Genomic DNA, 57,671 nt, shown 5'->3' on the forward strand with positions numbered 1-57,671 from the left:
GGCAAAACAGGCGAACCTTGATTTGTCTCCAATCCTTAGCCAAGCCGGAATACCTCAGGATTACCCACACACCTGTCAGCAAGCTCGAAATGAGCCCTATGATGCAGGTGGACTAAACTCACAGATGCAAGCCTTGGCTGAGTCTAGTATTGTTGAAAAACTCGGCGGTGAGTGGGCGCTTAAGATAACCAACTGTGATCGCTCCGTCGGTGCCAGAACCTCTGGCTTGATCGCGAAGCATCATGGCAACCTGGGTATGTCGGATGAGCCTGTGATCTTCAACTTCAAAGGCCATGCAGGGCAATCCTTTGGTGTGTGGAATGCTGGCGGCCAGTATCTCTATCTTGAAGGGGATGCAAACGATTACGTAGGCAAAGGCATGGCCGGAGGCAAAATTGTTCTGAGAGCCTTCGAACAAGTCACATACAAAACCCGAGATGCCTCCATTATGGGCAACACCTGCCTTTACGGTGCAACAGGCGGTAAGCTGTTTGCGGCGGGTCAGGCGGGTGAGCGTTTTGCCGTTCGTAACTCAGGTTGTCATGCCGTGATTGAAGGCGCGGGTGACCACTGCTGTGAGTACATGACGGGCGGTGTTGTTACGGTACTCGGAAGCACGGGTTACAACTTTGGTGCTGGGATGACGGGTGGTTTTGCTTACGTGTTGGATTTAGACAATAGCTTCGTGGATAAGTACAACCACGAACTTGTCGATATCCACCGTATCGCCACTGAGCAGATGGAAGCGCATAAAAACCATTTACGTTCAACCATCATTGAGTTCACCCGTGAAACGCGAAGTGCTTGGGGACAAGAGATCCTTGAAAACTTTGATGAGCTCATTGGTAAGTTCTGGTTAGTAAAACCCTACGCAACGGGTATCAATGATTTGCTAAACAGTATCCGTAAGCGTCCTGAATAATCAGCAGGGTAATGAATCTTGGTCGGTGCTGCGCTGCAGCACCACCGAATGAGGTGTAAAGATGGCTGACCGTCTAAGTAATGATTTCCAATTTATGGAAGTGGGTCGAAAAGGCCCTGTAAAAGTTAAAGCCGCTGTTCGTAAAAAACAGTTTGCTGAGATTTATGAACCGTTTAAACCGAAAGAGGCATCAAATCAATCGCACCGTTGCCTTGAGTGTGGCAACCCTTACTGCGAATGGAAGTGCCCTGTGCATAACTTCATTCCGAACTGGTTGAAGTTGGTATCTGAAGGCAACATTCTTGAAGCCGTTGAGCTGAGCCATCAAACCAACACCCTACCAGAAGTCTGTGGTCGTGTTTGTCCGCAAGACCGTTTGTGTGAAGGCGCATGTACGCTGAATGATGGTTTTGGTGCAGTCACCATTGGCTCGGTCGAGAAGTACATCACCGACACTGCCTTTGCGATGGGCTGGAAGCCGGATATGTCGAATGTTGTTTGGACTGATAAGCGCGTTGCAATTATTGGTGCAGGTCCAGCGGGTTTGGGCTGTGCCGATATACTGGTTCGTAACGGTGTGCGTCCAATCGTATTTGATCGTTATCCAGAAATCGGTGGTTTGCTCACCTTTGGTATCCCTGAGTTTAAACTCGAAAAGTCAGTGATGTCACGTCGTCGTAAAATCTTTGAGGGTATGGGCATTGAGTTCCGCCTGAACACGGAAGTGGGTAAAGATGTTACGATGCAATCCTTGCTTGAAGAATTCGATGCTGTGTTCCTAGGCATGGGCACCTACACATCGATGAAAGGTGGTTTTCCGGGCGAAGATTTGGACGGAGTGCACGAAGCGCTGCCGTTCTTGATTTCGAATGTGAACCATTGCCTAGGCTATGAAAAAGATCCGTCAGATTACGTCAGCATGAAAGGCAAGCGCGTGGTGGTTCTGGGTGGTGGCGACACGGCGATGGACTGTAACCGTACCTCGATTCGCCAAGGGGCTAAATCTGTGACCTGTGCGTATCGTCGAGACGAAGCCAACATGCCTGGCTCTAAAAACGAAGTTGTGAATGCGAGAGAAGAAGGCGTCAAGTTTGTCTTCAATCGTCAACCCGTTGAAATCGTCGGGGAGAATGGCAAGGTCGTTGGCGTAAAAGTCGTGACAACGCAGATGGGGGAACCAGATCAAAATGGCCGCCAACGTGCTGAAGTGGTCGAAGGCTCTGAAGAGATCCTGAAAGCGGACGCGGTACTCATTGCGTTTGGTTTTAGGCCGAGCCCTGCGCCTTGGTTTGCAGACTTCAATATATCTTTGCATGACGATGGCCGTGTTGATGCCAGTGCTGAACCTAAGGCAATTGATCGTTTTGCGTTTCAAACCACTAATCCAAAAATCTTTGCGGGAGGCGATATGGTCAGAGGTTCTGATTTAGTCGTGACGGCAATTGATGAAGGCCGTAAGGCGGCTGAGGGGATTTTGGATTATTTGGAGGTTTAACTTAGTCTCAGATAAACCTGCTTTACTCTATGAGTACAGCAGGTTTTTTTATGGGTACAACTTACCAGCATTCAGCAACAGTTGCTCCATTACCATTGATAACGCCCTTCAAGCCTTGATGGTTAAGGGTTAAGCTCCCACACCTATCATTTGCTTGAGTAGAGTTAGCAACGGGCGTTGCTCTAAGACTGTATGTGTTTGCTGTTAAGTTAGCCGCTACTAATCCTAATGCGTAATTCCGGTTAATCTCATTTATGCAGTTTAAATTCAGTGCAACAGCAACGGGAGGATTTGTTCCTCGTTGCTGGTCATATCTTGCATTAAGTGTATAAAAACGCTCCATAAATTGAGCGGCTTCCAGTATGCAAGCCTGAGCTTGCGTACGGTTGCTCTTAATCACACTATTTTGGTAACTCGGGTACGCAATTGCAGCGATAATACCGATAATAGCCACGGTGATCATTAACTCGATCAGAGTGAATCCTTTCACTCGTCTTGGTGTAAAGTTATGCATGCTGTCCTCGCATTAATCCTTAAAAATCCAATACTATCGCAACTCTTGCCAAGATACACGACCCGAACTGACTTCATCTTCTAGATCGAGTGTTTCGCCAGTGCCATCAATCAGTGTTTGAACACCATCATCTAAAATGCTGGTACTTTGCTCACCTGACCCAAAGCGAACACCTGATAAATAGGGGTCAGATAATCCCTGAGCGACATGATCAGATAAAGTATCACCCGAATCAAAGTTTCCATCCTTATTCAAATCATAAATAGTTCTTTGAAGACGGGCGCCCGTTAACGGATTAACTGTCATGACAAAGCCACTTCGTGTCGGTGGATCACAAACGGGGTCGTTACCTTCTAACGGAATCAATGTATTGAACGTAACGCGTGAAGATTCACCTCGTAAGGGCAGTATCGGTGTGCTAATTACACGCTCCCCGAGATTTCTATCTAAATCTAAGTACCAGCCATAAAGGGTTGTATTGGCAAGAGGCGTATTATTTGAAACTTGACGCAGTTCATACGTGTATGCTCCGAACGTCCTTGTTCCTTGCCATGCAATCGTTTGTGCTAACAGATCCTCCCTTTCGATGGATTCATTGACCTTCATGCCTGTTGCAGTGTCCACAATGCCATACAAACTTTGCGTTTGAGAACCTGTTAGGATGTTATCTCCGACTCTAAAATAGCTGCCTGTACCGAAGAGAAGAATGATTTTACCTGCGTCGGTCGGGTGAGCAGCTATCTGTGGGCGACTGGTAATGGGTTGAGCTGCATCGCTGGCGTCTGTTGCTGTAAAGACAAGACGAGCAGTCCAATTAGCCGGATTGGCATTGCGTAGATCAAAATTCCATAAGTTGCCTTTAAGGTCACCTGCATACGCAAAGTTAGTGATTAAATTAAGTTCTGACCAGTCGGTGGTTAAGGCAGGAGCTAAGCCATTGGGGCTGTTGACCGTACCACTACCGGCATCAATCTTGCGAATGAGAGATCCATCGGATAAGTTAACAACAAATAGGCTCGAGCCATGGTTTGTTGAGTTATAGCCGTTCCCAAACACGGCTGCCCACTGACCAGACTTTAGCCGTACGATTGCCACATCGTTCACACCATAGCCCAGATCTGCATGGGTAAACTCCCAAAGAACATTACTGCTGCTGAATGTGCTTGGATTGGTCACATCGAGAGCAAAGACTGTCTTGCCACCGGCTCCCATTGTACCGACTAGCACTGATTTCCATGCACCATCAATGTACGCATCACGAATAGTTGTGTTCCCGTTAACAAAGTAACGATGTGTATAAGATGGATTCATTAACGTGTTAATTTGAGCGGCGTCGGAGCCTGATTTAGGTAAGAGTAATTCAGACGGTATATAGGCAAACAAGGGTGCTCCGGTTGTCGCATTCAATGCATGCAGCTTTCCGTCATTGGCTCCGACATAGATAGCCTCAAAGCGGTTAGTGTTGGCAAAGCTTGAATAACTACTGCCTTCGGTTCCTGGCAGAATATTGTTACCAAAGTACTGACGACCACCAAAATAGTTAGGGGTAGAACCGACAATGTCGCCCATTGGTAATAAGTTACCTTCGGTATTATTGCGGCTTCGCATGCCTGTTGGTGTTTGACCATATAACCAACGAATGCGATCTGCTGCACGTCCATCCGTAGTATTAGAAACAGGCGATATATTCAGTGCGGCTTGTTGAGCAGCAGAGAGATTGGTTAAGTTATTCGGGTTAAGTTGAATTGCGGCGTTAGTCGAACTGTTACGTGAATATATGGGGGTGCTAGTGATAGCTGTTCGATAGGTAATGTTTGAGTCCCAAGCTAAGTCTTGTGTGGCAAAGTTTTGTGCACGAATACGTCCGCTCCAGTTTTGGCTTGTATATTCACTTAAAAAAACATTGGTGCTGGATGATGCTCTGCTGCTGCTCACAGCCGCGCTGGTTGAGGTCAACTGAGTATCGGCTAGGATGGCTTCAAAAATACTGCGTAATGCAATGTTTAAGCCCGATGCATCGGTTGCCAGGAAAGGCTCAGGTGTGTTGCCAGCATTCGCAAGTTGTGTCAGGGAATCAGCTGCCACAGTCGGCGGCATTGCAAAACCAACTACGTATAGATCAGCTCCTGATTGAGAGTGGAAGCTTGCAGCCGCTGCAACGGCATCTGCGAGCGCTTGAGTGGTATTTGCACCGAGAGGCGTGCCATTTTGGCTTACGGAAGGCATACCATCCGTGAGCCATATTGCTGCATCGTTATCACAGGAGTTAGGTAGGGCGGTCGCATTACCACTTCCCTGAGCCGTACCGAAATTAGAAGTACCTGTTAATCCTTGTAGATAGTCCCTAGCTGTATAGAGTGTACCCTCTAAAGGGGTTAGTCCTGCATTAATCAACGCAGTGTTAGGGTCTGTCGGTAAGCTGGTACTAAGACTTGCTGTTGTATTTGGATTGGGTGATGTGGCAATTTTGGTCAGAATCTTGTCTTTGTGCGTTGCATCAAGTGGAGCGATAGGAATATGTAAATAACCCTTCCCGGGTGAGCCAATGGTTACCCATTCTGTACGGTTATAAGGCAAGGCAACCATACGTTGCCCCCAGTTAGTAACGCCACGCGCTCTCGCGCTGTCATTTAAGTTACCACTGGTGCCGCCATTCAATGAGGAGTAACCACCTGTGGTGACATTTAGAGAGTTTGAGGTGCCTGTCTTGATAGAATAGCAGTTAAAACCAAAGGGCTCATTCTGCCAATTGGTGCCTGACTCCGTTGTAATGCAGAAGTCTTGCTTTGAGTCAGCAACGCTTGCCGATGAGTAGCCGGGTACGCGAACGTTGAAATGAATAAAGTTACCTGCGCTTACAGGATTTGGAATTCTAAAACGCTTTTTTGTGTCATTCCAAGGGTTGCCTGAAAAGCTGGCATCATAGTCTAAAGGACTGTAACTGACGTCATAAATACGATCAAATAAACTCCAGCGTTGTATCGATGTTGATATGCTACCACCATCATTAGAACTGCTGGCTCGAAGTGGATGCTGTTGGTAGGCCATCAGGCCTAAATTTACTCTGTTTTCATAATCTTGAACAAGCCCCCTTGCCACACCTCTGATGATTTCAGATTTACTCTCAGGATGAATGCTGCCCGCGATACAATTTGCAGTCAGTCCAGGGTCGCAAGAGGCTGCCACCGAACCATTGACGTTTTCAACCATGGTGTTGGAGTTGTCAACAATCAATAGAATATTAGGTTCGACTTGTACGGATGCTTCAAACGGCGTCTGCGATAGGTTCAATCCCGTTGTGGGAGTGGGGGTGGGAGTTGGAGTTGGAGTTGGAGGCGTTGTTGGTGTGCAATTAGCCAGTGTTCCCGTAACTCTGAAGTCACCTACACATCGAGAAGTTGTATTGACCGTGTTGCCCGATACACTGTAGCGAGAGGAGGTACAGCGCTGTACATTGTTGATCAGTTCAAGTTGCAAGTTCGGTGAGGAGACAAACTGAGAAAAAGTATGGGAATCATTGGGAAATAGGAGAGATGTGCTACCAATACGTCGTGTTTCGGATGCAATACAACTATTAGTTTGTGCCTGTGCGTGCGTTGATCCGAGACTTAAGCCCAGAGCAAACAGTACGACATAAAGCCCTGTTGTTGGCGATAACGTTGAGTGTTTTGCGAAAATATTCATTTTCAATTCCTGCGACTTAACTGAGGCTAATGGCTTCAGAGTAAAAAATTGGATCGTAAAATAACGGTTGTCGATGGCTGATTCGCAACACGAGCCGTTTCGCCACTCCCGCGAGCGGTAACGGGGAATATTTCAACAAATATTGGATTCGAGTTATCCAGATTGACCCGCTGACGTACCGGTGTGGAAATAACGTAAGCAGGGTTGGCTGACAAGTTAGGATTGTTTAGTGCAACTGTGACAGCATCAGCTGTCCAGCCCGCCCAGTTGTTGGTGGCAATAGTTGTTAAGGGTGTATTTCGTTCAATAAAGTTGTTTGCTCTGATCGCTCGTTCACCCGCACGAAGAGCCGCTTCAGTGGCTTGAAAAGCCATGTTGCGATCATGTTGATTGCCTGCCATACGCTCTTGTACGAGCGTTAACTGGATAGCGGATACGCCTATAATCGAGACAATGACTAGAATAACCAACGAAACGATGAGAGCTGCGCCTCGTTGGCTAGGAAAAAGACTTTTAGTGCTCATTCTGGATTATTCCTGATAGAAACAGTGCTAGTGAAAAGCTGTCCAAGTCGACCTTCGGGAATGACAACGTTTGTATTACCTATACGAATTGTTTGATTAACAGGAGAAAGTCCTGTGTCTTGGCTGACGGAGACCAAGCTGATTCGAACCGCTTGAATAGTTCGCCAAGTTGAGTTGCTCCAGTCATCCTGCTCCCAGTCGTAACGATTAATCGCATTTGCTGCAACGTAGTTGGTGTTGGTGTTATTACCTGCTGGGATACCGTAGAGAACTTGCATTGACTCGACCCCAGTAATGAGTTCTTCCTGAATGACCTGATCAGTGGCAAAATTATAACGCACAGCCCAGAGCGCTGATGTGTTGGGGTCAATGCTGCTGGTGGCAATTAAATACGTGATATGGTGAGCCTGTCCTACTATGCCATCGGTAAAGTCTCTGCCTAATGCAATATTATTTCCTAATAGAAGGTTGTTACCGTTAACAGTGGTTAAGGCAATTGCACCATAATGACAATCTGATGTTATTAAAAAAGCGGGTTCTGAAGCGGCGATGATCTGCGAGCCGAGCGGAGATGTAATCGTGCCTCCTGAGTGGTTTTGTACAGGTGCACTGAACGTGCTTCCACGACGTATTGTCACAATGTCGGAGGTAGTATCTACAGCTAGATTTCCGAATAAGGCAGTCACTTTGCTATCGCCAGACCAAGCATTATTGACAAAACGGTGGCCTTCGATACCCTGTTCAAACTTCTTAACGTATTTTTGTGCATTTGTTTCTCCGCTTGCATTTCTCGCCAACGTATTGCGCATGAAGCCCGCAGATAATGTGCCTGACGTTGCTTGTTCATGTGTTAACAGCGCACCAGAACAGCCCCATCCACCCGCCATGCGTAGGTCTTGGCCAATAATGTCCAGTGAAAAGCGCCCATTTTCTTGAACTTGAGATTGGCCTTGGGTCAGGCTGTAGGTTTGTAAGTTACTTAACAAGACCGAGGTGACGCCAAGAATAATGATTAGCCCCAAAACAAGTGCAATCATGAGTTCTACGAGACTGAAACCTTTCTGTGAAGTGGGCATTGTCTGCTTCATATTAGATCTCTGTTGTGTAACTAAGGGTTTCGGTTGCATTGCCGCTGCGCGGATCGCTCCAGCGTATATCAATGTTAATAACATTATTGTTGAGAGCTGATCTTGTCACTCGAGCATTACCCTCAGGTAAAAGACAAAAAACAGAGCGTCGCCACTGAAGTAAGTCTTTAGCAGCGGTGTCTAAATCAAGGTTGTCGACTGTTCCACAGTCAAGTGCGTTAAACTCTGCAAGGTTTGGAAAACTGTTAATTAAGTAGGTATCCGCCGTCTGCTGAGGAGCTGCACGCATTCTTTCTGCTAAATCGGACGCCAACAAGGATGCCTGAGAGCGAACATAAGCATTGTAATTATTTTGCACAGATTTAACTTGTAATCCCGCCAATCCTAAAAGACCAATAGAAATCACTACTGTTGCAATTAACACCTCCAGTAGGGTTGCCCCTTTCTGTCGGCGTTGCGAAGGGTTGGTTTGATGTCTCATGAGCAATCGAGCTCCCCAAAGTTAATTCGTCCTGTGGTGCCGGTTTCAATCTCTCGAGTGCATCGACCGACCACCAGATTAAAAGTTTCACTGCTCGACATACCGTTGCTTCTAAACCTCACCCCATTGTTAGGACCTGTAAGGGTGTTTGCTCCCGAAGGGGCTTGCCATACACGTATTAAAGTATTATTGGTGGTATCAAGTAGAATCCATCCACTACTCCAGTCAACGGTTACACTACAGGTCTGCTGGTCTACACTGGGGCATACACGCATTTCTGATCGGGTTTTGATGGCTTCTGAACGAGCAAGCTGCAGCGCCGAAGTCAGGTCGTTGGTAAGTGCTCTAGCTCGACTTGTTTCTGTAAAACCTTGGAAGCTAGGCACCCCGATCATCAATACAATTGCCAATAAGGCAAGCGTGATCATGATTTCTATTAGCGTTAAACCAGTTTGATGTCGAAACATTTTGAAAGTAGACCTATAATCGGTTTTCTGTAATATTAATTTAGCAAGCGATGATCTGTCCGCCAAGCGTCAGTCGATGGAAGGTCAAAATTCTAGGATGAACGGTATCTAACGCGTTTGAATAGAGTCGCGGACTTTAGTGTAGAGTCGGCGACTTACATCTAGCACCTGATCATAACCTATAAGGTGGATAAAGTGCTGATGCTCTTGAGAGCTTAGAGACAGAATGCGTTTTTTTACGACGAGTGTTTTCCGGTGAATACGCAGTAAGTGCTCGCCGTACTGATCTTCTAGCTGTTTCAGTGACAAGTCGATTAATGCTGCTCCACCTTCAAAAACCATACGTACATATTTCTCGTCGGCCATAAAAAATAAGACTTGGCTGAGCTGGATGCGACGCGATGCTCCTCCCAGTGTGAAGCTTAACCAAGGGTTTAAGCTTTCCTGCTTTTCTATATGTGCTTTGGTGTAAGTGCCTAAACGCGTGAGGGCTTCACTGAGTCGTTCTGCATCGACGGGTTTAACTAAATAGTCTGATGGCCCTACCCGATAGGCATCGAGTGCATGCTCTGTATAGGCAGTGACAAAAATAATCGCAGGAGGCAGAGCAAGTTCATTGAGCCTTTCGGCAACTTGCAGGCCATTCAGTAATGGCATTTCTATATCGAGTAAGATTAAATCAGGTTCTAGTGACAGCACCATCTGTATAGCGTCCTCACCATTACTGGCTTCACCTACGCACTCAAATCCCGAGTGATTGTTCAGAAGTCGTTTGAGCCGAGCTCTAGCAAGGGGTTCATCATCTACTATTAGCGTTCTCATGGCTGTTTTCCACGGATAGAGGCAGTGTCAGAATAGCTTGATAAGTATCATCATGTCGAACTGTGGTGAGGGTGGATTGCTCCGAGTAGAACAAAGCCAACCGCTTCTGTATGTTCTCAAGCGCAATGCCGTTGCCACTGGCACTGCGTGCATGTTGAAAAATAGGGTTTTCGACGGTCAGTTGCAGTGTTTGTTCTAGGGCGCACACCTTTATTAGAACACAGCCTCCCTCCGCTGATGTTTCAATTCCGTGCCTAACTGCATTTTCAACCAGCGGTTGTAGGGTGAGTAGAGGCATTGACACGTTGGGTATATTATCTGGTAGTTGCCATTCGACTCGTAGCCTATCGCCGAGTCGCCATTGTTCTAAATTTAGATAGGCTTTTACTAAGCGTATTTCTTCATCTAGGTGTGTTGCTTCCGCAGCGTGCATTGCCGCACGGAAAAGGCTGGATAGGTTTAATAATGCTGTCTCGGCTGATTCTGGATCTTGACGTGTAAGCTCAGCGACCGTGTTAAGGCTGTTAAAGAGAAAATGAGGGCGTATCCGTGCTTGTAAGGCATTCAGTTCGGCTTGTGATTGGGCTTGTATGTACTGGTTGCGCTCGGTGTGCATGACAAAAAACTCAATTCCGATCATGCCAACAACAATACCAATCAGTAGGTTTTGTAGAGTGAACGCGAACCATGATGTTTCAGATTGCCATTGAATCAGTATGAGCACCCAGTATGCAAAACCGCTTACGACTGTGGTGTTAATCAGTAAAACCGATAAAGCGATGCTGCACTGAGTGTGGAGTGTTTGTTTATGCAAAGTCTTTGAAAGAAAATGTAAAATTGCGAGTGAAAGCAGGGCAACCCATTGTATAAATAGAGTACTTAAGCCAAGGCGATACCATCTGTCCTCACTAAGTCCGGGTGCAAGAGCAAGAAGTATGGCAACAGCCTGCGCAAACACAATGACTCTAATAACAACTTTTACGCTGTTAAGTTTGACTGATGAAGAATACTCTGGATGCTGGTGTGTCAATTAATTTGACCTCGTATTAAAGAGCACAAACCCGATTCCGCCCTTGCTCTTTCGCATGATACAAAGCCGTATCTGCCCTAAGCGTAAGGCTCTTTTGCTTGTCCCCCAATTGCCATTGGGTCACACCAATACTAACCGTACAGCTTCCGACGTCTGGGAATTGATGATCAGCAATTAACTGTCGAAGCATATCCGCATGTGTTGTCGCTTCATCCAAGGTCATATCTGGGCAAATAACCATAAATTCTTCTCCTCCCCAGCGCGCAAGTGTTGCGTTGGCTGAGCAATGGCCTTTCAATATCGAGGCAATGTCGGTTAGTACGGCATCTCCACATAAGTGGCCGTAGGTGTCATTGACTCGCTTAAAAAAGTCGATATCCATCAGCAGAACGGAAAAAATACGTCCTGTTTTTTCTGACTCGTCAATCATCTCCTCAAAGGCCTTTTCAAGGCGCATTCGGTTATACAAGCGGGTGAGACGATCGGTGATGGCCAATTGCTCTAACTGGCGGTTTTTGATTTCAAGTTCTCGTTGCACTTCTAACAGCTGGGTGTTGGCGCGTTGCACTCTAATGTTCAACTTGGCCAGTTTAATGTTCCAGATAATGAACGCGATAATAATCAACAATGCAACGACGCCTATCTGCCATATGAGTCGATAGTCGGCAGGCTTGCTGATCGCAATTTGCATCCATCGCTGTTCAATTTGGGCTTTGGTTTCATCGGTAATGGATAGAAGTGCCTTGTTGAGCAGGTCGAGTAGGAGTTGGTGTTGAGATTGCACGGCAAAGTGAAACTGATAGGCAATATCCAGTTGTCCACCAATTTTTAAATTGTCTCGACCTGAGCGATTCAGGGTATTGCCCAGTGAAGGTAGGCTATCGATGTATCCAAAGACCTCGTATTTACGCACGGCATCCAATCCCGCCTCAGTGCTTGGGTAAGAAACCAGTTTCGTGTCGGGAAAGCGTGAGCGGATTAATGCCTCAATTTCACTAAACGCGAGGACTGCAAAGGTTTGATCTTTAGTTTGATCAAGGTTGTTGATAAAAAATGCATCTTGGCGAGTGGCAATGACAATGGGGGTCTCGTAATAGCTGGAAGTAGTGGAAACGCTCGGTTGATGACCGTCGATAGAGGGGGCATTTGCAATGAAGTCACATAGATTGTTTTCTAAGGCATCTAAGGCGGCCTGCCAGTGGGGTTGTCGACTCAGTCGTGTCGTGAGGCCTGCGTTATTCTTTAACACTTCGATAATATCCGCGATCGCGCCATAGTATTGTCCATTCTGATCGATGCGCTCATAGGGCATGCGTTCACTAATAGCGCAGATTCTTAAGGCAGGTATCTGATCAAGCCATTCAAGTTCTTCACGAGTTAAATGAACATGGTGGGCTGAGGCATGGGTACGTGAAATCCAACGCTCTTGCAGCTCTCTTTTCTCTTGTTCTGTTAAAGCATCCATTGACTTTTGAAGAAGGGTTTTCAGCATAGGCTCATCTTTGCGTACCCCAATGTGTAGAGGGATCGGGCGCCCAAAGCGGGTATCTTGTAAGCTATTTGAACGTAAATCAGGAATGCCATATTTTGTTGACAGATGGTTGGCAACACTGAGTAGCTCTAAGGTCGCGTCGGCTTCTTGTGTACTGACGAGAATGAGCGCTGCGATGCTGTCCTCGGTTGGGATGACCTGAATGTCAGGTTGGTTTTTGAAAAACTCATAGTTGTAAAACGCATCTGGAAGCGCCAGTGTTTTGCCGATGAAGTCCTCGGGACGTTGAATGGGGAGGTGATCTTTATGCTGATAAACCGCCTGAGCGAGGCGAATGTAAGGACCTGTAAATTCCATGATTTCTTGGCGGGATTCGTTGGGCGCAATGTTCATCATGACGTCAAGTTCACCCTGAGCCATCATTTGCATGAAATCGCTCCAGGTATGGCCAGATACAGGTTCAACGTCCAAACCCACGCGTGCAGCCAGTAAGCGAATTAAGTCGATGGAGTGTCCTGTAGGAAAGCCGTTTTCATTGTAGTTGTATGGCTCGAAGCTGGCTTCGTTTTGGACACGAATAACGGGGTTTTGTCGGACGTACTCACGTTCCTCAGGCGTCAGCGCCAAGGTTTGTTGTTTGATGCGCTCTAAGGTCACAACATCGGTCCAACGTTGTGTGAGCTGTCGCCATTCATCGGGTGTGATGGCATCCATTGCCTTTTGGAGGATGTCGTGAATTATCACCAGTTCGGGTTGTACGCCAAAACGTAAATCTTCTCGACCTACGCCGCCAATGCGGAACTCACCTGCTACTCGAATATTGGTTAATGCATGACGAGTGGCATAGTGTTGGGCTGAAGTTAAATTTTGAATGGATGCGTCAATGGAGCCAAAGGCCACGGCTTTGATCAGGTGTTCATAGTCTGGAAATTCTACGACTTCAATACCAGGCAAGGCCTGTAATAAATCCAAGTAAAAAATATTGTTGAGCACACCTACTCGTTTGCCCGAAAAATCCTCAAGACCGCGGTAGCCCCCAAAATCGGCCCGCGTGAAAATAACGGTTGGTATCTCAAAATACGGGGTGGTGAATAATGAAAAGTGAGCACGATTCGGGCGATAGGAAATATCGGCAATGGCATCTACTTGCTTTTCTTCAAGCTTACGAAGGTTGTTGGCCCATTCGTCAATTTCGATCTTGAATTGAATATCGGCTTTGTTTTCGAGGAGTTGTACAAGGTCGGCAACTAGGCCTGTGTGTTGTCCATTTTCAACAAACGAAAAGGGGATGAAGTCATACATTACGGCTAATGAGATAGGACCATGCTTATCAATAAACGCTCGCTCTTCTGTGTTTAGCAAACTTGCATGTACATGGAAGGCTAGCGTAGTGAATACGAGCAACAGAGCTAATAAAGGCTTGAGTAAAAAAGAGCATTTGTCCATTTTGTTTAGGGTCTGGGCGTCCAGTCATACGATGACCTAACCTTGCCTTAATGAGCTGAAGTTCGCAAGTAAAAAAGCCATCCGAGGATGGCTAAAACTTGAGGACTAAATCAAGTAGGGTCTCTAATCAGACAGCGCTGCTGCCCAGTTCGAGTAGGGTGGCATTACCACCGACGGCGGTGGTGTTGATGGTACGTGTGCGTTCGGTGACAAAACGTGACAAATGATCGGGTTGAAGAAGCGCTGTGCATTGCACAGGATCGGTTTCTGCGACCACCTGTACGAGCAGACCAGAGCGCTTAGCGATTAAGGCATTGAGTTCGATCACTCGACTCATCGGTAAGACGCACGCAAATACAGCTAAATGATCAAGCTCCAGTGCCTGATTCAGCGTCAAATCCGAGACCGCTTGCAAAATAGGCTCAGGAACACCGGCTTGGTGAAGGAGTCTGGCCAGTTGTTCACACCAGGCTTGTTCTTCAGGCCAGTGCAGCAATACGGCATTGCCCGCAACGAGAGCTGCAAAGACTTGACCCAAAAAGGCCGTATAGGTCGATGCTCCATCGGCGCAGACTAGACAAATACCACGTCCATTCAAATATAGCTCGTTGCTTTCACCTGTTGGCCCTGGCAAGGTCGTAATTTGTTCAAGCGTTGCGGCTTGCTCCAGCAAGTGCTTGAGAAGGCCAACGCTTCTGACATCGTTTGCTTGCGGGATTTGTGTGTGTATTTTCTGTAAACGTTCACTGCGCTTAATAAACCCTTGATGATTCCATGCATCCCAAGCAGACAGCGCATTTGCAATTCGGTTATCGGATAGGCTAGCCATTAGTGCAGCTCCTCAACAAGTCTTAATTCGGTAAAGCGTTGAACATAGTGTGGGCCACCGGCCTTTGGACCTGTACCGGACAAGCCTTGCCCTCCAAAGGGTTGGACGCCGACACTTGCGCCGATTTGATTGCGGTTAATATAGCAGTTGCCCACACGCACACGGGATTCGATCTGAGCCGCAGTGCGCTCGTTTCGGGTGTGGATGCCGAGAGTAAGACCATACCCGGATGCATTGATTTGGTCTATCAAGCTGTCCATTTCACTTGCTTTAAAGCGAAGAAGGTGAATGATCGGGCCAAATTGTTCACGTCCGAGCTCGCTGAGGGCTCGAATTTCAAATGCCGTAGGTGCGACAAATGTGCCTTCCTGGCAGGTAGGGCTTAGGGGCGTTTGCCCTAAAAGCTTAGCGCTCTTTTTCATGGCTTCAATATGGTTCAATAATCCCGTTTGTGCCTCGGCATCAATCACAGGACCAACGTCTGTCTGATGCAGTCTAGGATCACCAACGGTCAGCTCTGCCATTGCCCCTTGTAAAAGCTCGACGATCCGATCGGCAATATCGGCTTGCACACATAATACCCGTAGCGCTGAACAGCGTTGACCTGCCGATGCAAAGCCGGATAAAACAGCATCATTGACGACCTGTTCGGGTAAGGCGGTTGAATCGACGATCATGGCATTCTGGCCGCCTGTTTCGGCGATAAACGGAACGGGTGCGCATCCTCTTGCAGCCAGAGAGCGGTTAATGAGTTGCGCGGTTTCGGTAGAGCCTGTGAAAGCAACGCCATTGATGTTTACGTTACTTGTCAGAGGCGCTCCCACCCCTGCGCCATCGCCCGGCAGCAATGTGATGACATTGGCGGGGATGCCTGCTTCAAGCATCAGCTCGGTGGCTCGGTAGGCAATTAAGCTGGTTTGCTCGGCGGGCTTAGCAATCACACTGTTGCCCGCCACCAGAGCGGCGGTGACTTGACCCAAGAAAATTGCTAGCGGGAAGTTCCAAGGGCTGATGCAAACAATTATGCCGCGACCTTGACGCTGCCAAGGGCGTGCATGGCCATCGATGTCTTTTAGCATCATGGGGGCGTCACTGATGCGCTCGGCTTCATTGGCATAGTAGCGACAAAAATCGACCGCTTCACGAACCTCATCTATCGCATCTTGAATTGTTTTGCCTGCTTCAAGATGGCAAAGCGCGACAAGCTCTGCAAGGTTTTCTTCAAGCAGGTCGCCCAAGCGGCGTAGAGCATCCGCTCGAGTGTGGGCCGAGGTGGTTTTCCAAGTCTCGTAGCCCTCTTGTGCCGCTGTGATCGCGAGTGCGACGAGTTCAGCATTAGCAAAGCTGACTTCTCCTACCTGAATGCTGTGATTGTGTGGGGCGACCACAGCATGGCTTGGGAGACTTGAGTGAGGTTGTCCGTTAATCAGTGCCTGAGCGGACCAGCGCTTGGTAAAAAACGACTGCACGCTGTCACGGAAGGGCAGCCATTCACTTTCAATTTCAATGTTCGGGCTAAACGAGTTCTTACGATCGTGAAAAATGGCTGAAGGTAAGGGAATATTCGGGTTGTGCAGCGTTTGACGGCTGTTGAGGGTCGTCCAAGGATGTTGCACCAATTCCGAAATTGGACAGCGCGCATCGACAAGACGATGGACAAATGAGCTGTTTGCGCCATTTTCCAGCAAGCGGCGAACCAAATAGGGTAGCAAATCTTTATGGCTGCCCACGGGTGCGTAGATCCGAACCGTGACGCCGGATTGGGTCAACACTCGATCATACAGGGCATCGCCCATGCCGTGCAGACGTTGGAATTCGAAGTCCCTGTGTGATGCGAGCGTCAGGATGCTGGCAACAGTATGAGCGTTGTGGCTGGCAAATTGTGGCCAAATGTTGCCACGTACTGACTCGCTTAACAAAAAGCGTGCGCAGGCTAAGTAGGACACATCGGTAGCTTCTTTGCGGGTGTAGACGGGGTATCCACTCAAACCCCGCTGCTGGCACAGCTTGATTTCGCTGTCCCAGTAAGCGCCTTTCACCAGTCGTACAGGGATGATATTGCCCACTTCACGCGCCAGCGCATTCAGCCATGCCAAAACGGGTAAAGCCCGCTTTGAATAGGCCTGAACAACTAAACCAAAACCGCCCCAGCCTTGACAAGCTTCACTGCGAATCAGTTTTTCGAAGAGATGAAGAGACATCTCCAAACGATCCATCTCTTCAGCATCAACGGTGATCGCGACGTTCAATGAACGCGCTTTTTGAATTAACGTCAGAACACGATCGTAGAGTTCGGTCATGACACGGTGTTCTTGGCCGACTTCATAACGGGGGTGTAAAGCAGATAGCTTGATGGAGATGCTCGGTCTAGGTCCTTTCGCTTTCGGGTCTTGGAAGTTGCCTGTGAACTCGATGGCGCTCATATAGTCATTAAAGTACTTCTGAGCATCTTTTGCGGTCAGGGCTGCTTCACCTAGCATGTCAAAGGAGTAAGTATAGCCTTTCTTGCGATAATCAGAACCGCGCTTCATGGCTTCACTGATCGTGCGCCCGAGAACAAATTGGTGGCCCATGACTTTCATGGCTTGTTGCATAGCCGCACGAATAACAGGCTCGCTCATGCGATTGACTAAGCGATTAATAATGCCGGCTGGTGAGCCATCTTCACGCTCATCCATGGTCACAACTTTACCTGTCAGTAACAGTCCCCAAGTAGAGGCATTGACCAACAGGGATTCAGAGTTACGTAAGTGTTTTTTCCAGTCGGCAACACTGAGTTTGTCTCGAATTAGGGCGTCTGCCGTGTCTGCATCCGGAATACGCATGAGGGCTTCGGCTAGACACATTAAAAGAATGCCTTCTTTTGTATCTAAGCTGTACTCCAGTAGGAGTGCATCAATCATGTGAATGGCATCGCCGTCGGCTCTCACCTGTTCAATTAAGGACGTTGCCAATTGCTCCGCTTTTTGCAGCTCTTGATCCTTGGGCTTGGCTAAAGGCATTAACTCTCTTAGCCAAGTGTCTTCATCAATGGAGTAAAGAGGAGAGATAGATGACCAGATCTCTGACGTCGACTGGTTAACCCAGGTCGAATCAAGAACATTGCTTGCTTTAAACATAGTGCAACCCTCAGAATTTAGTGTCAGCAAGCTAAATGTTGCTGATAACCGACAATGGCGACACTCTAATAATAAAAGCTAGTTCAGGTCTTGCCAGTTTCTACGGAGTTTTTGGCGTATTCTCCGATGCCAGAGAAAACTGTTTTCGATAACGGGCAGGGGAAATGTTGAGGTGTTGGCTAAAGGCACGTGTTAACGCGCTTTGATTGGCAAATCCAAAACGACTGGCAATTTGTGCAAGCGGCTCTCGTGTTTCTGTCAGTGCTTTCAGTGCCGCATCAAAACGTCGATTGAGAACGTATTGCTGGGGTGTTTTTCCTGTTTGCTCACGAAATCGGTCAAAAAACTGACTGCAACTTAAAAACACCAATCCCGCTAACTCGCTGACCAGAATTTTACGATCAATGTGAAGGTCGATGTAACTATCGATCAGTGACATATTAATCCGACCATAAAAGCGAGCCGGATAAGGTGTTTGCTGTTCGAGGTGTCGTTGCAGTGCGCAGACAATTGTGTGACTGCAGGCGCTTTGCAGAAACGGGTCGTTCGGGCTTTGTTGCATTTCGCGGCTAAGCGCACTGATTAGAATCTGCAGCTCGCTACTGCAGTTGATAAATTTTGATTGCTTGAAGAGTAGGTCAATGCGTTTTTGTAAAGACGGATCTTCCGCTTGGATGGGTAGGTTAATGACGATAATTTGATTATCACCCATGCCCCAGAAGGCGTGATCAGTTGAACAGGGTAAAACACACCCTTGCCCTAAGCTGACGGGCTGTGCGGCCCCGGCGACATCAAACTCAGTTGCCCCTTGCAAACCAAATACAAGCTGGTGGTAACTGTGATCATGATGGTCAGCCTTTTCGGGCAAACTGACGACTTCGGCTTTCTTTACCATAATAAGGACATCGGCATCGGGTGTTTGAATAGAACAATATCAAACTAATGATCCCATAATAAGTGGTTAGGGATAACAAGTCTAATTTGCATCCTACCATCGTCGTGTTTGTGACTGTCCAGCGTTTTCCTTCCCCTTTTTGTTCACGAAAAGGGTACAATGTGCGCAAATTCATTATTGCTTAGAAATAGGATTTTTTCCCTATGTCCGAATTGAAAAATGATCGTTTTTTAAGAGCCTTGTTGCGTGAGCCTGTTGACGTTACCCCTGTGTGGATGATGCGCCAAGCTGGGCGTTACTTACCCGAGTACAAAGCAACACGTGCGCAGGCCGGAGACTTTATGAGCCTGTGTAAAAACCCTGAGCTGGCGTGTGAAGTGACGCTGCAGCCTTTGGAACGATACGATCTAGATGCGGCAATTCTTTTCTCCGATATCTTGACCATTCCGGATGCAATGGGGTTGGGTCTTTACTTTGAAGCTGGGGAAGGTCCTCGCTTCAAAAAAGTGCTGCGCACCGAAGCGGATGTTGCTGCTTTGCCTGTACCCAAGGCGGCCCGTGATCTGGATTACGTGATGAATGCAGTTAAAACCATTCGTTCGGCGTTGAACGGTCGCGTGCCCTTGATCGGTTTCTCGGGTAGCCCCTGGACCTTGGCAACCTATATGGTTGAAGGTGGGTCGAGCAAAGATTTCCGTCATATAAAAGAAATGATGTATGCCACGCCCGACGTCATGCATGTGTTGCTACACAAGCTGGCGTTGTCTGTGACCGACTATTTGAATGAGCAAATTCGCAGCGGTGCTCAGGCCGTCCAGATTTTTGATACCTGGGGGGGAGTGCTTAGTCCAGAAATGTACAAGACCTTTTCGCTGGCGTATATGGAACAGATCGTAAAAGGCCTGATTCGTGAGCATGAAGGACGTCGAATTCCGGTCATATTGTTCACAAAAAATGGTGGACAATGGTTAGAGGTCATGGCAAAAACGGGGGCCGATGCGTTAGGTTTGGATTGGACAACGCATATTGATGATGCACGTCGTCGTGTGGGGCAACAGGTTGCTTTGCAGGGCAATATGGATCCGTCGGTTTTATATGCGTCGCCTGCGCGGATACGTGCTGAGGTTGCGGATATTCTTCAGCGTTACGGTTCTGGTACAGGTCATGTCTTTAATTTGGGCCATGGTATTCATCAATTTGTTAATCCCGAGCATGCAGGTGTTTTTGTCGATGCTGTGCATGAGCTTAGCGCCCAATATCATACGTCTTAATACTATGGGGCATTATTTTCAATGAAAAAACTCAGTCAGCTATTCAAAAGTAATCAGGAGTGGTCTGCACGTATTCGGGAAGAGAGCCCTGAATTTTTTCCGACGTTAGCCGCACAACAGGCTCCCGAGTATTTATGGATTGGCTGTTCTGACAGTCGCGTTCCAGCAAATGAAATTGTAGATCTGTTACCGGGTGAACTGTTTGTTCATCGCAATGTATCGAACCTAGTGATTCATACGGATATGAATTGCTTATCTGTTTTGCAGTATGCCGTTCAGGTCTTAAAAGTAAAACACGTTATGGTTGTGGGTCATTACGGTTGCGGGGGGGTAAAAGCCTCATTGGATGGTCATGCGCATGGCTTGATTGATAATTGGCTGGGGCATATCCGTGATGTCTATGCGAAGCATCGAGAGGTCATTGGTGATTGGCAGGCGAGTGATCAGCAATTTGATCGTATGTGTGAATTGAACGTAATCGAGCAAGCTGAAAACGTTTGCAATACCACGGTTGTACGTGAAGCCTGGGCGCGTGGTCAGGAGTTGACAGTGCATGGTTGGATTTACAGTTTAAACGATGGTTTGATCACGGATCTTAACTTTTGTGTGGGTTCGATTGACGAGACCGACGTGGCATATGAACGCGCTGTGCAGCGCGTTCACCAACTGCAAGCAAACTAAATCAGGAAGGGTTACGTGGCCAAAGCGAAGACGGCATATGTGTGCAATGACTGTGGTGCTGAATATTCAAAATGGCAGGGGCAGTGTACGGCGTGTCAGTCATGGAATACGTTAACTGAAGTGCGTTTAAGTAGCGTTGCTGCGTCGTCGACTTCGAGAGGGGCTCGCTTTGATGGTTATGCTGGAGGGGCGGGCGTTTCTGGCAGTCAAACCACTCAGCGCGTGATTAACTTAGGTGATGTGAATTTGGCCGAGATGCCGCGCATATCATCGGGAACGGGAGAACTGGATCGTGTATTAGGTGGCGGTTTAGTGCCGGGTTCGGCGGTGCTCATTGGTGGCCATCCAGGTGCAGGCAAGAGTACGCTGCTGCTACAAACGCTGTGTCATTTGGCGATGCAGTATCCGGCACTCTATGTCACGGGTGAGGAGTCCTTGCAGCAGGTCGCGATGAGAGCGGCACGGCTGGGTTTAAAAGCAGATCACCTTAAGATGTTGTCTGAAACCTCGGTTGAAACGATTTGCGATGTCGCCATGCAATTGCAGCCCAAAGTAATGGTCATTGATTCAATACAAGTGATGCATATGGCGGATGTTCAATCGGCACCTGGCTCTGTGTCTCAGGTGAGGGAATCAGCTGCCTATTTGACACGTTTTGCTAAGCAAACAGGCACCGTATTGTTCTTGGTCGGACATGTCACAAAGGATGGCTCTCTGGCAGGACCTAAGGTGCTTGAGCATATGATCGATTGTTCGTTGCAGCTTGAGGGGTCTTCAGACAGTCGTTTTCGTACCTTGAGAAGCCATAAAAATCGCTTTGGTGCCGTCAATGAATTGGGTGTCTTTGCCATGCTCGAAACGGGCCTCAAAGAGGTTCGCAATCCCAGTTCGATCTTCTTGAGTCGCGGGGAGGAGGTGAGCGCAGGAAGTGTCGTGATGGTGGTTTGGGAGGGAACGCGTCCCTTGCTTGTTGAGCTGCAGGCTCTGGTGGATACGTCTCATGTGTCGAATCCGCGCCGCGTAGCGGTGGGCCTTGAACAGAACCGCTTAGCGATGCTGTTAGCTGTGTTGAATCGTCATGGTGGTTTGATGACGGGTGATCAGGACGTCTTTGTCAATGTTGTTGGTGGCGTTAAGGTGCTCGAAACGAGCGCGGATCTCGCACTATTGCTGGCCATCGTTTCCAGCTTTCGCGATCAGGCGTTGTCGCAAGATTTGATTGTGTTTGGTGAGGTGGGGCTGTCGGGTGAAATTCGTCCGGTGCCTAATGGCCAAGAGCGCATACGAGAAGCAGCTAAACATGGGTTCAAACGTGCAATTGTTCCCAAAGCAAATGTGCCTAAAGAACCAATCGCGGGCTTGCAGGTTATTGGTGTTTCGCGATTATCTGATGCACTGGATCATATTTGAGATTCATCGAGAATCATTTGCTCGAGCTCTCGTTCTAACAATGTCTCGTCCCCTAAGTTAAGCTCAACTAAACGACGCAGATGCGACATGCTATCTATGTCTATTTCCTCAATGACGAAACCATAGTGAGGATGCTCGCGAGTGGAAAGCGAAACTTGCATTTTAATTAAGATGTCGTTCGCTAAGTAAATGCAAAGCTCGGCGGGTTCGGCCAGCGATAGATTGAGTGTCTCTTTGCAGGTCAGTAATGCACCGCGAAACGAAATGTCGACGAGCTGCATAACGATTGCTCTGCCCGTAAAATGAACCTCACACTCTGCGTCAAAGTGAATGCGTGTGAAGCGACGACGGTCATTGAGAATATTGCTCACGTTCAGCTACCTTTTTGCCAAGTTCTAAATCACATTCTAGACGATGAATTGTGTTTCGTATATCTAGACTGTTCGGTTAGATGCATTGTTTTAATTACGAAGGGTCTGATGTAAAGACGTTTCGTCTTATCATCAGACCCTTGTAGTGCTAGGCGAACTGTTCTATACCCATCGGGTACGGCGTAATCATGTCATTCGCTTATATTTAATGCGCTCAGGTTGATGGTCTTTACCATAACGCTTGCGATAGTCTTCAGCGTATTCGGTGTAGTTGCCTTCAAAGAAGGCAACCTTCGACTCACCCTCATAGGCAATCATATGTGTGCAGACACGGTCCAGGAACCAGCGGTCATGCGAAATAACCACGGCTGATCCTGGGAAGGCCAGAATGGCCTCTTCAAGTGCGCGCAGTGTTTCGACGTCGAGATCATTGGTTGGCTCATCGAGTAAGAGAACGTTGCCGCCTTCTTTCAGCAGTTTCGCCATGTGCAAGCGGTTGCGCTCACCCCCTGATAGGTCTTTGACAAACTTCTGCTGATCCGAGCCTTTGAAGTTGAAGCGACCACAGTACGCACGTGCTGGGGTCTGATAGGTGCCAACGGTGATGATGTCTTGACCATCCGAGATCTCTTCAAAAACCGTTTTGTCGCCCTCAAGTTCGCGTGACTGGTTAACATAGGCCAGTTTGACGGTGCTTCCGAGTTCGATTTCGCCTGAATCCGGTTTTTCTTCGCCGCTAATCATGCGAAATAGCGTTGATTTACCCGCACCGTTTGGACCAATAATACCGACAATGGCACCGGGCGGAATGGACAGGCTCAGGTTTTCAAACAACAGCTTGTCACCATAGGACTTGGTGACATTATGGAGCTCAATCACCTTGTCGCCTAAGCGAGGTCCGGGTGGAATGTAGATTTCTTGCGTTTCGTTGCGTTGTTGGAACTCACGTGAGTTCATTTCCTCAAACTGCTTCAAACGAGACTTTGACTTGGCTTGACGTCCCTTGGCACCTTGGCGTACCCACTCTAACTCCGCTTGAATCGCTTTGCGGTGAGAGGCTTCTTGCTTGGCTTCGATGGCTAGACGTTGATCTTTTTGCTCAAGCCAAGACGAATAGTTGCCTTCATACGGAATGCCGCGTCCACGGTCTAGCTCCAGAATCCAGCCAGCCGCGTTGTCGAGGAAGTAACGGTCATGGGTAATGGCCACTACGGTGCCTGGGTATTCCTGTAAAAAGCGCTCAATCCATGCAATCGACTCAGCATCCAAATGGTTGGTGGGCTCGTCGAGGAGTAGCATATCAGGATTGTCGAGCAGTAAGCGGCAGAGTGCCACACGGCGACGTTCACCCCCAGATAAAACACCGACTTTTGCATCCCAAGGTGGAAGGCGAAGGGCGTCCGCGGCACGTTCAAGCGCATTATCTAGGTTATGGCCGTCTTTGGCTTGAATGAGGTTTTCAAGCTCGCCTTGCTTTTTAGCCAACGCATCAAAATCGGCATCGGGATCGGCATAGGCGGCGTACACCGCATCAAGTTCGGAGAGGGCTGATTTCACATCAGCCACGGCCTCTTCAATGATCTCGCGAACGGTTTTGCTGTCATCCAGTTCCGGCTCCTGGGGGAGGTAGCCTACTTTGATGCCTGGCATGGGGCGTGCTTCACCAATGTATTCTTGATCTACACCGGCCATGATTTTGAGTAAGGAGGACTTACCAGAGCCGTTAAGACCCAGTACGCCAATTTTGGCACCAGGAAAAAACGATAATGAAATGTCTTTGAGAATTTCGCGCTTGGGTGGGACAACTTTACCCACGCGATTCATGCTGTAAACGTACTGAGCCATCAGACAATGCCTGCTGTTGTTTATGGGTTACGGGAAATATAGTCTTGAATTCTACCTCTTGGCTAGGCTGAATGCTAATTACTCATGCAAACCTGACCCGCTTTCATGTGCAGAACGTAAAGATTTTGTACTATAATGATGCACTTTAAAGAGGTGTCCCGTTTACGGATGCTAGCGCTTATATTCAGAGGAAAGCCATGTTCAGCAAAGAGATGACAATTGCCGGTTATGATCCGGATCTATGGGCCGCGATGCAGTCAGAAGCGACGCGTCAAGAAGAGCACATTGAGCTGATCGCATCAGAAAACTACACCAGCCCGCGCGTTATGCAGGCGCAAGGCTCTGAACTCACCAATAAATACGCAGAAGGCTACCCTGGTAAGCGTTATTACGGTGGTTGCGAGTATGTTGATGTTGTCGAAGACTTAGCAATTGATCGTGCAAAAGCCTTGTTTGGTGCAACCTATGCCAACGTACAGCCACACTCAGGCTCTCAAGCCAACGGCGCTGTCTTCATGGCCCTGTGTAAGCCCGGTGATACCATTTTAGGCATGAGCTTGGCACATGGTGGACATTTAACCCATGGTGCGGCGGTGTCTTTCTCGGGCCGTATTTACAATGCCGTTCAGTACGGATTGAATGAAGTGGGTGAGCTGGATTATGCGCAGGTTGAAGCGCTGGCGCTAGAGCATAAACCCCGTATGATCATCGCCGGGTTTTCGGCGTACTCTCGTGTGATTGATTGGCAGCGTTTTCGCGATATCGCAGACAAAGTCGGTGCGTATTTGTTTGTCGATATGGCGCACATCGCAGGTTTGGTTGCTGCAGGTGTCTACCCATCGCCGTTACCTTTCGCCGATGTGGTCACCACAACAACGCATAAAACCCTCGGTGGTCCACGCGGTGGTTTGATTTTGTCTGCGCGTGCTGATGAAGAGCTGCAGAAAAAACTTAACTTTGCTGTTTTTCCTGAGTCTCAGGGCGGCCCTTTAATGCATGTTATTGCAGCGAAGGCTGTTTGCTTTAAAGAAGCGATGGAGCCTGAGTGGAAGGCCTATCAAGCACAGGTTGTTAAAAATGCTCAAGCCATGGTCAAGGTTTTCCTAGAGCGCGGTATTGATATCGTATCGGGTGGAACGGATGACCACTTGTTCTTGGTTGATCTAATCAAAAAAGATGTGACCGGAAAAGATGCCGATGCGGCCCTTGGTCGTGCTAACATTACAGTCAATAAAAACTCTGTACCGAATGATCCACGTTCACCCTTTGTGACATCAGGTCTGCGTATTGGCACACCAGCTGTGACGCGTCGTGGCTTCAAAGAGGCTGAAGTAACAGAGTTGGCTGGATGGATTTGTGATATTCTTGACGATATCAACAATGAAAGTACGATTGAAAGGGTAAAAGAGCAGGTTAAAGCCATCTGTGCTCGTTTCCCTGTTTATAATTAAGTCTGTGCCGGCGAACGGCCGGCATTAGCAACGCTCTTTAGCTTTGAGGCATGCATGCACTGTCCATTTTGTGGCGCCAATGAAACCAAAGTTGTTGACTCTCGGCTTGTTGCCGAGGGTCAGCAAATCCGTCGTCGCCGAGAGTGCATCAGCTGCCATGAGCGCTTCACGACCTTTGAGGTAGCTGAACTGTTGATGCCGAAGGTGGTAAAAAACGATGGCACGCGTCAGCCCTTTGATGAAGATAAGCTGCGTGCAGGTATTCAGCGTGCGCTTGAAAAGCGTCCTGTCAGTGTTGAAGATGTCGAAGCCTGTTTAACTCGAATTAAGCACCGCTTACGCGCGGCAGGGGAGCGGGAGTTGCCCTCTCGCCAAGTGGGCGAAGCCGTAATGGCTGAGCTGCGCAAGCTGGATCAGGTGGCTTATGTTCGTTTTGCTTCGGTCTATCGTTGTTTCCAAGATATAGACGAGTTTCGCCGCGAAATTGATCGTCTCTCCTTACAAAAAGACGGACAGCTTGATCTTGAAGAAGATCAGCAGGGCAGTGACAATGTCCGACTTTAATTTCATTCCTTCAAACACGTGATTCGTATGTTTAGCGCAGATGACTATCGCTACATGGCTCAAGCAATTCGGTTGGCAAAAAATGGTTTGTTTACAACCCATCCTAACCCGCGCGTTGGTTGTGTCTTAGTGCGAGATAATGCCGTTGTGGCCGAGGCCTTCCATGCAAAAGCCGGTTCACCCCACGCCGAAGCCTTAGCGCTTGCCATGGCAGGAGAACGTGCGAAAGGCGCAACGGCCTACGTCACGTTGGAGCCTTGCAGTCATTTTGGTCGGACGCCCCCTTGTGCCGATGCGTTAATTAATGCGGGCGTGAGTCGCGTGGTGGCTGCAATGACGGACCCGAATCCACTGGTTGCTGGGCGGGGGTTAGAAAAGCTCAAGCAGGCCGGCATTGAGGTTAGCTCAGGGTTGCTAGAGTCTGAAGCGCGTGCCCTTAATCCAGGCTTTATTAAGCGAATGGAAAAAGGCTTGCCCTATGTTCGTGTCAAAATGGCGATGAGTTTGGATGGCCGAACAGCCATGCAAAGTGGCGAATCCAAATGGATTACGGGAGCCGATGCGCGTCAGGATGTTCAGCAATGGCGTGCGCGAAGTGCTGCGATCATCACGGGGATCGGCACTGTGTTGGCTGATGATCCTGAGCTGACGGTTCGGATTGGCACGGATTTGCCGCAGCCTTTGCGTGTCGTGTTGGACCGTCAAGGGCGAATGCCCGTGACCGCGAAAATGCTACAGTCAACCGGCTCTGTTTTGCATGTCACGTCATCATCGGTTACAAAAACAGAGGGTTGGCCGACCCACTGCACGACCCTTCAGCTCAACACCGTCGAGAGTCGGATGGATCTGGTGTCCTTGCTGACGCATTTGGCTGAGGTGTATCAGATCAATGAAGTCTTGGTTGAAGCGGGGGCGCATTTAGTGGGTGCCTTTGTTGAGGCCAACTGTGTGGATGAGCTGCTGGTCTATATGGCACCGACGCTATTGGGGAGTGACGCTCGCCCGCTAATGACGCTGCCTTTGACGCAAATGAAGGATCAAAAGCGTTTAGCGTTGGATGATTGTCGTCTGATCGGTCAAGATATGCGTATGACATGGCGTTTTCTTTCGGAGTAGTAAGAATGTTTACAGGTATAATAGAGGCGGTGGGTCAGGTTGCCGATATCCAAATGCGAGAAGGTGATATGCAATTGTACCTTCGCACGGGGCAGTTAGATCTAGCCGATGTTAAATTAGGCGACAGTATTGCGGTGAATGGCGTTTGCTTAACGGCCGTGCAGCTACCCGGTGATGGTTTTGTGGCTGATGTCTCACGTGAAACGCTGGCGCATACCCGTTTTGACCTGCTGAAAGTCGGCGAAAAAGTGAATCTCGAAAAAGCATTAATGCCCACGAGCCGCCTTGGAGGGCATCTTGTCAGCGGCCATGTGGACGGTGTTGGCGAAGTGGTGGAGCGCCATGATGATGCGCGTTCAATACGCTTTACGCTGCGCGCCCCGGCCTCCCTGCAACGGTACATTGCTGCTAAAGGATCCATTACCGTAGACGGTGTGAGTTTAACTGTGAATACGGTTGATAATGACTGCTTTGGGCTCAATATAGTCCCTCATACCGCTAAAGAAACCATTATTGATGGTTACACGGCGGGTCGTAAAGTACATCTTGAAGTGGATTTGATTGCTCGATATCTGGAGCGTCTTCTCTCTGCAAGTCATCAGGATCATGAGCCATCAGACACAGGTCTGACCATGGAAAAACTGGCTGAACAGGGTTATTTATCACGCCGTTGAGCGTTGTGGAGTCAATCATGGAGCTGAACAGCCCCGAAGAGATTATTGAAGATATACGTCAGGGTAAAATGGTTATTCTGATGGACGATGAAGATCGTGAAAATGAAGGCGATCTTGTCATCGCGGCGGAAAAAGTGCGGCCGGAAGACATTAATTTCATGGCAACGCATGCAAGAGGTTTGATTTGTCTAACGCTCACGCGTGAGCGCTGCGAACAGTTGCAGTTGCCATTGATGGTGCAGAGCAACGGTGCCCAGTTCTCGACGAACTTTACCATGTCAATTGAAGCGGCGTCTGGCGTTACAACGGGAATATCTGCAGCGGATCGTGCGCATACGGTGCATGCAGCGGTTAAAAAAGATGCCAAACCCGATGATATCGTACAGCCGGGACATATCTTTCCATTAATGGCGCAGCCTGGTGGTGTTTTAAGTCGTGCAGGTCATACGGAGGCTGGTTGTGATCTGGCGCGCTTGGCGGGTCTGACGCCTGCATCGGTGATCGTTGAAGTCATGAATGATGACGGCAGTATGGCGCGCCGTCCAGACTTAGAAAAGTTTGCAACTAAGCATGGGTTAAAAATCGGAACCATCGCAGACCTGATCCATTACCGAACCCTAAACGAGCACACAATCGCGCGTGAGAGTGAAGGTGTGTTGCCAACAGAATATGGTGATTTTAATTTTGTTACCTATAAAGACGAAATTAAAAACTGCACACATCTAGCCCTGTATCAAGGTGAAATCTCTGCTCAAGAGCCAACGTTGGTTCGTGTGCACATTCGCTCGGAAGTGCTTCGTGATGTCGTCGGTGTACAGCCAGGCGATGAGACTAAATGGACGATGCGCCGAGCCTTGAGACGCGTCTCTGAAGAAGGGAAGGGTGTGGTTCTGCTGTTGGATACCGGACACCGAATCGATCTGGGTGTTGCTGTCGATCAACTGGTCAATAAACAGCATCAACGTGTTTCCTCTAAGGTGAACGTCAGTGCATCGGGCGCTTATCTCACGGTGGGCACAGGGTCGCAGATTTTAAGAGACTTGGGTGTAAGTAAAATACGTTTACTGAGTTCGCCCATGAAGTTTAATGCAATTTCGGGTTTTGACCTTGAGATTGAAGAATACATCCCATACCAGAATTAATGACGGAAAGAGAAGCTATGTCTGTGAAAGTATACGAAGGTGATTTTGTCAGTGCGGATGGTCAATATGCCATCGTAGTTGGACGTTTTAATGCATTTGTTGTTGAGAGTTTGTTACAAGGTGCTCTCGATACACTTAAGCGTCATGGGGTTAAGGATGAGAACATCCGTATCGTTCGTGTACCCGGTGCATTTGAAATTCCGTTGGCCGTTAAAAAAATCGCATCACAAAAGAAAGACGATGCCATCATCGCGCTGGGTGCTGTGATTCGGGGAGGAACGCCGCATTTTGAATACGTATCGGCAGAAAGCTCCAAAGGTGTCGCACAAGTAATGATGGATTTCGATATTCCGGTTGCCAACGGAATTTTAACGGTCAATTCCATTGAGCAAGCGATTGAACGTTCTGGCACCAAGGCCGGCAATAAAGGGGCTGAAGCAGCAATGTCAGCACTCGAAATGGTCAGTTTGATGCGTCAATTAGAGGCGTGAGTAGCATGAGTGATTCAGCCGATCAGGATAAGCCCGTAAAGAAAGCCAAGACATCCATGACGGACATGCGTCGTAATGCCCGTAGTTATGCCTTGCAAGCACTCTATCAGTGGCAAATGGCGGGGATGCCGATCAATGAAATTGAAGCTCAGTTTCGGGTGAACAATGACATGTCCGATACGGATGTGAAATTGTTCAGTCAGTTGTTGCAAGGCGTTTCGAACGAGGCCAGAGCCTTGGATGAAGCCTTCTCATTGTTTATCGATCGCTCAGTCGAGGATTTGGATCCCGTTGAATTAGCGGTTTTGAGAATCGGTGCCTATGAGTTAATCCATCGTTTAGATGTCCCTTACCGAGTGGCCATTAACGAAAGTGTAGAGCTGGCAAAAATATTCGGCGCCACGGATAGTCATCGCTATGTGAACGGTGTTCTGGATAAATTGGCACAAAAGGCGCGTTCGGCTGAAATCGTGGCTAGACGTCATTCCTGATGGGTGAGTTTGACCTGATTCGTCGTTATTTTGCGCGGGAATCATTAAGTGACCCGAGTGTCTATTTAGGCATAGGTGATGACTGTGCGCTTTTATGCCCTCCAGCAGGGCAGTTACTGGCGGTGTCAATTGACACGCTGGTTGAGGGCGTGCATTTCTTGCCAGGGACGCCGGGGGATAAAGTAGCCTCAAGGTTGCTGTGCGCGGCCGTGAGTGACTTGGCGGCCATGGCTGCAACGCCGGCTTGGTTTACCCTGGCCCTTTCAATGCCGAGCTTTGATCAAGACTGGTTAGAGCCCTTTGCTGCATGTCTGGCTGAAACGGCGAGAGGTTTAGGGATACAACTGGTCGGTGGTGACACAACTCGAGGACCTTTAACATTGAGTGTTCAGGTTCATGGGTTTGTCGAGCCTGATTTGGCATTAAAGCGTTCGGGTGCGCAGGTTGGTGACATTATTGCGGTCACGGGATATTTGGGTGAAAGCAAAGGGGGCTTAGAGTCTTTATTAAAAAATGAGCCCGATACGTCAAGTATTGCTCATCTACGCCAACGGTTTTATGCCCCGACACCGAGGGTGGAGCTGGCGCGCGCGTTGGCTCCCTTTGCTCACAGTGCGATTGATATTTCCGATGGCTTTTTGGCCGACCTGAAACATATTCTTGACGCCAGTCAGGTTGGAGCTCGGATTGACACAGATGCCATTCTGTTATCTCAAGAGCTGCTGGCGTTTGCTGGCAGCCCCGCGCTTGCACGGCAATGGGCATTAACGGGTGGAGAGGATTTTGAACTTTGTTTGACCCTGCCATCCGAGCACTGGGCGCAATGTCAGCGTACAGCGCAGGCATTGTCGATTCCCTTAACCTGTGTGGGTGTGATTACGGAGACCCCTGCCTTGACTGTTTATGAGAATGGGCATCAGGTTCACTATACACACGATGGTTACGATCATTTTAGGAGTTCAAATGGCTAAGACCCCTGCATCTGTTTGGTCCAATCCTGTGCACTTTTTGGCATTTGGTTTTGGCAGTGGTGCTGCACCTGTCGCTCCAGGTACTTTTGGCACCTTGGCTGCCGTCCCTTTATGGTGGGGGTTAAGCCATTTATCCACAGATGCCTATTTACTGGTGTTGTTCGTGGCCTTCATTGTAGGGGTTTGGCTCTGCCATGTGACCTCTGATGACATAGGGGTTCACGATCATGGTGGCATTGTTTGGGATGAGTTTGTCGGGCTTTGGATCGCGCTCTTTGCGGTACCCGCGGAGTGGATCTGGGTGCTGATTGGCTTTTTATTGTTCCGGTTGTTTGATATTTGGAAACCCTGGCCGATTGCTTGGGTTGATAAACGCGTTGCGGGTGGTATGGGCATCATGCTTGATGATGTGATCGCAGGTGTCTATGCCTTAATTGTTATTCAGCTGTTGCTGGTTGTTTTTTCTTAACAGGATATCCCCTTGTCAATAGAATTTGTTGCTCAGTCTAAATTGCCTACCCCTTGGGGTGTGTTCACCATGGTCGGTTTTGATGATACTGCAACCGGTAAAGAGCATGTGGCCTTGGTGTGCGGTGACGTTACTGGAGCCGAGCCTGTTCTTGCGCGAATGCATTCTGAATGTTTGACTGGTGATGCACTGTTCAGTTTACGTTGTGATTGTGGTTTTCAGTTGCAAGAGGCTTTGCGTCGTATTTCAGAAGAAGGTCGAGGTGTCTTATTTTATTTAAGGCAGGAAGGGCGAGGGATTGGCCTGTTAAATAAAATCAAAGCCTATCACCTGCAAGATGGTGGTGCCGACACGGTTGAAGCCAACGAACAGTTAGGGTTTGCGGCGGATATGCGCGACTATTCAATCTGTTTGCCGATGATGCGCCATTTGGGCGTTGAGTCTGTGCGGTTAATGACCAATAACCCGCGTAAAGTCAAAGCGTTGGAGTTGGCAGGCGTGCCCGTGGCTGAAAGGGTTCCACTGCAAGTCGGCAAAAATCGTCACAATGAACACTATTTGCAAACCAAAATGGGTAAGCTGGGTCACATGATGCAGGAAGAGCATTTTAAGACCGATGATGCTTCTTAAGCTCGCAGAGATTGACGCCACTCTTCATCAATTTCTGAAGAGTGGCGTTACGATAAGAGGGCTAAGCTCTATTTAATCAATACCCATCCCCATCTAGGATCCGTTTTGGCTAAGCTTCAAATAAGGGTTATTCGTTTATCAGATTAAGTATGCGGGCGCGCATTTGCTCAATCGATAAACCACACGCCTCCAGTTGTTCTTCTCGCGTGGCATGTTCTATCCACTCATCCGGTATACCCAGGCAGACAAGTCGATTGCACATACGATGCGTGTGTAAGAACTCGCTGATGGCCGATCCGGCCCCTCCCGCTAGGCTGTGATCCTCTAAGGTGATGAGCGTTGGATATTGACGGCAAATGTCAGTGAGCATGTCTGTATGTAAAGGTTTAACACAGCGCATATCGAAGATGGTGATGTTTAAGGCTTCGGCAACGGCTTGTGCTCTCGCCAACAGGGGACCAAAATTCAATAGGGCAATCGCTTCCGAGCCTTGGTAAGCAACATAGGGTGTTGGGTAGGCTGGTGTCTCGACAGCCTGCCCCCATGTTTCGGGAGTGCCACGCGGGTAACGCACAGCCACTGGCCCTGATTGCTGATGGCTGAACTCTAAGGCTTGCACTAACTCTGCTTCATTTGCGGGAGTCAGTAACGTCATATTGGGAAGCGTGCGCATAAAGGCTAAGTCAAAATTGCCAGCATGTGTTGCACCGTCTTCACCCACCAACCCTGCACGGTCAACTGCAAACACAACGTTGAGCTTTTGGATGGCCACATCATGTATGACTTGGTCATAGGCGCGTTGTAAAAACGTCGAGTAGATAGCGACGACAGGCTTCATACCTTTAATCGCTAATCCAGCCGCCAAGGTAACCGCATGTTGTTCAGCAATCGCAACATCAAAATAACGGTCAGGATACAACTCAGAAAAATGCACTAGGTCAGAGCCTTCGCGCATGGCGGGTGTGATAGCGACGATACGCGTATCCGTTGCTGCTTTTTCGCATAGCCAGTGCCCAAAAATATTGCAAAACTTGGGCGAGGGTGTTGGTTTTTTCGGCGGTGTTAAGGGGTCTATTTTACTAATCGCGTGAAAACCGACAGGGTCGGCTTCCGCTGGCGCATAGCCTTTGCCTTTGCGGGTAATCACGTGAAGGAATTGTGGTCCTTTAGCCGCCAATACGCGATCCAGGTTGGCGATGAGATCCGGCAGATTGTGCCCATCAATAGGGCCTGTATATTCAAACGCTAAGGCTTCAAACAGCGCGGCAGTTGTTTGACCATCAGTCTTATTTTTTAAATTATTGGCCAGATAGGTTGCGAGTCCACCTTCATTGCGTGAAATCGACATGTCATTGTCGTTAAGAATGACGAGAAGGTCCGCTTGGGTATGAGCCGCATGGTTTAAAGCTTCAAACGCCATTCCTGCAGTCATGGCGCCGTCCCCAATCACCGCAACGGCTTTATGAGACAATCCTTTCAATCGGAATGCCAATGCAGCGCCAAGTGCAGCACTAATTGAGGTGCTGGAATGACCTGTCCCAAACGCATCGTAGGGGCTTTCATCTGGCTTGGGAAAAGGCGCCAAGCCCTGTGCTTGCCGCATGCTGAGCATAGCGTCTTTGCGACCTGTCAAAATTTTATGGGGGTAGCACTGATGCCCCACATCCCAGACAAGAAAATCATCCGGCGTGTTTAAACAATGGTGAAGCGCTAGGGTTAACTCAACCACACCCAAGCCTGCCCCAAAGTGTCCCCCGGTTTGTGCAGTTGAGTAGAGCAGCCATAGACGCACTTCATCGGCAAGTTGTGTGAGCTGTTCGAGCGATAGGGTACGCAGTTTATCAGGCGTATCGATTAGATCGAGCAGCGGAGTATTGGGGCGAGTGAGTGGAAAGGTGTCTAACATTAATGATCACGCTCAACAATATAGTCAGCGAGTGCCAATAAGGCAGACGAACTGGAACCATAGGAGTGCAGGCATGTGTGGGCTTGTGCTTGCAAGCTGAGAAGTTTGTCCTTGGCACCTTGAAGGCCTAGTAAGGCTGGGTAGGTGGGCTTATTGCGTGCGAGATCTGAGCCTGAGGGTTTGCCAAGCGTTAGTGTGTCGCCCTCGATATCGAGCAGGTCATCTTTCACTTGAAAGGCGAGTCCAATAATACGACCAAACCTAGACAAGTCCTGCAGCACCTGTTGATCTTGGCAGTCGGCTGCTTGCGCACCCAATGTCAGGCTTGCAGAAATCAGCGCCCCTGTTTTATGACAATGCATGGCTTCGAGTTGATCCAGTGTCAGAGGGTGATCCTCGTGGGCTAAATCAAATGCTTGCCCGGCCACCATCCCTCTGTGGCCTGCCGCAACGGCAAGTGTCTGAATCATTTTGAGCTGAGACTCAGGTGTGTAGAGCGGTGAGGGCCGACTGAGTACTTCAAAGGCCAGCGTCAGTAACGCATCACCTGCTAAAATGGCATTGGCTTCACCAAACTCTATATGACAGGTGGGTTTGCCACGGCGAAGTTCATCATTGTCCATGGCGGGTAAATCGTCATGAATCAGCGAGTAGGTGTGAATCATTTCAATGGCCGCAGCCGGTGCCAGAGCCTTCTCGTCATCAGCGCCACAAAATGCATTGGCAAGGAATACCAACGCTGGGCGTATGCGTTTTCCGCCCTGTAACAGAGAGTAACGCATAGCATTTTGTAAGTAGGGGTAGAGTTCTACTTGCGCCGGAATTTGAGCATTAAGGTGTTCTTCTGTTAAAGCAGTGTAGTGCTTTAGCTGCGCCGATAAATCCACGATTATTGTGCCTCGTCTTTGAAGGGGTACGCCACGGCTTCGCCATTTTCTTCAATTAACACATTCACACGTTGCTCAGCCTTTTCGAGTTGCATTTGGCACTCACGTGTTAATGAAATGCCTTCCTCGAAGGTTTTTAATGCTTCTTCAATGGGAAGATCGCCTTGTTCCATTTTTTCGACGAGGGCCTCAAGGCGGGCGATCGACTGTTCAAAACTGATGGGGTTGCTTTCGGTCGTCATCTATCAGGATCCTCTTTGACTTCAGTCTAGCAAATTACGAAACCTTAAACGCGCGGTCAATGAAATCATCTATTTTGGTGTTTCATTAATCGATGAACAAGGGTATAAATCTGCTATTATAGACCGAATTCGAATAGGGTTTTGGGAAGTTTCGCTTGTTGAGGGGTATTCAGTGGATATAGCTACGCTCGTAGGGTTGATAGGCAGCTTCGCAATTATTATCTCAGCGATGGTAATGGGCGGCGATATTGGGATTTTCGTTAACCCGCCTTCCTTGTTAATCGTAATGGGCGGAACTATTTTTGTCGTGCTCATGAAGTTTACACTTGGGCAATTCTTAGCGGCAGGGAAAGTGGCTGCGAAAGCCTTCATGTTCAAATCCGTCAGTCCAGAAAGCATTATTGCCGAAACCGTTGAAATGGCGGACGCCGCTCGGAAAGGCGGGTTGCTATCGCTGGAGGATAAGAAAGTCTCCAGTGACTTTATGCAGCGCGGTATACAGTTATTGGTAGACGGCCATGATCCTGATGTTGTGAAATCCTTGCTGAACAAAGAGGCTCGCTTGACGTATGATCGTCATGATTTTGGAGCCAAGATCTTCTCTGCAATGGGAGATGTAGGGCCAGCGATGGGCATGATCGGGACGCTAGTGGGCTTGGTGCAAATGTTGTCCAACATGAGCGATCCAAAAGCAATCGGCCCGGCGATGGCGGTGGCGTTGTTAACCACCCTGTATGGAGCGATGCTCGCGAATATGTTTGCGATTCCTGTTGCGGATAAATTGAATTTACGTCGTAACGAAGAAGCACTAAACAATGCGCTCATTATCGATGGGTTGTTGGCAATTCAAGCCGGTCAAAACCCGCGTGTTATTGAGCAAATGTTACGAAATTACTTACCTGAGAAAAAACGGGCGAGTAAAGCAGCAGGGAACGAGGGTTAGTTAGGATGAGTGCAGAAGAAGAATGCAACTGTCCTCCTTGTAAACCGGGGTTGCCAGCATGGTTGGCAACTTTCGGTGACTTAATGTCGTTGCTCATGTGTTTTTTCGTGTTGCTGCTGTCGTTTTCGGAAATGGACGTTCTGAGATTTAAACAACTGGCGGGCTCGATGCGAGAGGCATTTGGTGTTCAAGCACAGATTAAGGTGGAAGATATTCCGAAAGGGACGTCAATCATTGCCAGAGAGTTTAGCCCAGGCCGTCCTGAGCCAACGCCTTTAAATGAAGTCAGACAAATGACCACCAATGTTGAGTTGCATACGCTGGATGTGCGCTCACAAGTCGGTGAGTCTGTATTGGAAGAACGGCAAGCTGAGTCGGAAGAGGAGCAGCGCCAACAGCAAGAAGAGCAAGCTCAACAAGACGCAATGAAGTTCGCTATGGCACTGTCAGCTGAAATTGGCGAAGGGTCAATTGAGGTTGAAACGGATGGTACGCGTATTATTATTCGTGTACGGGAGCGAGGTTCATTTTTGCAAGGGTCTGCTCGGATACAGGATGATTATATTCCAGTGCTAGAGAGAATTCGTGATGTACTGATAACGGTGCCAGGGCGGGTTACAGTACAAGGACATACGGACAGTACGCCATATGTTGGTCGACAGTTTGAATCAAATTGGGATTTGTCAGCGGCGAGAGCTTTAGCCGTTGCCCATGAGTTGTTTTCTGATCCTCGTACCAATGAAGCGAGGTTTACCGTCTCTGGGTATGCGTTCAGTCGTCCCCTAGTTCCGAATGATACCGAGGCGAATCGGGCACGTAACCGTCGCGTAGAGATCATTATTGAAAAGAGCGAATTGTTAGAGCAAATGCCGATTCGCACCAACCCACCCAGTATCAGTGAGCCAGAGCGGCTGATGCCAAACGAGATTTTTTAGCCGTCAGGTTGCTGTGTAAGCAGTGAGCCATGCTTCGTGCTTTCTCGTACTGAATAAAAAGGAGAAAGCACTATGCAACCCAAAACCAAAGCCGTGCCCTCAGGGCGTTTATCCAGAATCATGCACTTAGGCAGTCTCGTGACGCGAGTCGCGGGAGGGGTTGTTGCAGAAAGTGTTCGACAATACAGCAGTGGTCATCGACCAAGTCCGAAAGATGTGTTGCTGACGCCCGCAAATCTGAAACGCGTGGCCGAAAAGCTAGCACATTTGCGTGGTGCAGCGATGAAGGTTGGACAGCTCTTGTCAATGGATGCAGGTGATCTTTTGCCAGCGGAACTGTCGGAGCTTTTATCCCAATTGCGCGCTTCAGCGACGCCGATGCCGATGTTGCAGTTAGCTGAGGTCCTTGAGCAAAGTTTTGGCAATGACTGGCAGGCTTCGTTTCAGCAGTTTGGTTTTACCCCGATTGCCGCGGCTTCAATTGGCCAAGTGCATCGCGCTGTTCTGTTAAATGGTCAAGTTGTCGCTTTAAAAATCCAGTATCCCGGTGTTGCAAAGAGTATTGACTCCGACGTTGATAATGTCGTGTCCTTACTTAAACTGTCTCGATTACTGCCTGCGGGGTTGGATTTGACGGAGTTGATTGAAGAGGCCAAAGTGCAACTTCATGCCGAGGCTGATTACCAGCAAGAAGCCTCGCACTTACGCTATTACCGAGATTCTCTGGTGGGGAATCCACAGATACGCGTACCAGAGTATATTCCTGAACTCAGTACTCAGCATGTTTTAGCGATGAGTTATGAACAGGGGGAGCCGTTAGAGAGCGTCGAAACTCTATCGCACGGCATCCGCCAACAGGTTGCCGAAGCCCTACTGTCCTTATTCTTTCAAGAGCTATTTGAGTTTCGAAGAGTTCAAACAGATCCTAATTTTGCTAATTACCTCTACGATGCATCCACATCACAATTAGTGTTATTGGACTTTGGCGCAACACGCGTCTACTCTAAAACCATCTGTGATGCATACCGAGCGCTGTTTACAGCAGGTGTGCAGGGCGATTCGCAGTTGATGGAGCAGGCGGCTCGCCAGATTGGGTATTTCAGTGAGTCCGTCAATGAAGGGCAAGTGGCGTCAGTGATGCGTTTGTTTAGCTTAGCGTTGGAGCCCTTGAAAGCTGATCATGCCTATGATTTTTCCAGCACAGATTTAGCGCGACGATTGCGTGATCAGGGGATGGAACTCAGTTTTGGGCAAGGCTACTGGCACTCACCACCGGTAGATGCTTTATTTCTTCATCGTAAATTAGCAGGGTTGTATCTATTGTTTGCTCGGCTTAAAGTGAAGATCAATTGCCAAGGTGTACTAAGACCTTGGTTGACTCACGACGAACAATAGGATGCAAATATGTTTAGTTTCACGATTACGCCTGCGTTTTACGACACTGATGCCTTAGGCCATATCAACAACACACGTGTTCCGCAATGGTTTGAGGTGGCCCGTAATGATGTGTTTAAGTTGTTTACGCCAGACTTAAACCCAAAGACTTGGGAGTTGATCTTAGCACGCATTGAAGTCGACTTTGTGGGTGAGCTGTTTTTGAACAGTCCGGTAGAGATTAAAACCTATATCAGTCGCATTGGTAATTCGTCTTTTAGTGTGTATCAGGAAGCATGGCAAGATGGAAAACTTGGGTCTAAGGGCGAAGCTGCGTTGGTTCGCTATAATTTTAATGAGGGCAAGTCGATGCCGCTGACGTCGGAGCAGCGCGCGGCGCTAGAAGCACACCTTAAGGGATAGAGAAAGGAGATCAATGAATATCCCCATAATAAATGAGATCCCAGGGCGCATCTTGGCGCCCGTCCTCTTAGCTGTGGTGGCCATATTAGGCGTTTTTTATAATCATGAGCAAAAAATGGACGGTTTGGAGCGCTTAGTACTGGCCTCCGAACAGGATACGCTTAGGGATTATCTGACCTTGCAAAAACGACCGCTGAATGATTTGCATAATCAAGCACGATTTGATGAGCAACAGCTGCAATTCTCTATTTCATCCACGCGAGCACTGACTCGGTACAGTTTTATATTGGATCAAGATTTCAATCTTGTCATGAGTCTATCTGAGTTTGAACCCGGTAGATCGTTTGACTCAACGCTTCTCGACAACGATGCTTTGCTGATGAGTACGGTCAGCCACCTTTTGTTAAACGCATCTTCAGAGATTGAGGTGGAACGAGCCTCAAACACTCTTACACTCATCGGATACCTCGCTCTAGAGTACGGACATTTAATTGTGGTACGCGATCTCTCGCCGCAGATGGCCTACTATCGCACACAAGTATTGAGAATGACCTTTAAAGACGGTGTCACATTTTTATTGGCGGCCATGTTGCTGGCCATTGCCATGTATGTTGTCTGGTTTCGGCGCAGCAAAGCGGTATTGCAGACCTTGACCCAGATCGGGCGAGGTAACCTATCAGCGCGCTGTCACATCTCAGGTCGAAATGAAATGTCAGAAATTGCCCAAGCGATTAACCGGATGGCCGATCATCTGTCGTTAGCGCTTGACCGTGAAAAACACTTAGTGGGCCTCATCAATCGCTCACCGATTGTTGTGTTTGAATGGAAGAATTTGCCCGGCTGGCCTGTCAATTTCGTCAGTGAAAGTGTGAATAGCTGGGGGTATTCGGTTGAAGATTTTATCCAAGGTAAAATACATTTCTTTGATCTGATTCATCCCGATGATCAAGCACGAATATTAGCCGAGGTTACCCATTATTTAGCCAATGGCCCCGATGATTATCGTCAGGAGTATCGCATTCTATGCGCTAATCAAGAGGAGCTATGGGTTGATGATCGGACCTGGTTGGTTCGGGATGAATTGGGGCACGTCGCCATCATCTATGGAGTGGTTGTCGATGTGACGGAGCTTAAACGGTCTGAGCTGCAAATACGTGAATTAAATGATGTGTTGGAACAGCGAGTTGAAGAGCGAACAAACGCGCTTGAGGCTGCCAATCAGGAGCTGGAAGCCTTTACCTACAGTGTTTCGCATGATCTTAAGGCGCCCTTGAGGGGTATTGATGGATACAGCCAGTTATTAATGGAGGCTTACCGAAACCAATTGGATGAAGAAGGTGAAACCTTTCTACGCAACATCAGGGATGGTGTAGGGCAGATGCATCAACTCATAGAAGATTTATTATCCTACTCGCGTATTGAGCGTAAGACACTCCAAGCACAAGCGTTTGATGTCAGTCTATTTGTTAAAGAGTTGGTTGAGCATTCCTTAAAGACCGACCCTCACCCTCAGGCCAAAATTACAATCGACCTACCTTCCTGTCAGCTTGAGTTGGATCCAGATGGCTTTGCGCTAGTGATACGGAATATCTTGACGAATGCGCTTAAGTTTTCGATCAATAGGCAGCCGCCCATTGTTGAAATTCGTGGACGAGTAACAGATACTCGATTTGTGCTTGAAGTTAAGGACAATGGGGTCGGGTTTGATATGAAATATCATGATCGTATTTTTCAGATATTTCAACGCCTTCACCGACGTGAGGATTTTCCAGGGACAGGTGTTGGATTGGCTCTGGTTAAAAAAGCTATGCAGCGGATGGGCGGTGAGGTCAGAGCCGAAAGTGAGCTAGGCAAGGGTGCACTATTTATTTTGGAGTTTGATCTATGACGCAGGCGTATCTTCAGCAACCGATCTTATTGGTAGAGGACAATCCCGTTGATTTGGATTTGACCTTACGTGCCTTTAAGCGCAAACATTTTTTGAATCCAATCGAAGTGGCGCGTGACGGTGAAGAAGCATTAGCGTACATAGAACGCTGGGATGCGGGTGAGCGTACCCCTTTAGTTATCCTGCTGGATTTAAAACTGCCGAAGGTGAATGGGTTAGAGGTGCTTAAAGAACTCAAGCAACACCCCGTCTACAAAACCATACCGGTTGTTATTTTGACCTCTTCATCTGAAGGTGTGGATATGAAGACTGCTTACTCGTTGGGTGTCAATTCCTATATCGTGAAGCCAGTTGACTTTGCGAAGTTTATTGATGTTGCTGAACAGATAGAACTTTATTGGTGTGCGCTTAACCACCCAGAGACTCGATAAGTATGCGCGTACTGTACATCGAAGATAATGCGGTTGATGCAGATCTGACACGACGCTATTTCCAACAACATCATGCCATGATTGAGCTTGATATAGTCTCGAGCCTTGCCGATGGCATGGTAAAGCTGAGTCAATCCCATGACTATCATTTACTCCTAACCGATTTAAGGTTGCCTGATGGTTCTGGGCTCGAAGCGCTGTCTTGGGTTAGACAGCGGGGTGTTCCGATCTCAGTGGTGATACTGACAGGCCAAGGTGATGAGGCGTCTAGTTTGGCCGCACTCAAACAAGGTGCGGATGAATATGTTGTTAAACGCAATGACTATTTGCCAGGGTTGGCGGCAAGTTTGTTTTCGGCACTTGCGCGCTTTCGTTCAGTTCCTAAATACTTAAGTCGCCATATCCGTGTTCTCTACGTTGAGCACAACCCGTATGATGCCGATTTGGCATTGCGTTTTATGGCGACACATGCCCCTTATATCGAACTGACCTTGGTGTCATCCGCATCAGATGTGTTGGATCGTCTACCAGAGCAATCAAGCGAGCCCACCGAGTTCGATCTTGTCTTGATTGATTATCGTTTGCCCGGAAAAGATGGTTTAGAACTGGTAAGAGAGCTTCGCCATACTCGGCAATTGACCTTACCCTTGGTCTTGATTACAGGGCAGGGGAGTGAAGAGGTGATTGCACAAGCGCTGCACTTGGGCATCGACGATTTCATCTCAAAACATGACGGTTATTTATATGAGCTGGCTGCGTTTCTTGAAAAAGTATGTCGAACCTCTGAGCTGCGTAAAGAGCATCGAGAGTTATTAAAGCTGAATGCAGCCCTGCGGCAAGCTCAAGCTGTGTTTGATTCAACCAGTGAGGGAGTGCTGATCGCCGACCTGAAGCCGACGATTCTTGCGGTCAATAAAGCCTATACCGAAATTACTGGTTATGCTGAAGCTGAAGTCTTAGGCAAAAATCCAGGGTTTATAAAATCAGGCCGACACCATCGCACCTTTTACCAAACTCTTTGGAAAAGTTTGGCGGAGACGGGCAGTTGGCGAGGTGAGATATGGAATCGTCGTAAAACAGGTGAGGTGTTTCCACAGTTTTTGTCCTTGAATACGGTGGTTAATGAGCAGGGGCAAGCGACCCATTACGTGGGTATATTCAACGACTTGAGTTATCAGAAGGAGTCTGAACAGCGTCTTCAGACACTGACACACTATGATCCTTTAACTCAATTGCCAAACCGCTTGTTGCTCTTGTCTCGCATTGACCATGCGATTGATCAGGCCGAGGGGCAAGATCGACAAGTGGCGGTGCTGTACCTTGATTTGGACCGATTTAAAAATATAAATGACAGCTATGGTCATCAAGAAGGTGATGGGTGTTTAAAGGCTCTGGCTCAACGTTTGAGTCATCATTTGGGTAAAGAGGATACGCTGGCAAGGACGGGAGGGGACGAATTTATTGTTGTATTGGAAGGTCTCTCTCATCCAGAGCGCGCAGCACAGAAGGCCGAATCTTTACTTGAACTCATGCAAAAGCCGATTGTCTTGTCTTCTGGATTAGAAGTTGTCTGCGCAGCCAGTATCGGCATTAGCTTGTATCCCCAAGATGGGACAACGGCCACCGAGCTTATTCAATATGCGGATACGGCCATGAATCAGGCAAAAAGTCTTGGTCGTAATACGTATCGATTTTTTACAGAAGAGCTCACAATTCAAGCACGATGCCGTTTAGATTTAGAAAATAGCATTCGCAAAGCGCTCAAAGATAATGAATTTGTGTTGCATTACCAGCCTGTGATTGATGCGCATACTCAGCGTGTAGTTGGCGCAGAAGCGTTGGTGCGTTGGCACCAAAATAAACAGAACCTATTAGGGCCTGATCGGTTTATACCCGTGGCGGAAGAGTGCGGCTTGATTATCCCTTTAGGTCGCTGGGTGTTGCGTCAGGCGTGCCAGCAAATGCGACACTGGCTTGACATGGGTATCCACTTGGAGTTTATGGCGGTAAATCTGTCAGGTGTTCAGTTTAATTTGGGCAGCGTTGAGCAAGAAGTGTTCGAGGCGCTTCAGCGCTCAGGACTGCCGCCCTCGTTTCTGGATTTGGAGTTGACCGAAAGCATCATTATGAACTACGGGAGTCAATCACTCTCGGTAATGAATAAATTGAAGGAGCAAGGCGTGTCCTTGTCTATCGATGATTTTGGTACTGGGTATTCCTCTTTAGCGCATTTAAAAAACTTCCCGGTTGATCGATTAAAAATTGATAAACGCTTTGTCCAGAGCTTAGAAGAACAAACGAAAGACATGGCAATCGTCACCACCATTATTAATATGGCGCACAATTTAGGAATGAAAGTGGTGGCGGAGGGGGTCGAAACGCAAGCACAGCAGGCATTATTGAAACAGCTTGAGTGTGAGTTCTTTCAAGGGTTTTACTTTAGTCGTGCATTGGATGAGGACGCATTTGCCGATTGGTATGCTGCGCACTCATCAAAATACCATCATTCGTAAGGCTATTGGTTGGACTACGCTGCATTTTCGTTTGAAAACAGCTAAAATACAGCCCATTTGTCCCCTGAGGCTGTTTTTAAGAACATGAGTGAACATAGTCAAGTGGTTGATCCTTTTCAGTCAATACGTCCCTATCGAGACAACGAAGTCGCAGAGGTCCTTGGACGTATGTTGCGTGATAACGAGTTTGTAGATGTTATCACTCATTATCAGTTCCCACGTTTGCCTAAATGGGTTTTGCGCATTTTACGCCCTGCAGTCCGGATTGCGTTAGCGGCTAAGGTAGGTGAAATCGAGACGGTTTCTAGCTTCCAAACGTTGATTGCGGGCTATATGACAAAAATGATATCGCGAACAACCTCGAGGTTGAGTTGCAGCGGTATCGATCAATTGGACCCTCAAGAGGCGTATCTGTTTGTCTCGAACCATCGTGATATTGCGATGGACCCGGCCTTTGTGAATTGGGCTTTGTACCAGTATGGTATGAATACTGTTCGAATTGCGATTGGCGATAATTTGTTAAAAAAGCCCTACGTGTCAGATTTGATGCGTTTGAATAAGAGCTTTATTGTGCGTCGCTCGCTAAAAGCGCCGCGAGAAATGATGGCGTCCATGACGCAGCTGTCAGAATACATTGACCACAGCATTATGACGGGCCATTCTGTTTGGATTGCTCAGCGCGAAGGGCGGTCAAAAGATGGAAATGACAGAACAGACCCTACCTTATTGAAAATGTTTTATATGTCGCATCGTAAGCAGCGTAGTTTCGCTGAGATGGTGACGCGCCTGAATATTGTGCCGGTTTCCATCTCCTATGAATACGATCCTTGTGATGCAATGAAAGCACGAGAGTTGGCGGCAATAGAAGAGACGGGTAAGTACGAAAAAAGCCAATATGAAGATATCGACAGTATCGTGAAAGGTATTACCGGGGCTAAAGGTCATGTGCATGTGTCGTTTGGTCAGCCTATCCGGGGTATTTATGAAACACCAGAACAGTTGGCGCAGGAGATTGACCGTCAAATACGCTCGGACTACTACTTGCATCCATCCAATTTAGTGGCGGCAGGTGAATCCATTGATGCAAAAACAGAGCAAGCCTTTGCGGCACGCTTGGCTCAGGTCAGTGGTCGAGCCGAAGATTTTTTGCGGAATATGTATGCAAATCCTGTTTACAATCGACGTGAAGCTGAATCCTTAACGCAAAATGAGGCGGATTCTCATGCTTAAATTTCGAGCCTTTTTATTTGCCCTTGGTTTTTACCCCATCACGATACTCTACTCTATTCCCTGTTTACTAATCGGGCCCTTCCTGCCTTTTCGTCAACGTTTTGCTTTTTTTACTGGCATTAATTATTTCTACATCTCCTGGTTAAAGTGGATGTGTGGGGTGGATACACGAGTTCAAGGGCGAGAGCATTTACCAAATGCGGGCGCTTTTGTTGTTCTGGGTAACCATCAAAGTGAATGGGAGACCTTATATTTTCAAATCCTTGTTCGTCCACAGGTGGTAGTCCTTAAAAAAGAGCTTTTAAAGATTCCCTTTTTTGGTTGGGCGTTGGGTCTTCTGAAGCCGATCGCCTTGGATCGGTCACAGCGCAGAGGAGCGCTGAAACAGCTGTTGGAGCAAGGAGCGGCTCGCCTAAGTGAAGATATTCCCATTGTGATGTTCCCTCAAGGAACACGGGTTAAAGTGGGAGAGGAAGGGAAGTTTAATAAGGGCGGGGCTATGTTGGCTGTGAAAGCTGGCGTGCCGATTGTGCCGATTGTGCATAATGCTGGGCGCTTGTGGCCTGGTAAGTCATTCGTTAAGTACCCGGGAGTTATCGATGTTCATATTGGCCCTGCAGTCTTGACGGAAGGACGCAGTGTTGAAGATGTGCATGCCGAAGTGACTGAGTGGATGCTTGAACGTATGAAGTTGCTGGGGGCCTAACCTAGCCTGAAATCCAAAAAAAATGCCGGTTCTTACACCGGCATTTTTTTGGCTAAGAATCAGCCAGCGTATCGTTGAAAAATCAGCGTAGAATTGGTACCGCCAAAGCCAAAGCTGTTCGACATGACACGCTCAAGTTCGACGTTGTCCATGCGTTGAGTGACAACGGGCAAGCCTTCTGCTTCAGGGTCTAGGGTTTCGATATTTGCAGAGGCACAGATGAATTTATGTTGCTGCATTAGCAGGCAGTAAATAGCTTCTTGTACACCAGTTGCCCCTAATGAGTGACCTGCCAAGGATTTAGTGGAGCTGACTGGAGGCATTTGATCACCAAACAGGGTTTTCATTGCCTTCAGTTCTTGAATGTCACCCGCTGGCGTAGAGGTGCCATGGGAGTTAATGTAGTCGATTGGGCCGTCGACGCTTGCCATGGCTTGTTGCATGCAACGCACGGCTCCTTCACCAGAAGGGGCAACCATGTCATAGCCATCCGACGTTGCGCCATAACCGACGAGTTCGGCATATATTTTTGCGCCACGGGCTTTTGCATGTTCAAGTTCTTCAAGAACGAGCATGCCGCCGCCGCCCGCAATAACAAACCCATCACGATTTGCATCATAGGCTCTAGAGGCTTTTTCGGGAGTGTCATTGTATTTGCTGGATAACGCACCCATTGCATCAAACATGACACTGAGGGACCAATGCAGTTCTTCACCACCGCCTGCAAAAATAACGTCTTGTTTACCCAGTTGTATGAGCTCCATCGCATTGCCGATGCAGTGTGCACTGGTCGCACAAGCGGAAGTGATGGAATAGTTGACGCCTTTGATTTTGAAAGGTGTGGCTAAACAGGCTGATACAGTGGAGCCCATGGTGCGTGTTACGCGATAGGGTCCAACGCGTCGAACACCTTTATCGCGAAGGATGTCAGCTGTTTCGACGATATCGGCTGAAGAGGCTCCACCTGAGCCTGCAATGAGACCTGTGCGAACATTGGATACTTGGTCTTCTGTAAGGCCAGAATCCGTAATTGCCTGTTGCATGGCAAGGTAGGCATACGCCGATGCATTGCCCATGAAACGACGCAGTTTGCGATCAATCAGGCTATCGAGATCGATATCAATGCTGCCTGCAACTTGACTACGAAATCCAAGAGCTTGATATTCTGGCTGAAAACGTATGCCGGAGCGGCCTTCTTTCAGTGAATCCAAAACTGTGTCAGTATCGTTGCCAAGGCAAGACACGATTCCCATACCGGTAACCACAACGCGTCGCATGTGTAGACTCTCTCTGCTTTGTACGAAAACGTAAGTTTATCTGTCTATAGTATCTAGTGTAGCCACAAATCGTGAGTACACGCTTTATTATTTTAGAAATTTTCGGTGGAGGTGAATAACCCTACACGTAAATCTTTTGCGGTGTAAATTTCGCGACCATCGACGGACATGGTTGCATCTGCAATGCCCATCACCAGTTTACGTTCGATAACGCGTTTAAGTTGGATGTGATAGGTCACTTTTTTTGCGGTGGGCAGTACTTGTCCTGTGAATTTCACTTCACCGGCACCGAGTGCACGTCCACGCCCTTTGTTGCCTTTCCAGCCTAAAAAGAATCCAACAATCTGCCACATAGCATCAAGGCCTAAGCAGCCTGGCATCACGGGATCGGTTGGGAAATGGCAGTCGAAAAACCAAAGGTCAGGTGTAATGTCCAATTCTGCGATGATTTCGCCCTTACCAAACTCACCGCCGTCTTCAGTGATACTAATGATGCGATCCATCATCAGCATGTTTCCGACAGGGAGTCGTGCGTTGCCAGGGCCAAACATTTCGCCGTAGCCGCATTTTAATAGGTCTTCACGTTCAAAAGAGGAGGGTCTAGTCATTGGTTTTTATCTATCCAAGGGCCGATTGCAAAAATGAATAGGCGCTATTATATCTTTTCATGGCCTATCTGACATTAGTCAGAGTTGATTATTTAATGCGCAACCCATTAAAACCTGCATCTTTTTGAGTGATGACTGTGCGGTTTGGTCTTGAGGTTCGGTTTAATGTTTTCGCTGAGTGGCCATCTTGGCGAGCGTGATCAGCGTGTCTTTGAATGATGAGTTCGGTATTGCATCGAGCGCGGCAATGGCGAGATCAGACTGATGGCGTGCTTGCTCAAGTGCGTAGTCTATGGCTTGGGTTCTTGCAACGATATCCAGTACCGATTGTAAGTGTTCAATCCCGCCTTTTCGTATCGCTTGGCGTAAAACATCTCTTTCATCTTGGGTGCCTGTGCGCATGGCATAAATGAGGGGGAGTGTTGCCTTGCCTTCGGCTAAATCATCACCCACGTTTTTTCCCATCTCTTCGCTGCTGGATTGATAATCCATGACGTCATCAATCACTTGAAACGCAATGCCTAAATGGCGGCCATATAAACGCATGGCTTCTTGGGATTCGCTAGAGGCCTCGGCTAAAATAGCGCCGCACTCAGTGGCGGCTTCAAACAGCATGGCTGTTTTGCCAAGGATAACCTGCATGTAGGCATCTTCGGTGATGTCAGGGTTGCGTTGGTTAAGCAGTTGTAAAACTTCGCCTTCTGCAATGATGGTTGTTGCGTGTGAGATAACCTGCATGATTTCCATGCGGCCTATTTCGACCATGATTTGAAAAGCGCGAGAATAAAGAAAATCACCGACAAGAACGCTGGGCGCATTGCCCCATTTGGCATTGGCGGTGGCATTGCCGCGGCGTAACTCGGAGTTGTCGACGACATCGTCATGCAGTAGCGTGGCGGTGTGTATGAATTCAATAACAGCCGCCAGTTGGATGTGGTTTGAGCCTGAATACTGGCAGGCATTGGCGCTGAGCAGAACCAAAAGCGGGCGTAAACGTTTGCCGCCGCTTTCGACAATATAATGCCCCATCTTTTCGACAAGAGGAACGTTAGAACCTAAGTGATTGAGTATAAAGTCCGTAACGGCATCAAACTGGGGTTCGATAATCGGGTTTAACTGGTGTGGCTGCATGTTTTGAAGTCAGGCCGGCTCAATTAATGTTGCTGGCATGCTAGGGAGAAGGAGGGGCTATGTCAAGATTCAATCGATGTCAGGGTGCTTTTTTAACGCAAAATGAGGCTCGGTTGCCCTGAAATAGCGGGTTTATTGGCTTGAACCGTATTTCCTAAATCTGTATAATCTCCGCCCCTGAGCCTGTCCAAATAACGCTCCCTATCATATGGTACCCGAGCCAAACACACCTTTATCTCATTTAGTTGAGTTGGTAAGGTGTTTAATGTCTTGATTTGTATGCCATTAGAAATAGGTTTCGTCCTAGTAGCCGGACAGTGCATAACTTGGAGAAGAAAATGTTCGCAGTAATTGTTAGCGGCGGTAAGCAGTACCGTGTGCAGGAAGGCCAAACGATTAAGTTAGAAAAATTGCCAGCTGAGCAAGGCGCAAGTGTCACTTTTGACCGCGTATTGTTGGTTAGTAATGGTGATAACGTAACAGTAGGTGCGCCTGTTGTTGAAGGTGCTAAAGTCTCTGCTGAGGTTGTTGGGCATGGTCGTGGTGAGAAAGTGACCATCATCAAATTCCGTCGCCGTAAGCATCACATGAAGCGTCAGGGCCACCGTCAGTGGTTTACTGAAGTTAAGATTACCGGTATCAGTGCCTGATTTCAGGTGTGATTTGATCCGACAACTGAATAGGAGATAGATACAATGGCTCATAAGAAGGCGGGTGGTTCCACGCGTAACGGCCGTGACTCACAGGCGAAACGTCTTGGCGTTAAGCGTTTTGGTGGTCAAGTGGTATTGGCGGGCAACATTCTGGTTCGTCAGCGTGGTACTAAGTTCCATGCAGGTCCAAACGTCGGTTTGGGCAAAGATCATACTCTTTTTGCAACAGCGGATGGTGTGGTTAAGTTTGTCGTTAAAGGTCCTCAGAAGCGTAAGTACGTGACTGTAGTGCCAGCATAAGCGGCCAGTGGTTTTGTGAAAAAAGCTCCGCTTAGCGGGGCTTTTTTTATATGCGTTTATGGATGTTGGTGCGTCAATGTTGTCATAAGGATGTGGATAGTCCGTTGGCGGGTGAGTTGCCCATTTTGGGTTTAAATCCTTTGGGAGGAAAAAAGATGAAATTTGTCGATGAAGCAACGATTACCGTAGAAGCGGGCAAGGGTGGAAACGGCTGTATGAGCTTTCGGCGTGAAAAATTCATCCCGAAGGGTGGACCTGATGGGGGTGATGGAGGTGATGGAGGATCGGTATGGGTTGAGGCGGACGAGAGTCTCAATACGCTGATCGATTATCGCTTTACCCGCCGATACAATGCGCAGAATGGGCAGCCGGGTCGTGGTGCAAATTGCACAGGTAGTAAGGGTGAAGAGTTGGTGCTTAAGGTTCCGGTGGGTACCACAGTGGTTGATGTGGACACGGATGAAGTGCTGGCGGATTTAACCTATATCGGCCAAAGAGAGAAAGTGGCGCAAGGTGGCTTCCATGGGCTGGGGAATACCCGTTATAAGAGCAGTGTAAATCGGAGTCCGACTCAGACAACAAAAGGATCTCCGGGTGAGTTGCGTAATTTGCGTTTGGAATTGAAAGTTCTTGCAGATGTAGGGTTGTTGGGATTACCGAATGCAGGTAAGTCTACGTTCATTCGCTCTGTGTCTGCGGCTCGTCCGAAAGTGGCGGATTATCCCTTTACGACCTTGGTTCCAAATTTGGGTGTCGTTCGAACAGAAGCGCATCGAAGCTTTGTGGTTGCCGATATACCGGGAATCATTGAAGGTGCGGCTGAGGGGGCGGGCTTAGGGATACGCTTTTTGAAGCACTTGGCGCGTAATCGGGTGTTGTTGCATTTGGTGGATATGGCGCCATGGGATGAGCAGTCTCCAGCAGAATCGGCTAAGGTGGCGGTGCGTGAGTTAACGCGCTTTAGTGCGACGCTTGCGCAGCAGCCACGTTGGTTGGTGTTGAATAAGTTGGATTTGCTGCCTGAAGATGAGCGTGAGTCGGCGTGTCAGGCTGTTGTTGATGCGTTGGATTGGCAGGGACCTGTTTATTCTATTTCAGCGTTGAATAAAATGGGTTTGCAGGCGTTGGTGCATGATTTGCAGGACTTCTTGGATGCGCGAGTTGCCGCGATTGCTGAAAATCCAGCCTTGTTGGATGAAGAGCAAGCCACGCGTGCAATTATTGATCATGAGGCGCGAGTGAATCTCGAGCGCTTGCGTCAAGAGATGCGTGCGAAGCGCGAAGAAGCTGATTGGGATGATGATTTCGACGACGATGATTACGATGTCGAAGTGGAATATGTTCGTTGACGGAGACGCTAAAGTTGAGCTCAGGTCGTAATAGGTTGGCAAAAAAAGGCCGTTGGGTCGTCAAGATCGGCAGTGCATTGCTGACAGATGATGGAAAGGGATTGGATCAAAAGGCGATAGCGCTTTGGGTTGATCAGTTGGTTCGCTTGCGGGCAGAAGGTACGGAGATTGTTCTCGTGTCCTCTGGAGCGGTTGCCGAAGGTATGACGCGCTTGGGTTGGAAGGATCGCCCGTCGGAGGTGTATCGTCTGCAGGCTGCTGCTGCTGTGGGTCAGATGGGCTTGGTGCAGGCTTGGGAGGCGCAGTTTATGCGCCACGGTATCCATACGGCGCAAGTGTTGCTGACGCATGATGATCTTTCAAATCGTAAACGTTATTTGAATGCGCGCTCAACTTTGCGAACGCTGATTGAATTGGGTGTTGTCGCTGTCATTAATGAGAATGATACGGTTATCACCAGTGAAATCCGCTTTGGTGATAACGATACCCTGGGTGCGTTGGTTGCAAATGCGGTCGAGGCGGATGCGCTGATTTTGCTAACGGATCAGAAGGGCTTGTTTGATGCGGATCCGCGTCATAATCCCGATGCGCAGATGATCTCTGAAGCGCGTGCTGAGGAGGAGCGTGTTCTGGCTGTTGCTGGGGATGGCGGTAAGCTTGGGCGGGGTGGTATGGCCACAAAGGTGCGTGCGGCTCGCTTGGCGGCTCGCTCTGGAGCTGTAACGGTGATTGCCAGTGGGCGTGAGCCTGAAGTGTTGGTGAGGTTGAAGTCGGGAGAGGCATTAGGGACGTTGTTGACGCCTGATAGAGGGCCTGTTGCGGCGCGTAAGCAGTGGATTGCAGGGCATTTGCAGGCGCGTGGAACCTTGGTGGTGGATGCGGGGGCGGTGTCTGCGCTGACGTCTTCGGGGCGGAGTTTGTTGCCGGCGGGAGTGGTTGATGTGAGTGGTGATTTTTCTCGAGGAGAAATGGTGGTGGTTGCTGATGAGACCGGGGCGGTAATTGCTCGGGGGTTGGTAAACTATGGCGCTGATGATGCGCGAAGGATTGCCGGTAAGCCTACTCGAGATATCGAATCAATTTTGGGTTTTGTGGGTGAGGCTGAGCTCATTCATCGTGACAATATGGTGTTGGCTTAAGATTGCTTGCGTGATCGTGTTTTGCAGGGTTGCGCAGCATTGTTTCGTGTTATGTGTGTATTTGCATTTATGTGGTTATGAATAAGACGCAAAAAAACCGGCCTTGGCCGGTTTTTTAGTATTCAGCGTTGTGCATCTTAAGCCAAGGCTTTGATTTTCGCACTCAGGCGGCTCTTATGACGAGCAACCTTATTTTTGTGGAAAATGCCTTTGCTAACAGAGCTGTCCAGGATAGGCTGGGCAGTTTTGAAAGCTTCTTCAGCAGCGGCTTTGTCACCACTGTCGAGGGCTTTGATGATTTTTTTCAAATAAGTACGCGCCATGGAGCGCAGGCTAGCGTTTTGCTGACGACGCTTCTCCGCCTGGCGAGCACGTTTACGGGATCCTGCGGAATTAGCCACAGTCTGGCTCCTTTAAACATTAGGTTGATCAAAAATACGGCGGTAAGAAGTGCCGAAAATCAGACGCGAAATTATTCATGTAAACGGCTTGGATGTCAACCCATGAGTGCAATAGAAATTAAAATTCTTGCTAGGAGTCCGTCACAAACATCGTTATCATCTGCCATTTATAGGGCAGTCACGTAAGGTTGGGCCTTTGGGCTTTTCAACGGCGTTATATTAACAGATTCTGGGCAGGAAGAAATTGGAAAACAAGGAAAAAGCTAAAGTGGGACTGTTGCGTGCCAGTGGGCTTGTCGGTTTGATGACATTGCTGTCTCGTGTGATGGGGTTGGTCAGAGATGTTGTGGTTGCCAATTACTTTGGTGCCAGTGGTCATGCGGACGCGTTTTTTGTTGCGTTTAAAATTCCCAATTTTTTACGACGCTTATTTGCAGAAGGTGCTTTTGCGCAAGCGTTCGTGCCCGTGTTGTCTGAATACCGAACTCAGCGAGACCATTCGGCTGTTCAGTTTTTGATTAATCGAGTGGCGGGCAGTTTGGGGATGATTCTGCTGCTGTTGAGTCTAGTGGCAATGATGGCTGCTCCGGTTTTGGCTGCCGTCTTTGCGCCAGGGTTCTATTTGGCCCAAGATGAACGCTTTCCGTTAGCGGCTGACATGCTGCGGATTACGTTTCCCTATTTGATGCTGATTTCCTTAACGGCCTTTTGTGGTGCTATTTTGAACAGTTACGAGCGTTTTGCTGTGCCTGCTTTCACGCCAGTGCTACTGAATGTGTGTTTGATCGGGTCTGCGTTGTGGTTAAGTCCCTTCTTTGACCCCCCCGTGCTAGCATTGGCTTGGGGTGTGTTTCTCGCCGGTGTCATGCAGCTCTTGTTTCAGTTGCCGTTTTTAGCCCGGATTCGTTTGTTGCCAAGGCCTCAGCTGGGTTGGCAGGATGAGGGTGTAAAGCGCATTATGACGTTGATGGTTCCTGCGCTCTTTGGCGTGTCGGTGGCACAAATTAATCTGTTACTGGATACAGTGCTGGCCTCTTTTTTACAAACGGGCAGTGTGTCGTGGTTGTACTATTCAGATCGTCTGGTTGAATTGCCCTTAGGGGTGTTTGGTATCGCCATCGCAACGGTGATTCTTCCAGCCTTGTCACGCAATCATGCGGCAAAAAGTGATGAAACCTTTGCGCGGACGTTGGACTGGGCTGTGCGCATGATTTTGTTAATTGGCTTGCCTGCCGCGCTGGCCTTGTTTGTCTTGGCTGAGCCTTTGATTACGACGTTATTTCATTACGGGCAAATGACGGATCGAGATGTGCTAATGGCCTCCATGAGTTTGCGCGCCTATGCTGTTGGGCTCTTGGCATTCATGCTGATTAAAGTGCTGGCAACCGGGTATTTTTCACGGCAAGACATGAAAACACCTGTACGAATTGCCATATGGTCAATGGTTGCCAATATGCTATTCAATTTGATGCTTGTTTGGTCTTTTGACCATGTGGGGCTTGCGTTGGCAACGTCACTGTCGGCCTTCCTGAATGCAGGTATGTTATTGATGGGTCTAATTAAAGCAGGTGTATTTCGTTGGCAGCCCGGCTGGTTAACCGTTGGCGTGCGTATGATGCTGGCAAATAGTGTTATGTTGGCAGGGCTTTTGTACTGGGTGGGTTCGGCAGACGTTTGGCTAGACGCAGACTTATGGGACCGAGTTTTCAAGCTCACCGCTCTAGTGGTATTAGGTGCTGGTTTGTATGGAGTGGTTCTGCTGGTCGCCGGCTTGCGTCTGCGGGATTTGCGGGCTCAGGTTTAGCGTAGTGCAGGGCTGATAAAGTGATTGCATTTACGCTATAATTCGTCCCTTAGATTTTTTATATTGAAGCGTGTGCATATGGAATTAATTCGAGGGTTACACAATCTGCGGGATAAACATCGTGGTTGCGTTGCGACGATTGGTAATTTTGATGGCGTTCATTTAGGCCATCAAAAAGTCCTCGATCAAGTCAAAGAACAGGCCCAGTTGCATAATCTGCCGAGTGTTGTGATTATTTTTGAACCGCAGCCGCGTGAGTTTTTTGCAGGCAATGATGCTCCCCCACGCTTGACACGCTTCGATGAAAAAGTGCGCTTGCTCGAAAAGCAAGGCGTGGATCGCGTATTATGCTTAACCTTTAACAGTCGACTCAGGGCGATGTCTGCTCAAGCATTTGTCGATGAACTCTTGCTAAATGGTTTGAAGGTCAAACACTTTGTTGTGGGAGATGATTTCCGTTTTGGCTGTGATCGCTCAGGGGATTACACCATGCTTGAAGCGGCGGGGCATGCGCATGGCTTTAGTGTTGAGCATACCCACACCTTCGAAATAGAGGATCAGCGTGTTAGTAGTACCCGCATCCGAGAGTCCTTGATGCGAGGCGACTTTGAGCTCAGTGAACGTTTGTTAGGTCGCCCCTATACGGTCACAGGGCGTGTGGTTCATGGACAAAAACTTGGTCGCCAATTAGGTGTACCAACCGCCAATGTTCGTATGCACCGGTTTCGATGCCCTTTGCAGGGTGTGTATACCGTATTGGCGCGAGTGCAAGGCCGAGACTATCCCGCCATTTGCAATGTGGGCATGCGGCCAACGGTCAATGGACGCTTGCCTGTGCTTGAGGCCCATTTGTTTGATATCGATCAGCAGCTTTATGGGCAGTTGATGCAGGTGCGTTTTTTGCACTTCCTTCGCCCTGAAAAGCGCTTTGATGGGCTTGATGCCCTCAAAACACAAATTAATTTTGATCTAGATCTGGCCCGTGAATGGTTTGCGCTGCAAGCCGGGGCTAAACCCATCTCCGGAAGCGAACAGATATGACTGATTATAAACCGACACTGAACTTGCCTGAAACAGAGTTCCCGATGCGTGGTAACTTGCCTCAACGTGAACCCGAGCGCTTGGCACGCTGGTCTGAAATGGACCTCTATGCAAAATTGCGCGCTGAAGGTCAAGGTCGTCCAAAGTTCATCCTGCACGATGGCCCTCCGTATGCCAATGGCAGTATTCATATTGGACATGCGGTGAATAAAGTCATCAAGGATATGATTGTAAAATCTAAAACACTCAGTGGTTTCGATGCGCCCTATGTCCCAGGTTGGGATTGCCATGGCTTGCCGATCGAACACAAAGTGGAAACGATGATTGGTCGTGCTGGCGATAAAGTGCCTTACCGTGATTTCCGTCAGAAGTGCCGTGAATATGCCAGTGAACAAGTGGCTGGGCAAAAGGCTGACTTCATTCGTTTGGGGGTGATCGGTGATTGGGACAACCCGTACTTAACAATGAACTTTGAGACTGAAGCCAATATTGTGCGTGCGTTAGGGCGCATCATTGAGAACGGCCATTTGGTCAAGGGGTACAAGCCCGTTTATTGGAGCGTTGTCGGTCAGTCAGCCTTGGCTGAAGCAGAGGTGGAGTATCAAGAAAAAACATCCACCGCGATTGATGTGCGCTTCACCTTCGTTGATCAAGCATCTACTGTGGATTTATTTGCTTCAGACGCGGGTGAAGGGTCGGTATCTCTTGTCATCTGGACAACGACGCCTTGGACCATCCCTGCGAACCAAGCGGTATCCTTGAACGCGGAATTGGACTATGCCTTGGTTGATGTTGCCATTAATCAAGGCCGTGAACGTCTGGTGCTTGCTGCTGACATGGTGGACGACATCATGGCACGTTGGGGTATTCAGCAGTTTACAGTGTTAGGCCGTTGTTCCGGGCAAGCGCTCGAAGGGCGTTTGTTGCACCACCCACTGTTTGCGCGTGAGGTCCCCGTCATTTTGGGCGATCATGTGACGACTGATGCGGGTACAGGCGCTGTGCATACAGCCCCTGATCATGGTATGGAAGACTTTGTGGTCGGTCAGGCCTATGGTCTTGAAACACTCAATTTAGTGCAAGCCAATGGCACCTACACTGAGGGTGCGGGTGAGTTTGCTGGGTTGCATGTGTACAAAGCCGATGAGCCGATCACCGATGCCCTAACACGCGAAGGCAAGCTGGTGCACTTGAAAAAGTTCCAACACAGCTATCCGCATTGCTGGCGCACAAAAACGCCATTGATCTATCGAGCGACGCCCCAGTGGTTTATTTCAATGGATGATAAACACCTAAGACGTGATGCCTTAGAGGCCATCAAAGGTGTGCAGTGGTTCCCGGATTGGGGGCAGGCACGTATCGAGGGTATGTTTGAACAGAGCCCAGATTGGTGTGTATCACGTCAACGGACCTGGGGTGTCCCGATCACCGTGTTTACACACAAGCAAACGGGTGAGCTGCACCCGGATACGTTGACACTGCTTGAGCAAGTGGCTGAAAAAATTGAGCTTGAAGGTATAGATGCTTGGTTCGAACTGGATGCACAAGCGCTATTGGGGGCCGATGCCGAGCAGTACGATAAAGTGACTGATACGCTGGATGTGTGGTTTGATTCGGGTGTCACTCACCATTCTGTTTTACGCAAGCGAGAAGAGTTAACCTTTCCAGCCGACATGTATTTAGAAGGATCGGATCAGCATCGTGGCTGGTTCCAGTCGTCCTTAAAAACATCGATTGCCATTAATGGTGTGGCACCTTACAAACAAGTCTTGACGCACGGTTTTGTGGTCGATGAGAAGGGCTACAAAATGTCTAAGTCCTTGGGGAATGTGATCGCACCCCAGGAAGTAACAGACAGCATGGGTGCAGATATTTTGCGTTTATGGGTAGCTGCGACGGATTACTCGGGAGAAATGGCCGTTTCTAAGCAAATTTTGCAGCGGACATCGGATGCCTATCGTCGTATACGCAATACCGCTCGTTTCTTGATGGCGAATTTAAATGGCTTTAATCCTGACAGCGACCTGGTTGCGCCTCAGTATATGTTGGCGCTTGATCGCTGGGCGGTTGATGCAACCGCTCGTTTACAAGAGAAAATTTGTGCC

The 57,671-nt window shown here is 48.5% G+C and carries 52 protein-coding genes (2 of these 52 running past the window's edge); 31 read left to right on the top strand and 21 right to left on the bottom strand.

Annotated elements, in window-relative coordinates; all coding sequences use genetic code 11:
- Both gltB and F5971_RS11160 read left to right on the top strand, forming a co-directional pair.
- On the top strand, window positions 1-922 hold the end of the coding sequence (gltB, locus tag F5971_RS11155; RefSeq protein ID WP_193494991.1) for a glutamate synthase large subunit. It extends 3,533 nt beyond the left edge of the window; 922 of the gene's 4,455 nt are visible here — the last part of the coding sequence; the start codon falls outside the window, past its left edge; the stop codon is at window positions 920-922.
- A gap of 61 nt (window positions 923-983) precedes the next feature.
- The gene (locus tag F5971_RS11160; protein WP_193494992.1) at window positions 984-2,417 is read left to right on the top strand and encodes an FAD-dependent oxidoreductase; all 1,434 of its coding nucleotides are present in this window, start codon (window positions 984-986) and stop codon (window positions 2,415-2,417) included.
- 61 nt (window positions 2,418-2,478) lie between these two features.
- Here F5971_RS11160 and F5971_RS11165 read toward each other — a convergent pair whose 3' ends face one another.
- The 12 genes from F5971_RS11165 to F5971_RS11220 all read right to left on the bottom strand — a co-directional run bounded on the left by F5971_RS11165 (window position 2,479) and on the right by F5971_RS11220 (window position 18,808).
- On the bottom strand, window positions 2,479-2,931 hold the full coding sequence (locus F5971_RS11165) for a type IV pilin protein (protein ID WP_193494993.1): 453 nt from the start codon (window positions 2,929-2,931) through the stop codon (window positions 2,479-2,481).
- Between the two features lie 33 nt (window positions 2,932-2,964).
- On the bottom strand, window positions 2,965-6,615 hold the full coding sequence (locus F5971_RS11170; protein ID WP_193494994.1) for a pilus assembly protein: 3,651 nt from the start codon (window positions 6,613-6,615) through the stop codon (window positions 2,965-2,967).
- A 35-nt stretch (window positions 6,616-6,650) separates the two neighbouring features.
- Entirely contained in the window at window positions 6,651-7,139 is a 489-nt protein-coding gene (locus F5971_RS11175) for a pilus assembly PilX family protein (RefSeq protein WP_193494995.1), read from the bottom strand.
- Window positions 7,136-8,227 (bottom strand): PilW family protein, encoded by a 1,092-nt coding sequence (locus F5971_RS11180; protein ID WP_193495029.1) that lies wholly within the window; start codon window positions 8,225-8,227, stop codon window positions 7,136-7,138. Before F5971_RS11180 ends, F5971_RS11175 begins: the two co-directional genes overlap by 4 nt.
- Window position 8,228: 1 nt before the next feature.
- Window positions 8,229-8,708, bottom strand: coding sequence for a type IV pilus modification protein PilV (pilV, locus tag F5971_RS11185; RefSeq protein ID WP_193494996.1), 480 nt, complete (start codon window positions 8,706-8,708; stop codon window positions 8,229-8,231).
- Complete coding sequence (locus tag F5971_RS11190; protein WP_193495030.1) at window positions 8,705-9,175, bottom strand: GspH/FimT family pseudopilin; 471 nt, start codon at window positions 9,173-9,175, stop codon at window positions 8,705-8,707. The genes pilV and F5971_RS11190 overlap by 4 nt, the downstream gene beginning before the upstream one ends.
- A 108-nt stretch (window positions 9,176-9,283) precedes the next feature.
- Complete coding sequence (locus F5971_RS11195) at window positions 9,284-9,997, bottom strand: LytR/AlgR family response regulator transcription factor (RefSeq protein ID WP_193494997.1); 714 nt, start codon at window positions 9,995-9,997, stop codon at window positions 9,284-9,286.
- Complete coding sequence (locus tag F5971_RS11200; protein ID WP_193494998.1) at window positions 9,975-11,027, bottom strand: sensor histidine kinase; 1,053 nt, start codon at window positions 11,025-11,027, stop codon at window positions 9,975-9,977. Before F5971_RS11200 ends, F5971_RS11195 begins: the two co-directional genes overlap by 23 nt.
- Window positions 11,028-11,043: 16 nt before the next feature.
- A complete protein-coding gene (locus F5971_RS11205) occupies window positions 11,044-13,881 on the bottom strand; it encodes a transporter substrate-binding domain-containing diguanylate cyclase (protein ID WP_223116315.1) in 2,838 nt (945 codons plus the stop codon).
- 211 nt (window positions 13,882-14,092) lie between these two features.
- Window positions 14,093-14,794 carry a 1-pyrroline-5-carboxylate dehydrogenase gene (locus tag F5971_RS11210; RefSeq protein WP_193495000.1) on the bottom strand — a complete coding sequence of 234 codons (702 nt, stop codon included), beginning with the start codon at window positions 14,792-14,794 and terminating at the stop codon, window positions 14,093-14,095.
- Window positions 14,794-17,913, bottom strand: a complete 3,120-nt coding sequence (putA, locus tag F5971_RS11215; RefSeq protein ID WP_193495001.1) for a bifunctional proline dehydrogenase/L-glutamate gamma-semialdehyde dehydrogenase PutA — start codon at window positions 17,911-17,913, stop codon at window positions 14,794-14,796. Before putA ends, F5971_RS11210 begins: the two co-directional genes overlap by 1 nt.
- Before the next feature lie 100 nt (window positions 17,914-18,013).
- Window positions 18,014-18,808, bottom strand: coding sequence for a helix-turn-helix domain-containing protein (locus F5971_RS11220; RefSeq protein WP_036512047.1), 795 nt, complete (start codon window positions 18,806-18,808; stop codon window positions 18,014-18,016).
- Between the two features lie 203 nt (window positions 18,809-19,011).
- Here F5971_RS11220 and hemE point away from each other — a divergent pair, with 203 nt between their 5' ends.
- Genes hemE through radA form a run of 3 tightly spaced genes read left to right on the top strand, consistent with a single transcriptional unit; the run spans window position 19,012 to window position 22,170 of the window.
- Window positions 19,012-20,079: a uroporphyrinogen decarboxylase gene (gene hemE / locus F5971_RS11225; protein WP_193495002.1), complete on the top strand. Its 1,068-nt coding sequence runs from the start codon at window positions 19,012-19,014 to the stop codon at window positions 20,077-20,079.
- A 21-nt stretch (window positions 20,080-20,100) separates the two neighbouring features.
- The gene (gene can, locus F5971_RS11230) at window positions 20,101-20,760 is read left to right on the top strand and encodes a carbonate dehydratase (protein WP_036512050.1); all 660 of its coding nucleotides are present in this window, start codon (window positions 20,101-20,103) and stop codon (window positions 20,758-20,760) included.
- Window positions 20,761-20,775: 15 nt separating this feature from the next.
- Window positions 20,776-22,170: a DNA repair protein RadA gene (radA, locus tag F5971_RS11235; RefSeq protein WP_193495003.1), complete on the top strand. Its 1,395-nt coding sequence runs from the start codon at window positions 20,776-20,778 to the stop codon at window positions 22,168-22,170.
- On the opposite strand, the gene F5971_RS11240 is transcribed toward radA, so the two are convergent.
- Window positions 22,161-22,541 carry a PilZ domain-containing protein gene (locus F5971_RS11240; protein ID WP_036512059.1) on the bottom strand — a complete coding sequence of 127 codons (381 nt, stop codon included), beginning with the start codon at window positions 22,539-22,541 and terminating at the stop codon, window positions 22,161-22,163. The genes radA and F5971_RS11240 overlap by 10 nt on opposite strands.
- Before the next feature lie 186 nt (window positions 22,542-22,727).
- Complete coding sequence (gene ettA / locus F5971_RS11245; RefSeq protein WP_036512061.1) at window positions 22,728-24,386, bottom strand: energy-dependent translational throttle protein EttA; 1,659 nt, start codon at window positions 24,384-24,386, stop codon at window positions 22,728-22,730.
- Window positions 24,387-24,583: 197 nt separating this feature from the next.
- Between ettA and glyA the strand changes: the two genes are divergently transcribed.
- The 10 genes from glyA to ribA are packed head-to-tail and all read left to right on the top strand — an operon-like array spanning window position 24,584 to window position 32,385.
- Window positions 24,584-25,837, top strand: a complete 1,254-nt coding sequence (gene glyA / locus F5971_RS11250; protein WP_036512063.1) for a serine hydroxymethyltransferase — start codon at window positions 24,584-24,586, stop codon at window positions 25,835-25,837.
- A 54-nt stretch (window positions 25,838-25,891) separates the two neighbouring features.
- A complete protein-coding gene (nrdR, locus tag F5971_RS11255; RefSeq protein ID WP_193495004.1) occupies window positions 25,892-26,401 on the top strand; it encodes a transcriptional regulator NrdR in 510 nt (169 codons plus the stop codon).
- A 27-nt stretch (window positions 26,402-26,428) separates the two neighbouring features.
- Window positions 26,429-27,517, top strand: coding sequence for a bifunctional diaminohydroxyphosphoribosylaminopyrimidine deaminase/5-amino-6-(5-phosphoribosylamino)uracil reductase RibD (gene ribD, locus F5971_RS11260; protein WP_193495005.1), 1,089 nt, complete (start codon window positions 26,429-26,431; stop codon window positions 27,515-27,517).
- Between the two features lie 5 nt (window positions 27,518-27,522).
- Window positions 27,523-28,191, top strand: a complete 669-nt coding sequence (locus tag F5971_RS11265) for a riboflavin synthase (protein ID WP_036512067.1) — start codon at window positions 27,523-27,525, stop codon at window positions 28,189-28,191.
- A 17-nt stretch (window positions 28,192-28,208) separates the two neighbouring features.
- Complete coding sequence (ribBA, locus tag F5971_RS11270) at window positions 28,209-29,333, top strand: bifunctional 3,4-dihydroxy-2-butanone-4-phosphate synthase/GTP cyclohydrolase II (protein ID WP_036512069.1); 1,125 nt, start codon at window positions 28,209-28,211, stop codon at window positions 29,331-29,333.
- A 17-nt stretch (window positions 29,334-29,350) separates the two neighbouring features.
- Window positions 29,351-29,824, top strand: a complete 474-nt coding sequence (ribH, locus tag F5971_RS11275) for a 6,7-dimethyl-8-ribityllumazine synthase (protein ID WP_036512071.1) — start codon at window positions 29,351-29,353, stop codon at window positions 29,822-29,824.
- A 5-nt stretch (window positions 29,825-29,829) separates the two neighbouring features.
- Window positions 29,830-30,315, top strand: a complete 486-nt coding sequence (gene nusB / locus F5971_RS11280; RefSeq protein WP_036512073.1) for a transcription antitermination factor NusB — start codon at window positions 29,830-29,832, stop codon at window positions 30,313-30,315.
- Window positions 30,315-31,286 carry a thiamine-phosphate kinase gene (gene thiL / locus F5971_RS11285; RefSeq protein ID WP_193495006.1) on the top strand — a complete coding sequence of 324 codons (972 nt, stop codon included), beginning with the start codon at window positions 30,315-30,317 and terminating at the stop codon, window positions 31,284-31,286. The genes nusB and thiL overlap by 1 nt, the downstream gene beginning before the upstream one ends.
- Window positions 31,279-31,755, top strand: a complete 477-nt coding sequence (locus tag F5971_RS11290) for a phosphatidylglycerophosphatase A family protein (RefSeq protein WP_036512079.1) — start codon at window positions 31,279-31,281, stop codon at window positions 31,753-31,755. Before thiL ends, F5971_RS11290 begins: the two co-directional genes overlap by 8 nt.
- Window positions 31,756-31,767: 12 nt before the next feature.
- Window positions 31,768-32,385, top strand: a complete 618-nt coding sequence (gene ribA, locus F5971_RS11295) for a GTP cyclohydrolase II (protein WP_036512081.1) — start codon at window positions 31,768-31,770, stop codon at window positions 32,383-32,385.
- 127 nt (window positions 32,386-32,512) lie between these two features.
- Here ribA and F5971_RS11300 read toward each other — a convergent pair whose 3' ends face one another.
- The 3 genes from F5971_RS11300 to F5971_RS11310 are packed head-to-tail and all read right to left on the bottom strand — an operon-like array spanning window position 32,513 to window position 35,420.
- Window positions 32,513-34,291 (bottom strand): 1-deoxy-D-xylulose-5-phosphate synthase, encoded by a 1,779-nt coding sequence (locus F5971_RS11300; protein WP_193495007.1) that lies wholly within the window; start codon window positions 34,289-34,291, stop codon window positions 32,513-32,515.
- A complete protein-coding gene (locus F5971_RS11305; protein WP_193495008.1) occupies window positions 34,291-35,178 on the bottom strand; it encodes a polyprenyl synthetase family protein in 888 nt (295 codons plus the stop codon). The genes F5971_RS11300 and F5971_RS11305 overlap by 1 nt, the downstream gene beginning before the upstream one ends.
- Before the next feature lie 2 nt (window positions 35,179-35,180).
- Window positions 35,181-35,420 (bottom strand): exodeoxyribonuclease VII small subunit, encoded by a 240-nt coding sequence (locus F5971_RS11310; protein WP_036512083.1) that lies wholly within the window; start codon window positions 35,418-35,420, stop codon window positions 35,181-35,183.
- Window positions 35,421-35,592: 172 nt separating this feature from the next.
- Between F5971_RS11310 and pomA the strand changes: the two genes are divergently transcribed.
- The 9 genes from pomA (at window position 35,593) to F5971_RS11355 (ending at window position 45,863) form a co-directional block, all read left to right on the top strand.
- On the top strand, window positions 35,593-36,363 hold the full coding sequence (gene pomA, locus F5971_RS11315; protein ID WP_036512085.1) for a flagellar motor protein PomA: 771 nt from the start codon (window positions 35,593-35,595) through the stop codon (window positions 36,361-36,363).
- Between the two features lie 5 nt (window positions 36,364-36,368).
- Window positions 36,369-37,298 (top strand): flagellar motor protein MotB, encoded by a 930-nt coding sequence (locus F5971_RS11320; protein WP_036512087.1) that lies wholly within the window; start codon window positions 36,369-36,371, stop codon window positions 37,296-37,298.
- 72 nt (window positions 37,299-37,370) lie between these two features.
- Window positions 37,371-38,693: an ABC1 kinase family protein gene (locus F5971_RS11325; RefSeq protein ID WP_036512089.1), complete on the top strand. Its 1,323-nt coding sequence runs from the start codon at window positions 37,371-37,373 to the stop codon at window positions 38,691-38,693.
- A gap of 9 nt (window positions 38,694-38,702) precedes the next feature.
- The gene (locus F5971_RS11330; RefSeq protein WP_036512091.1) at window positions 38,703-39,095 is read left to right on the top strand and encodes an acyl-CoA thioesterase; all 393 of its coding nucleotides are present in this window, start codon (window positions 38,703-38,705) and stop codon (window positions 39,093-39,095) included.
- Between the two features lie 13 nt (window positions 39,096-39,108).
- Window positions 39,109-40,983: a sensor histidine kinase gene (locus F5971_RS11335; RefSeq protein ID WP_193495009.1), complete on the top strand. Its 1,875-nt coding sequence runs from the start codon at window positions 39,109-39,111 to the stop codon at window positions 40,981-40,983.
- On the top strand, window positions 40,980-41,414 hold the full coding sequence (locus tag F5971_RS11340) for a response regulator (RefSeq protein ID WP_036512094.1): 435 nt from the start codon (window positions 40,980-40,982) through the stop codon (window positions 41,412-41,414). The genes F5971_RS11335 and F5971_RS11340 overlap by 4 nt, the downstream gene beginning before the upstream one ends.
- Before the next feature lie 2 nt (window positions 41,415-41,416).
- Entirely contained in the window at window positions 41,417-43,927 is a 2,511-nt protein-coding gene (locus F5971_RS11345) for an EAL domain-containing protein (RefSeq protein WP_051514487.1), read from the top strand.
- An 84-nt stretch (window positions 43,928-44,011) separates the two neighbouring features.
- Window positions 44,012-45,157: a 1-acyl-sn-glycerol-3-phosphate acyltransferase gene (locus F5971_RS11350; RefSeq protein WP_036512097.1), complete on the top strand. Its 1,146-nt coding sequence runs from the start codon at window positions 44,012-44,014 to the stop codon at window positions 45,155-45,157.
- A complete protein-coding gene (locus tag F5971_RS11355) occupies window positions 45,150-45,863 on the top strand; it encodes a lysophospholipid acyltransferase family protein (RefSeq protein WP_246187796.1) in 714 nt (237 codons plus the stop codon). Before F5971_RS11350 ends, F5971_RS11355 begins: the two co-directional genes overlap by 8 nt.
- 59 nt (window positions 45,864-45,922) lie before the next feature.
- Here F5971_RS11355 and fabB read toward each other — a convergent pair whose 3' ends face one another.
- The 3 genes from fabB to F5971_RS11370 all read right to left on the bottom strand — a co-directional run bounded on the left by fabB (window position 45,923) and on the right by F5971_RS11370 (window position 48,879).
- Window positions 45,923-47,140 carry a beta-ketoacyl-ACP synthase I gene (gene fabB / locus F5971_RS11360; RefSeq protein ID WP_036512099.1) on the bottom strand — a complete coding sequence of 406 codons (1,218 nt, stop codon included), beginning with the start codon at window positions 47,138-47,140 and terminating at the stop codon, window positions 45,923-45,925.
- Window positions 47,141-47,232: 92 nt separating this feature from the next.
- On the bottom strand, window positions 47,233-47,748 hold the full coding sequence (gene fabA / locus F5971_RS11365) for a bifunctional 3-hydroxydecanoyl-ACP dehydratase/trans-2-decenoyl-ACP isomerase (RefSeq protein ID WP_036512101.1): 516 nt from the start codon (window positions 47,746-47,748) through the stop codon (window positions 47,233-47,235).
- Window positions 47,749-47,910: 162 nt separating this feature from the next.
- Window positions 47,911-48,879 carry a polyprenyl synthetase family protein gene (locus F5971_RS11370; RefSeq protein ID WP_036512103.1) on the bottom strand — a complete coding sequence of 323 codons (969 nt, stop codon included), beginning with the start codon at window positions 48,877-48,879 and terminating at the stop codon, window positions 47,911-47,913.
- Window positions 48,880-49,217: 338 nt separating this feature from the next.
- Here F5971_RS11370 and rplU point away from each other — a divergent pair, with 338 nt between their 5' ends.
- The 4 genes from rplU (at window position 49,218) to proB (ending at window position 52,320) form a co-directional block, all read left to right on the top strand.
- Window positions 49,218-49,529, top strand: coding sequence for a 50S ribosomal protein L21 (gene rplU / locus F5971_RS11375; protein WP_036512105.1), 312 nt, complete (start codon window positions 49,218-49,220; stop codon window positions 49,527-49,529).
- Window positions 49,530-49,574: 45 nt separating this feature from the next.
- The gene (gene rpmA, locus F5971_RS11380; RefSeq protein ID WP_036512107.1) at window positions 49,575-49,832 is read left to right on the top strand and encodes a 50S ribosomal protein L27; all 258 of its coding nucleotides are present in this window, start codon (window positions 49,575-49,577) and stop codon (window positions 49,830-49,832) included.
- 155 nt (window positions 49,833-49,987) lie between these two features.
- Window positions 49,988-51,181 (top strand): Obg family GTPase CgtA, encoded by a 1,194-nt coding sequence (gene cgtA, locus F5971_RS11385; RefSeq protein WP_193495031.1) that lies wholly within the window; start codon window positions 49,988-49,990, stop codon window positions 51,179-51,181.
- A gap of 14 nt (window positions 51,182-51,195) precedes the next feature.
- On the top strand, window positions 51,196-52,320 hold the full coding sequence (proB, locus tag F5971_RS11390; RefSeq protein WP_081763858.1) for a glutamate 5-kinase: 1,125 nt from the start codon (window positions 51,196-51,198) through the stop codon (window positions 52,318-52,320).
- Between the two features lie 137 nt (window positions 52,321-52,457).
- On the opposite strand, the gene rpsT is transcribed toward proB, so the two are convergent.
- Entirely contained in the window at window positions 52,458-52,721 is a 264-nt protein-coding gene (rpsT, locus tag F5971_RS11395) for a 30S ribosomal protein S20 (protein ID WP_036512113.1), read from the bottom strand.
- A gap of 304 nt (window positions 52,722-53,025) precedes the next feature.
- Between rpsT and murJ the strand changes: the two genes are divergently transcribed.
- The 3 genes from murJ to ileS all read left to right on the top strand — a co-directional run.
- Entirely contained in the window at window positions 53,026-54,525 is a 1,500-nt protein-coding gene (gene murJ / locus F5971_RS11400) for a murein biosynthesis integral membrane protein MurJ (protein ID WP_237748638.1), read from the top strand.
- A gap of 78 nt (window positions 54,526-54,603) precedes the next feature.
- Window positions 54,604-55,566: a bifunctional riboflavin kinase/FAD synthetase gene (ribF, locus tag F5971_RS11405; protein WP_036512118.1), complete on the top strand. Its 963-nt coding sequence runs from the start codon at window positions 54,604-54,606 to the stop codon at window positions 55,564-55,566.
- On the top strand, window positions 55,563-57,671 hold the 5' portion of the coding sequence (gene ileS / locus F5971_RS11410) for an isoleucine--tRNA ligase (protein ID WP_036512120.1). The gene runs 708 nt beyond the window's last position; 2,109 of the gene's 2,817 nt are visible here — the first part of the coding sequence; its start codon is at window positions 55,563-55,565; its stop codon lies beyond the right edge, outside the window. Before ribF ends, ileS begins: the two co-directional genes overlap by 4 nt.

Origin of the sequence: Nitrincola alkalisediminis, assembly GCF_009821115.1 — a bacterium.
In the GTDB taxonomy this organism is placed as follows: Bacteria; Pseudomonadota; Gammaproteobacteria; order Pseudomonadales; family Balneatricaceae; genus Nitrincola; species Nitrincola alkalisediminis.

Coding starts and splice junctions, on each gene's coding strand:
- F5971_RS11190 (WP_193495030.1), bottom strand. CDS start 9,175: ATGTTTCGACATCAAACTGGTTTAACGCTAATAGAAATCATGATCACG.
- fabA (WP_036512101.1), bottom strand. CDS start 47,748: ATGACTAGACCCTCCTCTTTTGAACGTGAAGACCTATTAAAATGCGGC.
- F5971_RS11160 (WP_193494992.1), top strand. CDS start 984: ATGGCTGACCGTCTAAGTAATGATTTCCAATTTATGGAAGTGGGTCGA.
- F5971_RS11170 (WP_193494994.1), bottom strand. CDS start 6,615: ATGAATATTTTCGCAAAACACTCAACGTTATCGCCAACAACAGGGCTT.
- pilV (WP_193494996.1), bottom strand. CDS start 8,708: ATGAGACATCAAACCAACCCTTCGCAACGCCGACAGAAAGGGGCAACC.
- F5971_RS11330 (WP_036512091.1), top strand. CDS start 38,703: ATGTTTAGTTTCACGATTACGCCTGCGTTTTACGACACTGATGCCTTA.
- F5971_RS11325 (WP_036512089.1), top strand. CDS start 37,371: ATGCAACCCAAAACCAAAGCCGTGCCCTCAGGGCGTTTATCCAGAATC.
- F5971_RS11350 (WP_036512097.1), top strand. CDS start 44,012: ATGAGTGAACATAGTCAAGTGGTTGATCCTTTTCAGTCAATACGTCCC.
- rpmA (WP_036512107.1), top strand. CDS start 49,575: ATGGCTCATAAGAAGGCGGGTGGTTCCACGCGTAACGGCCGTGACTCA.
- murJ (WP_237748638.1), top strand. CDS start 53,026: ATGACATTGCTGTCTCGTGTGATGGGGTTGGTCAGAGATGTTGTGGTT.
- nrdR (WP_193495004.1), top strand. CDS start 25,892: ATGCACTGTCCATTTTGTGGCGCCAATGAAACCAAAGTTGTTGACTCT.
- F5971_RS11220 (WP_036512047.1), bottom strand. CDS start 18,808: ATGGTAAAGAAAGCCGAAGTCGTCAGTTTGCCCGAAAAGGCTGACCAT.
- F5971_RS11355 (WP_246187796.1), top strand. CDS start 45,150: ATGCTTAAATTTCGAGCCTTTTTATTTGCCCTTGGTTTTTACCCCATC.
- rplU (WP_036512105.1), top strand. CDS start 49,218: ATGTTCGCAGTAATTGTTAGCGGCGGTAAGCAGTACCGTGTGCAGGAA.
- F5971_RS11165 (WP_193494993.1), bottom strand. CDS start 2,931: ATGCATAACTTTACACCAAGACGAGTGAAAGGATTCACTCTGATCGAG.
- can (WP_036512050.1), top strand. CDS start 20,101: ATGAAAAAACTCAGTCAGCTATTCAAAAGTAATCAGGAGTGGTCTGCA.
- F5971_RS11180 (WP_193495029.1), bottom strand. CDS start 8,227: ATGAAGCAGACAATGCCCACTTCACAGAAAGGTTTCAGTCTCGTAGAA.
- F5971_RS11335 (WP_193495009.1), top strand. CDS start 39,109: ATGAATATCCCCATAATAAATGAGATCCCAGGGCGCATCTTGGCGCCC.
- ribF (WP_036512118.1), top strand. CDS start 54,604: ATGGAATTAATTCGAGGGTTACACAATCTGCGGGATAAACATCGTGGT.
- F5971_RS11310 (WP_036512083.1), bottom strand. CDS start 35,420: ATGACGACCGAAAGCAACCCCATCAGTTTTGAACAGTCGATCGCCCGC.
- cgtA (WP_193495031.1), top strand. CDS start 49,988: ATGAAATTTGTCGATGAAGCAACGATTACCGTAGAAGCGGGCAAGGGT.
- ribBA (WP_036512069.1), top strand. CDS start 28,209: ATGGAGCTGAACAGCCCCGAAGAGATTATTGAAGATATACGTCAGGGT.
- F5971_RS11175 (WP_193494995.1), bottom strand. CDS start 7,139: ATGAGCACTAAAAGTCTTTTTCCTAGCCAACGAGGCGCAGCTCTCATC.
- ettA (WP_036512061.1), bottom strand. CDS start 24,386: ATGGCTCAGTACGTTTACAGCATGAATCGCGTGGGTAAAGTTGTCCCA.
- F5971_RS11345 (WP_051514487.1), top strand. CDS start 41,417: ATGCGCGTACTGTACATCGAAGATAATGCGGTTGATGCAGATCTGACA.
- F5971_RS11265 (WP_036512067.1), top strand. CDS start 27,523: ATGTTTACAGGTATAATAGAGGCGGTGGGTCAGGTTGCCGATATCCAA.
- ribD (WP_193495005.1), top strand. CDS start 26,429: ATGTTTAGCGCAGATGACTATCGCTACATGGCTCAAGCAATTCGGTTG.
- hemE (WP_193495002.1), top strand. CDS start 19,012: ATGTCCGAATTGAAAAATGATCGTTTTTTAAGAGCCTTGTTGCGTGAG.
- F5971_RS11290 (WP_036512079.1), top strand. CDS start 31,279: ATGGCTAAGACCCCTGCATCTGTTTGGTCCAATCCTGTGCACTTTTTG.
- thiL (WP_193495006.1), top strand. CDS start 30,315: ATGGGTGAGTTTGACCTGATTCGTCGTTATTTTGCGCGGGAATCATTA.
- putA (WP_193495001.1), bottom strand. CDS start 17,913: ATGTTTAAAGCAAGCAATGTTCTTGATTCGACCTGGGTTAACCAGTCG.
- F5971_RS11320 (WP_036512087.1), top strand. CDS start 36,369: ATGAGTGCAGAAGAAGAATGCAACTGTCCTCCTTGTAAACCGGGGTTG.
- F5971_RS11195 (WP_193494997.1), bottom strand. CDS start 9,997: ATGAGAACGCTAATAGTAGATGATGAACCCCTTGCTAGAGCTCGGCTC.
- ribH (WP_036512071.1), top strand. CDS start 29,351: ATGTCTGTGAAAGTATACGAAGGTGATTTTGTCAGTGCGGATGGTCAA.
- glyA (WP_036512063.1), top strand. CDS start 24,584: ATGTTCAGCAAAGAGATGACAATTGCCGGTTATGATCCGGATCTATGG.
- F5971_RS11370 (WP_036512103.1), bottom strand. CDS start 48,879: ATGCAGCCACACCAGTTAAACCCGATTATCGAACCCCAGTTTGATGCC.
- F5971_RS11300 (WP_193495007.1), bottom strand. CDS start 34,291: ATGTTAGACACCTTTCCACTCACTCGCCCCAATACTCCGCTGCTCGAT.
- fabB (WP_036512099.1), bottom strand. CDS start 47,140: ATGCGACGCGTTGTGGTTACCGGTATGGGAATCGTGTCTTGCCTTGGC.
- F5971_RS11210 (WP_193495000.1), bottom strand. CDS start 14,794: ATGGCTAGCCTATCCGATAACCGAATTGCAAATGCGCTGTCTGCTTGG.
- nusB (WP_036512073.1), top strand. CDS start 29,830: ATGAGTGATTCAGCCGATCAGGATAAGCCCGTAAAGAAAGCCAAGACA.
- F5971_RS11340 (WP_036512094.1), top strand. CDS start 40,980: ATGACGCAGGCGTATCTTCAGCAACCGATCTTATTGGTAGAGGACAAT.